Origin of the sequence: Mesorhizobium montanum, from assembly GCF_033977145.1 — a bacterium.
GTDB classification, from domain to species: domain Bacteria; phylum Pseudomonadota; class Alphaproteobacteria; order Rhizobiales; family Rhizobiaceae; genus Mesorhizobium; species Mesorhizobium montanum.
In genome coordinates this window covers 1-46,066 of sequence record NZ_JAVIJF010000035.1, presented here as the reverse complement: position 1 = coordinate 46,066, position 46,066 = coordinate 1, and the positions used below count along the sequence as shown (strand labels likewise).

Here is a 46,066-nt window from a genome sequence, read left to right as displayed (position 1 = left end):
AAAACTTCTCTGATCCGGCGCATCGACAATCTCTGGGTTGGCATCAGGCTTCCTCGTTTGAACGAGGCACCCTGTAGCTGAGTTGTCGGCCGAAGCGTCCCGCACCTCCGAAAAGGTGCTCACGATCGTCTGAAATCGTTGCTCATGATCTCGTGAAATCCGTGCTCACGATCGCCTGAAATACGCAATAGCGCTTCCGACATCTATCGGGGAAATTCATCATGGCCAGCGGACTCTGGCCGGCCGGCATTGCCGATTCTTGCTCGTATGAAAGAGTGCCGTAAGAGATCCAGTGCCAATCGAAATTCAAGGCAAAGTCAGCCAGCAGGCTGAACAGTTGCTCGGATTGAACAATCCCATCCGTCTGATCGACAAATCGGCCGAACTCAAGGGCCGCCGCCTCCCTTGTCGCCTTCGGGACACGCGTTGACGGAGCCGAGGAAAGCCGATCGGACATTCTGAGTGGCAACTTTTCGGCTTGAGGGGCCGCGATCACATGTGCGCGTTCCATCGTCTCTCCTGCGAGGCCATTTGCGCTGGATGTATTCAGTGGACGCGGCTGTTCAAAGGCGCCGGTCTGGAGCTGCAACTCTGCCTATGGGTCAGCAGCCCAGCGTTGGTCAGCAGATTGGCGTCGATCGGCAGATCAGTATCATATCGCCGCAAGGGAAATAGTAATATTGGGATAAGTGCCGGTTAAATCACCGTTCGGCACGTTAACCGGCTGACACGAAAGTTAATGCCGTTGTCGCAAGTTCTCCGCCCTGCAGACCGCAAGAGAGGGTCCTTGTAAATTGCAACATGTCGGATAAGGCGCTCCGATGGAGGGGCCAAATGAAGAAGACCTTGCCCGAACTCGTTAAGGACGGGCTAGTCGCGGCCAGCCTGACCGGATCGATCGATGCGGAGCATCGTGCGTCGAAAGGTGGCGAGAAGGGGTACTGCTATGGCGTCATCCGTCAAGAACTCGATCGGCTCAGACATGGGCGGCATCGGCCCCGGCAGCCCCAGCACCGGGGGAGATGACAATCGTTGGAGCTCGCACTCTGTTGCCGCGCTAATTGTCGTTTTAGCCATATACCGCGACTTCGGCCTTCCACTCGCATAGGCCTTCGAACAAGTAGAAACGTGGCCCCATTCCGCAAACCCAGGCGTGTAGCATCCATCTGGCTGATTTGCCGCACATCAGCATCATAATCGGGGTAGAAGCCCGCGCAGACGGCGTTCCGATGACATTCCTGAGACAGGCTCGATCTGTTCCGCTCAATCTGGTGGAAAATGTGTCCGGGTGCGTATGCCAGTCGCCGAGGTAGGTGTCGAGCCGACCTGATCGATGATAGTGCTTAGCGATCTCGGCCTGTTGCCAGTCTTGATCGGGGAGAAAGCTGCAGCGAGTGCGCTTCGCGTTGGGGCCGGCCGGGATCATTCTCGTGATCACGGCTACACGGGTTTCGGCCCAGTAGCCCATGAAGGTTCCACCCGTTTCCTTGTCATACCAGTGGTCGGCATCAGACTTCATGACGTCGACCACGGAGCGAGGAAGCCAGACTACGTGAGGCATCCGCACGCCGGACTGGGCTGCAATTCGTCCACGTTCCAAGCTGGCGGTATTCGCTTCAAACCATCGTGCAGAGCGAGGGTATGGACGAGCGACACCTCGAAGTCCTGCGGACGGGAAAGCACGTCGACAGCCATCCGAACGGCTTCGAGCGTCAGTTCCTGGAGATCAAACGACGCACCTGTGAAGGTTGGCTCGGAGCAGCCCGGCGGCTGGATCAGCCCCTGAGAGTCGCCCATGCCGGGAGGTCTATCAATCGTGCCGGCGGCGTAGGCAATCTCTTTGCAGACCGGGCAGCCGGATTCCGGGTGATGGAAGGCAACAATCCCTCCTTTCAGCGTCGTCGAGGCATAGACGCAGATCATTGGAACATGGAGCGCGCGGCAGCAATCGGCCAGGAAAAAGGAAACTCCGGTCGAGGCAGCAGCATCGATCACCAGATCGGCTTCGTCCATCAAGCCGATAAGCAGTTGGTGATCTCCCGCGCCATCCGTCCCTGACGAGGCGCTGCCGATCCTGTGAGATATCGGTTCCACCGTGGTCCAGGGGTATTCAAGCTCGGTATGTTCCTTGATGAACTCTGTTTTTTGCCTGCCCCAAGCTGAAGCACCTGCAGCCCAGCGGATGGAGTTCCCCGGCTCGACATAGTCACAATCCAACACGATCAATTTTCGACAGCCGTTCTTGGCCAACTCGGCAGCCAGCGGCGAGCCCAGGGCTCCCAGTCCCACGATGGCTATCGTCTTGTCACGCAGCGCTCCGACGGAGGGTACTCGGCTGCCAATGTCCCCGATCCCGGCCCTGTAGGTAGGGACAACGAACCCAACCTCTTTGGTCTTCTGCGCACCGTTCCTGGTGATGCGAGGAATGTTCTTGCTGTAGTGCAAAACGAAAACCCACGCGTCACCGTATGTCTGGAATTGCAATTCCGATCTCTTGAGCGTGGCGGAGATCCGAATATCGCCACCAGAGGTTTTCGCATAGCGCGAGCCGTGACCGAGTCGCTTTAACAGGCTCGGCAGCTCCTGGTGCACCGGCATGGGAAGATGATCGTCCCGCTTCCATGGAAATACCGCCGTATCCCGTCTTCGCCCAAGAGTGATTGGGAGAGGAAAGCTGCGATCGGCAAGCAGTTCTCCGGTATCGCTCCACACCTTCGAGACGGCGGCCTGGATCGCTGGACGGTCTTTCCCCCAGTCCACCACGAATTCGATCTCAACTTTACCTTGGTCGAACCCCGAAAGATTCCAGGAACTGTCGACCAGCACATAGTTGCCGCTGCTGCGATCGGCGGTTTCATTCCACCAGACCTCCGCCGGCTCACCCTGCGGGTCCTCATCCTTCGAAGCGTCGAGCGCTTTGGCCAGATTGGAATAAAGGATGTCTGCCAACGTCATCCTGCTCTGCCACAAGCCGCTGTCCCGGCCGAGCAGACATAGACTGCCGTCTGGGGCGCAGTGACGCGATGGATATTGCTCCGGATCGCACCGGAGCATCACATGGGGGCGGAGCCGCGGGAACGAGTCGGGATATATGGCTTCAAGATCGATCAGGCGCCCGTCCGGCAGAGGCCATCGAAACTCAACGTGGAGGACACCGTCCGCCAACGCTATTTCATCGACGAGAAGTGTGCTCCCGGCGAAATGGGAAAGATGATCCAATTCGGCCCGCATACGATTGCGATTGACTGGGTTTTCTTCCCATTTCGGCACTTCCGGGGATTTCAGATCGACATAGGGAATCATGCAGCGCCAACCGGCCTCGGCGGAACGTGCGGAGGGTCTTTCGGCCCAGGAGTGTGTCCCGGCCGACCCGGCGCGTGATCCGGAGGATTTGGCAGATGGTCTGGAGGACCGGACGGATGATCGGGCCGGCCAGGATTTTCAGGCTTTCCAGCCATAGAAGTCTTCCTTTCGCTGTTTGGTTTTCACTCATGCGAACGAACGTCGCATCCTCATCCGGCCGACCGAGGTTCGAAGAAGCCGTCGTCGCGCGAACATTAGAAAGATGGTAGATTCGCGAGGGAGATTTGCTCCATATTACGTCGGCTGCTGCAACGTGGGTTTCAGAAGGCCCTGCGGTTTGAAATCGTCGACCTCGGTCACCGTCTGCAGACGGATATTAGCATGAATCGGCCTGTGGAGGCGGCGAGCTACGCTATCAAGGGCGGCCGCAAAAAAGCGGGAGGCGCTCCTAGCCAAAGTCTGTCCGACAGGGTCAAGACTGCGTGCATGGCTCCAGGAGATGATGTCTAAAGAGGTGGCGTAACTGGGCAGCGCGCTGTCATCGGCGCTTTCCGGTAGGGTCAAGTTCTGGGAACCAATCCCTTTCCGGCGGCAACACCGATGACGGACACCCTCAATGGGGCGCCTCTAGAAGAGCCTTTACCTTGCCGTCAATCTGCTCGCAGAGCCGAGATACTTGGCTCTCGCAGATGCCGCTCATGCCCATCGCCTTGACCAGATCGTCGGCTTCGCCCGCCGAGCGGCTGATGGAGACGAAGCGGGCGAATCCGATGGGTAACCAGACGCGGGAAAAGATGGGAAACTTCCTCGGCTATGGCAGTGTGCAAAGTTATACGAGGCGACCGAGGATATGGACGACGCGATCTCGAAGGCCCGGACCTCAGGTGAAAGGCTTCACCGGAGTGGAAAAGCCGTGTCGCCTGGGCCGCTGGTGCGCATTTTAACGCTCACGACCTTTCCGCGTCCACGCAAAGACCGCAATCCTCTAGGCCAACTGCCATGCCACAGGATCCGAAGCGCCAATGTGCAGCTACATAATCAATTTCTCCACCGCGGTGGCGGCTTAGTGGGCGTTGATCAGTTCTTTCACCCTTCGTTTGCGGTGCATCTCGGCCCATGCCCACCGTTCGCGTATTTCCGCGAGCTTACGCTCGGTTTCTCGAAACTGTGTCTTTGCTATGGAAAGCTGAGCATCGGTCGATGTTTGGCCAGGACCTCCGCCAAACCGTAAGGCGTCCCTGCCCTCCTCGGGGCTCGCGGGCAGTACGTCACCCAATTCGCTGGCTAGCTGGTTTCGGCGTTTGGCAGCGCAGCTCTCCTGGGACACACGCGCCGCGATCGCGCCGATTTGTGTATGAACCTCCCGAAATGGGGTGCCTCGCGAGGCCATTCGTTCCGCGGCGACGGTCGTCATGGCCAACCCATCTTCCAGATTTTTCCGCATCGATGTCGCGTTGAATGAAATGAACTTCACGATGAGCGATGTGAGCGTTACGGCCCGCATGAGAGCTTCTTCCGCAAGTCGCAGGGGTGAGCAGCCATAGTTGCTCGACTCAATCGAGTTGCTGAACGGCGATTTGCAGGATGCCGTTGCCGCGGACACGTATGCGCCCATGACGGTGCTTGCCGAGCCCTTGATGTGTTCGAGAAGATATGGGTTCTTTTTTTGAGGCAGCATGGAAGAACCCCCGGCAAGATTGCGAGGAACCTCGATGAGAGCGAACTCGCGCGTCGTCCAAACCTGCAAATCCTGGGCTACACGACTGAGCAAAATCGAGACACTGGTAAAAATCGAAAGCCCATCAAGGTAGAGGTCGCGGCTTGCGACTGCATCGAGAGAGTTGAAGGACGGCAGTTCAAATCCCAGGAGGCTCGCCGTCTGTGAGCAATCTATAGGCATGCTGGTTCCGCCACCGGCACCGGCTCCCATGGGACAAGCCCTGATGTCTTTAAGCAGACGATGAAGTCGTTCGCGCTCGCGCCCGAGAGCGAAGAAGACCCCGAGCAGGTAGTGTCCCGGAGACCCTGGAAGCGCAATTTGATATTGGCTATAAAGCGGAGCCAAAAGGCTCGATGCCTCTTCCGCGCGCTGAAGCAGGGCATCTTCTGCAACTCCTATCTCCAGGGAAACGGAACACACGGCTTCCCGAAGAGACAGGAGAGAAATGGTGGCGTTCAAGTCGTTACGGGACCGGGCCAGGTGGAGCCAGCCGGCCCTCTCTGCGCCTGCTCTGGCGGCAAGCTCGGCCTCATAAGCCAAATAGAGTCCACGTGGAGCATCACGCCCATCCAGAGATTGGAACTCCTCGCCCTGGAAATCCAAGATATGCGTGAGCAGGTCTGCGGCAACAGCTCGGCTGACCAAGCCCTGGTCAGCGAGCATCACCAGGTGTGCTTCATCCACGGTCGCTTGGAACTGCAGGAGGCGACCGTCGCGCGAGATTTCGATGGGAGGCGCGAGCAGCTTCATCGCCTCAGGATGCAGGGTCCAGCCGCCGTCCCCTGGCTCGCCGCCGCGCGTGTTGTCCGACTCATCGGGGGCCGCCTCGATCTCAATGGCAATTGAATCGATCATTCGCTCAGCCGCCGCGGTAGCGGTTTCGGGTTCATCAGCGACGGCCACCGCATAGGCCACGCGGTCTCTGAAGTCGCCCTTGATGCGTATTTCCTCTCCCTCAGATTTCAGCAGACCCGCTTCGACCACCGCCGGCTCTTTACTGCGAGAAAAGCTCAACCGCTTGAGCTTTCCGGACTTATCAGCAAGTCGAAAACGGATGGCTCCTGCCTTCTTTCTCGGCCCTGGCGGAGCAAACCCGGCATCAGCATAGAGCCTTATCACCAGATCAAGGACCGAGGTACCCAAGGACTGCGAGAGCATGACCGGAATCATTCCCCCTGCCAGCCTGGGATTGACCTCGATTATGACAGGGCCAGACTCGGTGGTGACGAATTCCACATGGGCCGGTCCGAAGTCCAAGCCTAAAGCCGATACTGCGCCGGCCGAGAAAGATCCCAGTTCCTCGAGTGACGGCTCTGGAAGTGGAGCCGGCAAGTCGTGACCGATTTCAACGAAGCAGGGAGGCGGTCCCTTGTGCTTCGCGACAATCCCGAGGCAATACGGCGTTCCGTCACACACGACGATTTCTGCAGAGTATTCCTGACCTTCTATATATTGCTGGATGAGTATCTCGGGACTGCCCAAATCCACTTGATCGAGCAGCACCTCCTTCGCGTCCTCAAACGCCTGGACGGCCGCTGCGGTATCTTCGCAGAGACGGACTCCGCTACTGCCGCTCCCGGAGACCGGCTTGATGACGACCGGGAAGACAGATTTGGCAAGCGCCTTCTTCACCTCCTTGACGGACGTGACCAGACGAGTTTCAGGCACAGAGACTGATTTTCGCTCCAACTCGGTCACTTGCTTCCATTTGTTCCGGCACCTCGCTATGGCTTCCGGGTTTGCCGATGGGAGCCCGATCGCTCTGGCGACCTTGGATGCCGATTCCACGAAATAGTCAGACGACGAAAATATTGCTGCCAGTTCGGTCAGTTTGGTGCCGATCTCGATGATTTCCTTTGGATCACGTGTTTCAGCTTCGATCACTTGCACATCGCTCTTCTCAAGGAAGGGGTAGCGCGCGCGATTGCGTGTCGCGAGATAGGGCTCGAACCCTAGGGCCTTGGCCCGCTTTATCAGTAGCTCGCCAGTGCCGGTCGTGTTGCTTTCAACGAAAAGGAAGCTGCCGCCGGTCATCTTACTGCTCCAACGCGCTCAAGACAGCTTCCCGGCTTTTCCGCCCCCAATGATACCGGTTCCATGGTGGGCGGGCGGCTGAAGGATGCTCTTCGGTGGCTGGAGCGTCCAGAAGGACACCTTCATACACGTACCCGTTTTGCTGGAGCCACTCGTGATCGTAGACGGCTTCTACGTAGCGATGACCTTCATCAGGGCATATGACGACCACGGTTTCGTCTGGATAGTATCGAGCGCGCCAGCGCCCCACAATGTAGCTCGCTCCGGATGTCGGACCGGCAAAAATGGCGTGCCGTTCGTGGAGCTCACGTGTTGCGGCAAATGCCAGCGAAGCCGATGTAAAATGAACCTCGTCATACAGTTCATGCTTTACATTCTTGGGCACGAGGCTGTTTCCCAACCCGCGCAGTTTCCGGTCGCCATCCGGCTGACCGAAGATGACGCTATTGAAGGTGTCCACCCCAATCAGGCGAGCGCGGGGCGATTCTTGACGAAGGCGCTCTATTGTTCCGCAAGTTGACCCGCCTGATCCGACGGAACCCACCAAGGTCACGTTGGCGCCAAGCATCCCAGCGATTTGATCGGCGAATGACTTATAGGCAGCGGGATTGTCTTCAGTTTCGTATTGTTGAGGCCAGAAACATGAGGGGCCCAGCTGCCCCATCCTGGCGTACAATGCGTCGAGGCGGCTCCTTTGATATCCGCCCTGCTCCGCCTTCTCCGTTACTATGACCACTTCCGCGCCCAGGGACCTCAATCTGTTTTCGAGAGCCTTATCCATCACGGGGTCGGTGAAAACCTCGAGCCGAAATCCGTGCTCGCGGCAAACTACGGCTAAACCCAGCGCGAAGGTGCCACTCGAGGTCTCCAAAACAGTTGCGTCATGCTTCAACGTCCCCCGATTCAGTGCTTGTTCGATAATGTACTTAGCGGGAAGCAGCTTCATGAATGCGAATTGCGCAAGATATAGATTCGTACCGCACATTATTATATGTGGTAGTGCATAGGCAGCAGAATAATCGGGGAATGGAAGGTTTTTGCGCTTGTAATTCATAAGGATAGCTCATTGTACTTAATGCATTGTCAGATATATTCTTGGCGAGTTGTTGAACCGGGCTATCTGATCGACCACAGACTGTAGCTTCCGCGGGAAGTCGCATGCCGTTCGATCAAGCAAGATTCCGATCACGGTACCGCTGTGCGCGACTATGACGCCTAGCGCACCGACCTCCTCAGACACTTTCAGCATCGAATTTAGATACTCTTTGGGAACCCGCTCCTGATGCAGCAGGGCGCTGGCTGTAGCGATTTTGCCTATCGACGCCGTGTCGCCCTGCGGGATCGCCGTTCGCGCGCGGTCGAGCAATTCCTGATATTGCGCTCTTTGACGAGTGGAGATTTCACCTCGTTGCCGGTCATAGGCGACGGTTTCGAGGATGCCTCCTTCATCGATACCGACGATGGCAAGGGGCGGCATCTGCCCGAGGAAGGAGAGAAGTCTACAGGATCGCTGTTGATATGCGACCACGCCAGGATACATGACCCCATCGGATGGCTCGATCTTCGCCATCAGCTTCTCGATCAGCGACGTCCGAACCCTTCGCTTGAATGAGGAGGCGATTGACCGCGCGGTCGCCACGAGATCTGCAGACGAACTCGCCAGACCTTTTCCTTCTGGGAGCTCAGATTCCAAAACGAGGTTTCCTCCCGATACGCCAAGCGCAAGCACGAGATCCTCAGCCAGTCGCTGTGCTTTGACCTTATGTGGTGGGTAAACGGTTACACATCGTGTGCCGGCAATTGGCATGAAATAGGCCCGCGCAAAGAGCGCGATGGGCATCGTAACCAGAAAATGGGCGCCGCAGGACGCGGAACCATTTGACAACTGGCCTTGCAGCAACTCGCCGAATGTGCCGCAAGAACGACCGTCACCGTTGCTCGAATGACCAGCAGACCGCCTATTTTCGATAACGACTTCGGCCGCATCTTCGCCATCGAACGTCTGTTGACATAGAAACGGCTTCCAAGGTTGATTAGCAGCCGCATGTGCAATCTCTTTCACTGTAAGGCTAGACCTATTTTCTAAAGACCCGATGGAATAGTCTGCAGGTTGGACAGGCATAACACCTCAGTGAGACTTGAATGACCAGTGGCTCGTCTTACGACTGGACCCGAGATCAGATTAGCGTTTTCTGCTGGATACTGGCTGACCGTAACATTGTGGAGTGATCCGCGGTATGAAGATTCTGTAATTTTACCTATGAGGTTTGTTGCACAGTTCTTATCTGCGCTAGGAGCCGAGTGTCTTCCGGCAGGCGCAATGCTCAAGGCAAATCGGTTTGGCCAGTCAGCAAGCCTGCTTTAGTACCCGATCGTCAGCTCCACACCCTGCCGCCCCGCTTGATTGTGCGTCTTTTTGACGAACATCGGCGGGGCCGGTCACCTTGTTACGGGCGAAACCGCTACGCCCGGACCGGGATGCTATCTACGCGCCGCCCCTACCCGCGACGGGATGATCTCGTTCTCATTGAAGTCGATTATTCTGTCACACTGCACCAGAAGCAAAGACAGGAGACATATCCATGTTCGGCCCGGGCCATGTGAATGCTCCACCCGCTGGCGGCACGCCCACAACGGTGCTGGCTCCCAATAGCACTTGCGCAGCATCGCGAACTCGCTCAGGCTGTGCGAAGTGCGACCTTCCGCCGCTGCATCGCGCGCGATGCTGACAGCCTCGCCGGGAACGACATCGGCATGTGCACATGGTCCCGGTGATCGACCGGGCATAAATGGCCATCTCATGCGCCAGCGCCTTTCCGGTAACAATCACGGCATCGGTTCGGAGCGTTGCCATCATGTGCAACTGGGTTAAGACGGCTGCCAAAAATCGCGTCCATGGTCAAATCTCAAAAAACTCTACCGGTTGTGAAATGGGGATGCCAGCGTCCGGCAGGAAATAAAATGGTGGAGATCGAATTGACCTACGCTGCGATTCCGTTATCGGCGCATTGATGCGATAACCTCAATGGCTACGCGATTGGGATCGCGTCAACGCAAGAAATAGGCACATCATGGACGATCTCGATCGACGGATCCTCGCAGCGCTCCAGAAAAATAACCGCCTGTCATTTGCTGAGATCGCGGACCGTGTCGGTTCGTCGGCAGCCTCGTGCATGCGGCGCATTAACAGGCTGCGCGCCGACGGCGTTATTATAGCTGACATTTCCCTCGTGGATCCGAAGGCGCTCGGCAAATCTCTCACCGTCGTCGTAACAGTGGAACTCGACCGCGAGCGACTGGATCTAGTCGATGACTTCAAGCGAGCCATGCGTGCGGCACGGGAGGTGACGCAGTGCTATATGGTAACGGGCGATGCCGATTTCGTGCTCATACTGGCCGTTGAGGACGTGGAAGCTTTCGACGTCTTCGTTAAGACAAAGCTCTATACGAACCCAAACATACGCAAATTTAAAAGTATGATCACTTTGGACCGTGTGAAGTTCGAGCCCAGGGCGTTGGTCTAGGCCTTCATTCGGCTGAACGGTTTCCATCACTTCCTGTCAGTTTTTGAAGTTCGTGTTGCGCCCGACTCGCGACTTTGATCGCATTCCGCGCGACCAAATCTGCAATTAAGTCCATGCGATCAAGCGGATTTGCCGCGGGGCCGCATCAATAGTCGAACTGGCGCACTGCCAAGGCTGTTAAGGCATGTGACACACTGAGCTGACCCGGTGTGCGGGCGCGCGGTTCTGCAGGCATGGAGGATGAGGAATGACACTTGCCGTTGCCGGGCCTCTATCGGCTCTACCTACCGTCGAGCAGCGCCATCGGGATCATCGGTGTTACCCAGATGGCGTGGCTTTTATGGACGGGCAGTATCTACCTATGTCGGAAGCCAAAATCTCCGTCCTGGACTGGGGTTTTCTGCACTCCGACGCAACTTACGACACGGTGCACGTGTGGGATGGCCGATTCTTTAGGCTTGACCTACACCTAAATCGGTTTTTCCGTGGTATGGAACGACTACGCATGACGCTTCCTTATAGTCGGGCGGAAATCGAGATTATCCTCGCCAACTGCGTATCTCTGTCACGTCATAAGTCTGCCTACGTAGAAATGATCTGCACTCGGGGTGTGTCGCCGACCTTCAGCCGCGATCCGCGCGAGGCGGAAAACCGATTCGTAGCCTTCGCGGTACCGTTCGGGTCGGTCGCCAGCAAGGAACAGCTTGAGCGCGGCCTGCACATTGTGGTTAGCGACACCGTGCGCATCCCACCGCAATCGGTCGATCCATCCGTCAAGAATTATCACTGGCTCGATCTCGTGAAGGGGTTATTCGATGCGTATGATAATGGTGCAGAGACGGCTCTGGTGGTCGATATCAGTGGCAACATCGCCGAAGGTCCTGGATTCAATGTTTTTACTGTGAAGGAAGGCCAATTGCGGACGCCTGCCCAGGGCGTCCTGCTTGGCATCACCCGACAGACGGTTCTCGATCTTTGCGACGAGCTCTTCCTGTCTGCTGCGGTCGGCGACATCGCCCCCAACGAACTCAAGGCTGCGGACGAGGTGTTCATCACCTCCACTGCGGGCGGCATCATGCCGGTGACGAGGATCGATGACGTCGAAGTCGGGGACGGAAAAGTCGGGGCCCTCACCCGTCGATTGATGGAACTCTATTGGAAGAAGCACGCCGATCCCACTTGGTCGACCCCGGTAACCTACGCCTAATCCCGCGATGTCTCCGCGAATTGCTTATCCTGTGCCGCGGAAACGTCGACATGGCACACCATGACCACACAACGGCGTCCTGTCTTGCAGAGTATCGAAGCACTGTCAGGCTCGCGCCCATGCGGTAGCCGCATCGATCGAGCGCGACGTTGGCTGCTTGCCGACGCGGAACCGAAAATTGCGCATCCGACCATGGCAGGTGCTTCACTACCGCCGTATACGGCATCCCTTTAATGTCGTGTTCTCTCGAAACTCGTCTAGAGGCGTTACCAACGCATCCGCAAGCGAACGCGGTTGCAATAAAGCCTTCAAATAAAATCACGCAATCTTTGCAACTGCAGATCGCTGACACTGATACCTTAACCGCAAGGACTGGAGTCAGGCCCTGCCGCAAGGACTGGAAGTCAAGTCCTGCCGCAAGAACCTACCGTTGGATCGCTTGAACAGCAGGAAAGAGGTCGCTGATGCGCAAAAGAGCGCTTATACTGATTGAAGGTGGAAGTAATATGCCCCTACACGTCCAATACGTCCGGGCGGCCAAGCGACTTGACCTTCAACCAATTATACTTTTGTCTGATCCCGACGGGTACGATTTTCTTGCGGCGAAAGGCATTGAGGCAGTCCGTGTCGACACAGAAAATCTCGATGCTCTGATCCGCGAATGCTCCCGCCTAAAAGCGGCTTATGCCATTGCTGGCATAACATCCGCCGTAGAGCTTTTCTATGCAACAGCCGGCAAGATCAGCCGATACTTCGATCTACCCGGGCCGAACCCAGAGTCGGTTGAACGATGTTGTAATAAATGTATCCAACGTCAGCTGCTCGCGGAGGCCGGCGTTCCAGTACCTGCTTATCGCGTAGCGACAAATGCGACGGACGTGGCAAGCTCTGCCGCGGCAATCGGCCTACCAGTAGTTGTTAAGCCAGCTGTAGGCAGCGGCAGCACGGGGGTTCGCTTGTGCCGCAGTCTAGATGAGTTGGCCGAACATACAACCTATCTGTTGGGCGGGAAGCACTTATGGCGGTCGACACCGAGGATATTGGTCGAAGAATTCGCACAAGGCCGGCATTTTTGCATCGACTTGATGGGAGGCGAGGTCATTGGGATTAGCGTCCTTGAGTTCTGCCGCCCTCCCCATTTTGTCTATCGTGAGGCCACCTGTCCGGCCGTGCTGACTGATGATGAGCATAGGCGAATCACGGATGTTTCGCTGAGCTGTCTGCAGGCTCTCGGCCTTGGCTGGGGTCCAACGAACGTTGAACTCCGATGGACCAAGCGTGGCCCAGTCGTCATTGAAATCAATCCGCGTCTTACGGGCTCGCCTGGTCCTGAACTGCTTCAGCTGGCTTACGGCGTCGATCTCGTCACTGAGCACATCAAACTGCTTTTGGGTGCCAAATCGAGTTTGGCCAGAACCCAATCCAAAGCTGCGGCCGTGCGATTCCTGGTTCCTTATCGCGATGGTACCCTCGACTGGATCAATGGCCTCAATCTGGCGGCTGCGTCCCCAGGTGTCACCGAGGTCAAGTTGTTTGTTGAACCGAAGATGCCGATAGTTCGGAAAGGGAACTGCCTAGACTGCATAGCACGCGTCATCGCCGTTTCACCCAGCTTCTCTCAAACTAAGTTCTTACTGCAGCGTGCTGTCGACTTAATCAATTGGTCGATTACACCATTTTCGAGCATTGTCGAGCAGGAAGACTCTGTGAACCCCTCTGATCCCAGCACCAACGTAAGCGGCTCTACTAAGAGGTGATCTCGGCGAGGATAGCTGCAATACATAACAACACAGCCGGCCTTGTTGCAGTGTTGCAGCGGCTGAATGGGAGGTATCCATCCGGTCTGGGCCGCGGCGGTGCTGTCTGTGTTAAGCTGCAGCGATGGATATCGATACCGACAAGATCGATGACGCGGTCCTGGCACTGCTTTGGCTGACCCTGCACAATGAACGGTGCGCCTGGAAGGGCTTTTGACTGCGACGTAACGGATCGACTTCACCGGAAGGGATTGATCGCCGACCCGGTCGATGCCGAGGTGCCGGCCGACAAGGCCGTTAACGTCATCCTCGACAACTACGCCGCCCATAAGCACCCTGAGGTGCGTGCCTGGCTCAACCGCCATCAGCGCTTCACCTTCCACGTAACCCCACGTCTTGCTCCTGGCTCAACGCCGTCGAGGGCTTCTTTGCCAAGCTGTCGAAGCGACGCCTCAAGCGAGGCGTCCTTTCATTCTGTCGTCGACCTGCAGGCGGCTATCAACCATCAACCGCTTCCTCGCCGAGCACAATCGACAACCCAAACCCTTCTCCTGGACCGCCGACCCCGACAAAATCATCGCCGCCGTCAAGCGTGGGCACCAAGTGTTAGATTCCATCCACTAGCACTACTTTGGCAGATTATGTTTGGCTGCGTCAGCGAGGAGTTTCTCACAGTGGGGGCATCGCCTGGGTGGCGGTCGTGCGAAGAGGTCGAGGATGGCTTGTCTAACAGCCGGCATGCTCGGTTGCGGCGGTGGTCCCCCGATTCTTTTTTTTCCGTCCCACTGCTTTGAGGCGGCGGGATTGGAGGAAGGCGTAAGCGATCATCGTCATCAGGGCATGTCGGTGTAACCCGGTCCAGGATCTGCCTTCGAAGTGGTCGAGGCCGAGTTCCTCCTTGAGCTGCTGATGCGGCTGCTCGCAGATCCATCTGGCTTTGATCGTGGCGGCGAGCATCTTGAGGCTCGTATCGACCGGCAGGTTCGACACATAGTATTTTTGCTCGCCAGTCGACCGGCGTTCGCCGACGAGCCAGACCTCCTCGCCTGGCATGCATTGCATGCGATTGTCGAGCATCCGGTGCTTATGACCATCCGCAACGCGGACACGTCGAGCCGCAAACAAGGTAAGCGTTGCACCAAGGCGCCTTTCCTGAATCGTCTTGATGGTTGATTAGGTCGCTCGTTGGTTGGTGCGCCGGCGGTGATCGCTACGGGCTGTCATAGCGGGTGACGTAGTGGAGTTCCCGAAGAGCGGGGATGACGAGGGCGATGTCCTTGTAGGCCTCGTGCTCGATGAAGTGCGCGGTCTCGGGTCCCGGCCTGGGCTTGCCGAGGACGGGCCGCCCTTTTTTGTCGACGCAGTAGATCAGGATCGGCAGCAGCAGACCGTGGTTGGGGTTCTTGAGGTCGAGGAGCCGTTTCCAGCGTTTGATGTTGAGATTGATGGCGGCGTAGAACCCCTGGCACCACGGCCGTGGGTCGATGCCGCCACTGGGCTTGGTGGTGAAGCGGGGCGCATAATCCTGCGGTCTGTCGAACAGCGTCTCGTTGATCCGGTTGTGGATCCTGGCGAGGCTGGCAAATACGGCGTGATCGGTTGCAGAGCCTTTGGCCAGGACGTCGCGCGGCAATCCCATGAGCGGGCACATCCAGTCTTGCGGGTCCGCGAACCGCGGCCCGGTGACCGATGCCGTTACGAAGCCATCCAGCGCCGACATGGTGCGCACCAGCGGACGGGGGTTGGTCTTGGCGGCCATCCAGGCCTCGAGCGCCTCGTCCGACAGCGCCATGTCATCGAGCGCGCTCATGCCGCCAAGGGGAGCGGCATCTCTTGGCGGCGCACCCAGTTCCAGGGCATCAGCTCGTCCCAGCGCGAGGCTGGCCAGTCGTTCTGGATGCGCTCGATGACGTCGGCCATGTAGGCTTCGGCATCGACGCCGCAGAGCTTGCAGGTCTCGATGATGCTGAGCACGACCGCTGACCGCTCGGCCGCGGCGAAGCTGCCCGAGAAAAGCCAATTGCGCCTGCCGACGGTAAAACCACGAATCGCGCGCTCCGCAATCAGGTTGTCGGGCTCGAGCTGGCCATCGTAGAGGAAGCGATTGATCGCGCGCCATCGCTTGGTGCCATAGGCGAAGGCCTTGGCGATATCGGCGTGGCGCGACAAACCGTTGGCCTGGCGCATGAGCTGTCGTCGCAGCGCCCGGACCAGGGGTCGGGTTCGTCTTCGTCGAGCGGCCAATCGCTCGGCGGGCGGGAGCCCGCGTATCTCTTCCTCGATCCGGTAGATCGCCTGGATACCGGCCATCGCCGTCGTGCTGAGCGCGCTCGGCTGGCTGTCGTGAACGTCGAATATCTTGCGACGCAGATGGGCCAGGCAGGCAGCTTCCCGAATGGCGCCGCCTTTGTAGATCGGGTTGTAGCCACTGAATCCGTCGGCCTGGAGTGTGCCGGCAAATCCGGCGAGCTCGCTCATCACGCTCTCGCCGGCGCGGCCCATGGTGGCGCGATACCAGGCGATCGGCGGCTCCTGCGAACCCGAATTGCGGTCGTCGGCGACGTAAACCCAGAGCGCGCCCTTGTGCGTGGTGCCGGTGCCGGGCGCCAGGATCGGAAGCCGCGTGTCATCGGTGTGGAGCTTGGTGCGGGTACGGCCGATCTCACGGATGCGATTGTAGATCGGATCGAGTAAGGCGGCGGCATAGCCGGCGCTGCGCGCCAGGGTGGATCGCTCGATATCGACGCCCTTGGCGGCCATCATCTGAATCTGACGGTAGTAGGGCAAATGATAACCCCACTTCGCCATCATGATATGGGCGAGCGCGGCATAGCTGAGCTTGCCGCGTGCAATGGCCTTGGCGGGTGCCGGGGCCTGAATGATTTTATCGCAGGCCCGGCAGCTGTATTTGGGTCGAACGGTCTCGATCACCTGCCAGGCCTGGGCGACCAGGTCGAGCATTTCGTCGCTATCTTCGCCCATGGCGCGCAGGTCGCCGCCGCAGCCCGGGCAGCATGCGCAAGACGGCTCGCGAACGATCCGCTTGCGCGGCAGGTTGGGGTTGAGCTTGCGCACCGGCAGCACCCGGACCTTGTCGGTGTCAGCGACGATGGGCAGCTGGGTATCGGGCACGCTGGCGGCGAAATCGGTCTCGAGATCTTCGAGCTCGAGCAGCATTTGGCCCAGCTTCTCGGACGAGCGGCCGAAGGCCTTGCGGTTGAAGCGATCGATCCGCAGCTGCAGGCGCTGAATGCGAAGTGCGGCCTCGGCGCGCTCTCTGCGCAGCTGCTCATCGCGTTCGGCGATGGTGATGTCACGGGCAGCAACGGCCGCCTCCAGAAGCGCGATCCGGGCGAGGAAATCAGCGGTTGAGGGAGCTTGTTCCGACACCCAAATTACATACCCGAAAGACCTCCGTTACGGAAGCAAAATCGACACAAAATCAATAACAAACGAGCAAAATTAGCCAGCCAGACGCGGCCGATAAGTCTTGCTCGGCCGGCGCCAGTCGATCCCCTCCAGAAGCAGCGAAAGCTGCGCCTTGGTGAGCGAAACGGCGACCTGATCCTTTGTGGCTGGCCAGGCAAAACAGCCATCGGTCAGTCGCTTTGTGAACATGCAGAACCCCTGGTCGTCATGCGCCAAAATCTTGATGATATGACCCTTGCGTCCCCGGAAGCAGAAGATCGCGCCAGTGTGCGGATTGAGCGCGAGCACCTGCTGCACCATCCGCGCGAGGCTATTGATCCCGCGGCGCATATCGGTCGCGCCGCAGCACAGGTAAATCTGGTCGGTCGGCACCACCGTGATCACCTGGTCAACTCCGCCAGGACGATGCGCAGCGCTGTCGGATCGACGGTTCCGTCGATCCGCAACCGCGCGCCGCTCGCAAAGGCAACGACGATCCTGCCGGCGGGATCCGGGCAATCGGAGACGGGGCGGTCGACCTCGGGCAGATCGTTGACCTCGATCCGTGCGAAGGTCGCCATCGCCTGATCGGCATCGAGCTCGCCGCCGGCCATCTGCTTGCGCCACGCATAGAGCTGCGAAGGAGCTACGCCGAACGCTTGAGCGACCTCGGTCACCGACGACCCCGCCGCCTTCGCAAGGTCGACCAACGCGCGCTTCTCCGCGCAACTCCACAGCCTCCGTTGCCGCGCGCGGCCGGGCATCGTTGCACGATCTTCGGCCGCCGCGGCGCCGCTGTCCTCGGCGACCACATCGCCGTCTGCATGTTCCAATGTCATGGCGCGAAAGCTCCATGTTCATCGGCCTATTGCAAGGTGCCTTGGTGCACCGCTTACCAAACAAGCATGTCAGCCGACCTTTAGTGCCGCGCCGCCAGCTTATCTTGTGCCATCTCTCACCAGACAGCATCACCTCGGCAGAGACCGGCGGCTGGTCCGGGATGTGATATTGGCGGCGCCTGCCGGTGGTCGCGACCGGGAAGATCAGATCAACATCGGCCGGATAGACGTTTTGGCGTCGCGATAGGAGGCGATGACACGATCGATCTCTTCGATGGCGATCTCCGGCTTTGTCAGAGCGACCTGTCGATCCTTCGGGACTCGCGCCCGCATCATCCGCTCGGGATCATTCGTCCAGGTGTCGGGCAGGAAGAGCCGAAGGCCCACCATCACCGGCACCTCGCGCGAGGCCAGGGTCACCGACACCAGTGACTGGCAATTGGACGTCTTGCCAAGCGACGAAGCGTATTGAGGCGCGACACCAACCGAATGTTGTCCCTTCTTCGGTAACGCTGTGTCGTCAATGACGAGAAAACCCGCCTCATCGCCGACCAGGCGATCTGCCTCCTTCAGCAGGTCGGCCTCGAGCGGAGCGCTGTCCCAAACCCCTGCCGCGAAAAAATGATGAAGCTGATCGTAGCCGACATCGCCCGCTCGCGCGGCCATCGGTTGTACGCTCTTACGGTCGCCCGGCCCGATCAGACCAGCAATGTACAGCGGACACATCCGGCGCCGAGCTGGATGCGAAAGACCTGCCAAAAATGGTTGAAGCCAGTGCTCGAGATCGGCTTGCCAGTCCACATCCATTGATCGGCCCTCCATGAGCCGACCTCCCATGAATCACGCAAACCACCTCTTGGGAATCGCAAAAACGCGCTCGTCACTAAAAATGCCAAAGTAGTGCTAGCGGACATTGGGCCCGGCTACATCCCACCGAAGTGATGGCTACTCAGCCCTCTATCTTTACACCAAACTCACAGTTGTCTCCGACGACAATCACTTCCTCTTTTGCAAGTGCGGCGACGCGAGAGGCTCGGACTGCTCTTATTGACTAATAGTAGGAAACGGTGTGATCGACCAGTCAATCAAGTCGACAGCACGTCGAATCACGGACTGGGTCTGCATGAGGTCGGGTGAAGCAGCAATGACATATCCAATAGCGTCTCGGAAATCACCTTTCCTGATGATTGGCGTCTTGGGAACAACGTATAATTTGACCTCGGCGACCCCGGGCACTGCGGCCGCCTGACGTTCTCCATCAATCGAATCGAGGGTGCCATCGCGATCAGGTACTAGGATCCGCGCGGTCGCGATCCGCGAATGCTTTTTGCGTAAATCCCAATCGCCGCCGATGACAAGCTTGATGTGCTCGGTAATGAGATCGACGCCGCAGGCCGCTTGAACCAGCTGAGGACTGGTCCCACCTGCTAGACGTGGATTGACTTCAATGACGACTGGGCCATGCTTGGTCCATCGCACATCAATGTTCGTTGGCCCCCAGCCCAGACCGAGAGCTCTCAAACAGCTCAGCGAAACATCCGTGATTCGCCTATGCTCATCACCAGTCAGTGCAGCAGGAAAGGTATATTCAAGACTGACGAAATGCGGCGGAATGCCGAACTCAACAGCGGCAATTCCAAATGCCTCGTTTCCCATTATCTCTGTGCTGTAGTGGAAGCCTTGTGCAAATTCTTCAACCAATATCCTCGGTGAAGATCGCCATGTTTTCTTCTCGCCCAACAGATAGGACGTATGTTCAGCCAACTCATCGGCGCTGCGGCACAGTCGGACACCGCTGCTGCCGGAGCCCACGGCTGGCTTAACAATAACCGGCAGACCGATCTCCGCGGCAGAGCTTGTCACGTCGGTAGCATTCGCTGCCAAGCGATAAGCAGGTACTGGAACGCCCGCCTGCGCGAGAATCTGACGTTGCGTGAATTTGTCCTGGCAACGTTCAATCGATGCGGGATCCGGTCCTGGTAGATCAAAATGTCGGCAGAGCTTACCGACTATCGCCGGGACCAACTCGTCGAGACCTGAAAAGCCAGTAATGCCTGCGATTTCATAGGTCTCACGCAGTCGATCACATTCCCGGATCAGCGCGTCAAGATTGGTTGTATCGACACGGATTGCTTCAATGCCTTTCGCCGCAAGATAGTCATACTGAGTTGGATCCGCCGACAGGGTAATTGGCCATAGACCAATGCGTTTAGCCGCATTCACATATAGACAACCAATGCTCCTGTGGCCTTCAACCAGGATAAGCGCTCTTCTTGGCACCGACATTCACCCTCCGCGCTGTGCTGTATAACAGTCTGAGCGTCAACAGTCGCCAGCTTTTAATCCGCCTCTGATCTCAGGCTCTGCGGTGATGGTATCACTGTCAGCGGTCCAGAAACGTAACATTTTGTAAATTCGGCTGCGTATCACGCTAATGACGAACGCATATTTCATTCTGAGACCAGCTAGGTATTCCGATTTCAAGCATGGTCGTTTGCCGATGACCTTCCTTCCGCCCAAGACGGTCGCGAACTGCGTCTGGCGTCGCACTACGCAGGCAGGATCTGTTGCAATGTTTTGATTACCGGTGCGGTAGCAAGTCCAACTCGACACTTTCCGCGATACCTGTTCTGCTCCGCCGTCATGGCGGACTTGGGCTTAACCTGATGATCCCAACGCCATTTTCGACGTTAATATGGGTCCCGAATGGCTTCGATAGCCTTTGCAGCCGTTCCAGAATGGCTTCCGCTTTTGACCGGGACGGGAGTCCTGGCACCCCACGATTAGCCAACCTTTCCGAGTATCCGAGTTCGACCGGAAAGAGCCTCAACTCAGCAAGCTGATTTTGCTCAAACCGGCTAACTGTGACAATACTCTCGTAACACTCAGAGTTCTGAATACCTTGTTCCTTCATCGCATAGGCTAGTACGTCCGCTACGGTGTCGACCCGAGGGTCTTTGCCATACTCATGGAAAAAATCGGCTCCCTCAACCATCTGTAGATTGTCGAAGATAAAGTTGCCTAAGCTATAAAAAATAGGTCGACCCCTGTATATCTCTATGCCTCGCAATTGATGAGGTCCATGCCCAACATACGCGTCGGCCCCGGCATCGATCAACCTATGGGCTAGCGATTGTTCGTAGTCAGGTGGCTCTTGGCTCCATTCGCCCGGCTCATGACCGTGGTTCGTGACGATTAAGAAGTCGGCAAACTGCTTGCCTTGGCGAACGTTGCGTAGAATGTCACTGGTATCGCGTTGGTCGGCTTCGAAGCTATATCCGACTTTATCGCCAATCTTGAATTCGGCACTGGCGAGCACACAACGGTCTCCAATCTCGCGACCGGCAACTGCGCGAGGCAGCGAATCGTGTATGCGCCTCAAGCTTTCGAACATTTCAGGGGGGACCACGAGGCTGTTCCTCAGACGAAGGGTCGCGAGTCCTGGCCTGCCGAGCGCTTCGCCGGCAGGATCGCACGCGCGGGACATAGGCGTAAACGTGGCCGCGAACGACACCAGCGCCACGCGACCACGGGCGGTCTCGAGATACCGAGCGGCCCCGGCTTGTGCTAAACTCTCACCCGCACCCGCATAGATTATCCCGTTCCGATCGAGCACTCGACCGGTTTCGCGCATACCCTCCGCACCCCAATCAAATGTATGATTGTTTGCCAGAGACAGAATATTAAATCCCATGGTTTTCAGATCGAGACCGAGTTCTGGCGGTCCGACGTGGTATCCCCCACCGTGCTCGGCCTGCGGGCTTCCATTGAACGAGCGCGTGTCGAAGATATTTGTTTCCAAATTTCCGAATGTAGCATCGGCGCCCCGGAGCACCTCCACGATATCGCCAATGCCGTTTCGCTGGTTCTTAGTTACGGGTCGCCTCATCATGAGGTCACCCACGGCTGCCATTGTGAAGCCGTCTGCAACATTTGTCGCTATTGAGCCAATGGCGTCGAACTTTTGAACTTCTGTCATCGACCCTTGTCCTTTGTTTACTTAAAGTCGCCATCTTCGCAGAATGCTGGGTGTTTCGTTCTTCTCAGCACCGAAGGCAGATGGCGCGACATTTTACCGTCGCGTGAGAGAGGAGACATGACGCTATGACGTCTTCGCACGCAAATCACTGGGCACGACCTCTGAGGGGATTGGGCAGCGATATGGATGACCCCCAGTACGTTGCTTCAACTCCACCTTAGCACGAGCAATAATGTCCGGATTGCGTATGCAATCGGCCGCAGTAGCGGCCATAGCCTTTGCGGCCAAAACCATACCCTTATGAGCTGCAGGCAAGTTGCCCTGCGTGACAAGCTGCCAAGTGTGCCACGGCGTACCGATTGCGAAGCAAGCTGTGTAGCACTGTGCGGTTGGCACGATCCAGCTGACGTCGCCAACATCTGTCGTGCCCATGTCCGCTTGGTCACTTCCCAAAGGGAGCAGGCTATCATGGAGTATCTTGTCCTTAAGTGAAATATCTTTAGCCGCGACGCTGGCCATCACATCGTCATCCGTCAATGCCTTGCTGCGAAGCTCCTTGGCAAACTCCAGGTCAACAATGTCGAAGGCCGGTGGGCCGATACGGCTTATGTTCTCAAACATGACGTCGTACAGTGCTTCGTTTGGAATAATGTTCGCGCTGCCGCCGATCCTCTCCATCTTGACAGATGTTTCTGTCATCAGAGCAGCGCCATCTGCAATCTTCTTCACGCGGGCGAGTACTCCCTCAGCATCTGCCAAGGTCGGAGAACGAACAGAGTAGCTGGATTCAGCATATGCCTGCACCGTGTTGGGCGCCTCACCGCCGGTGTTGATAATGGCATAGTGGACGCGTGCGTTGGAGGGTATGTGCTCTCGGAGGTAGTTAACTCCTACATTCATCAGTTCCACCGCATCGAGCGCACTACGTCCCAAATGAGGATCCACCGCCGCGTGCGCCGCACGACCCGTAAAGCTGAAACGAGCGCTAACTGCAGCATTCGTGGACTTGGTCATCACCTCATTTAGCGCACCTGGGTGCCAGCTAAAAGCAGCATCGAGATCGTCGAAGGCGCCCGCTCGAGCCATGTATGCCTTGCCCCCTCCGGCTTCCTCTGCCGGGCATCCATAATAGCGCACTTTCGCTTCGATGCCTCCCGCTGCTAGCGCATCTTTTAACGCCACCGCCGCCAGCGCCGAGCCGGCACCGAGAAGATTGTGCCCGCAGCCGTGGCCGTGACCACCCTTGGTTAATGGCTTATGCTGAGTCGCGCCTGACACTTGAGCCAGTTCTGGTAGCGCATCATATTCGCCGAGAATGCCGATGACAGGACGGCCCTCCCCATATTCCGCCACGAAGGCGGTAGAGATGCCACCAACATTCCTCGTGATGCGGAAGCCTTCGCGCTCGAGCATGGCGATGTGCTCAGCCGCAGAGCGATGCTCCTCGAAGGCCAATTCCGGCATTGTCCAAATGCGGTCGCTTAGGGCGCAGTAATCGGCAGCCTTCGCGTTCACGCGAAGGATGATTTCCGTAAGGCTAAGTGAGTCGTTTTCCATGATTACTAGTCTCCTTGAAGAGTATGGCGAGCCACTTCGTGGCCGCGCGGGGCATTGGTGAAGTTGCGAACCATCGGAAATCGTGTGCATGATGCAGATGTATGTACCGCCTTCGGCCTGTTTCATCTTTCCATATTTGCCTTAATCGGCGCGATGCTGAGTACAGATATTAGTAGTGTTCTGGACATTTGCTATCGGGTGGAGGCTTCCTGGCATTCCCGCTGTGAGTGACGGATTGGCGTTTCCCGGCGCTGACCCCAAAACGCGGGCGGGAGCGCGCACATGACATGCCACAACTCGTCCATCCCCCATCGGCACTAAGGGCGGGACCTCGACGCGGCAGCGTTCTAACGCGAGCGGGCAGCGGGGGTGGAACGCGCATCCGCTCGGTGGTTTAACAGGGCTTGGCACCTCACCTTCGAGGGTCACGCTCGCCCGAACACGCGTTGGGTCCGGCAAGGGTGCCGCGGCTATCAGCGCTTCGGTATAGGGGTGGACGGCTTCAGCGAAAAGCGCCTCGCTAGAAGCAAGTTCCACAATCCGTCCTAGATACATCACGGCGACCCGATGCGCGATATGCTCAACCACGCCGAGGTCATGCGAGATGAAGAGATATGCAATGCCCATCTCCTGCTGCAAGTCCATCAGCAGGTTCAGGATCTGTGCCTGCACAGAGACATCCAGGGCCGACACCGCCTCGTCGGCTATGATAAGGGATGGCTGTAAAGCCAGCGCCCGCGCGATGCCAAGGCGCTGGCGTTGCCCGCCCGAAAGCTCCGATGGAAACCTGTCCATCACCTGAGGCAACATGCCTACCTTTCGAAGAAGTTCCGCGGCAAGCGCTTTGCGCTGTTTGTGGCTGAGGCGCTCAAAATTTTCGACGGGTTCGGTAATGATCTGGCCTGCGTTAAGGCGCGGGTTCAGCGAAGAGTAGGGGTCTTGGAAGACCATCTGCATCCGCCGCCGCCAGGCGCGAAGCGCATTTCTCTTGAGCCCGGCGATATCCGTTCCATCGATCAACACGCGCCCGGCAGTCGGTTCGGCTAGCCGCATTAGCAGCCGCGCGATGGTGGACTTGCCACAGCCTGATTCGCCGACAATACAGAGCGTCTCTCCGGCCGAAACCGAGAAAGACACATCTTCGACAGCCCGCACCACCGAAATGTTTTTACTTAGAATGCCTGGACTAAGCGGGAAATGCTTGGTCAGGCTCTCGACCTGCAGCAACGGAGCGCTCATCAGGCCGTGATCTCCTCAGCGCGCCAGCAAGCGGCGGCATGACCAGGCGCTATGTCTCTTAGCTTGGGCGTCTTGCTGCGACAGATGTCTATCGCGAACGGACAGCGGGACGAAAAGCTGCAGCCAACGATGGGTTCGCGCAAGCTGGGAACGATGCCGGGAATTTCCGAAAGCCGACGCTGGCGGCCTCGCCGGCTGTCGGGCACTGAGCGCATGAGCCCCTGAGTGTAGGGGTGGGCCGGTCGCGCAAACAAATCGATGACGCTGGCTTGTTCGACGATCCCGCCGGCATACATGACAATGACACGTTGGCAGGTTTCAGCTACGACCCCGAGGTTATGGGTGATGAACATGACCGCTGTTCCCGTGCGCTCTTTCAGGTCGACGATCAACCGCAGGATTTGTGCTTGAATGGTGACGTCGAGCGCGGTCGTGGGCTCATCTGCGATTAACAGTTCCGGTGAACAGGCAAGTGCCATGGCGATCATGGCACGCTGGCGCATACCGCCTGACAACTCATGGGGATAGCTGTTGACCCGGCGCTCGGGATCCGCGATGCGTACGAGACGGAGCATCTCTTCGGCTTTTTCGATGGCGACGGAGCGGGAAGTCTTGGCGTGGATCTGGACCGCCTCGGCGATTTGGTGGCCGATCGTGTAGACAGGGTTCAGACTCGTCATCGGCTCCTGGAAGATCATGGCGATCTGGTCGCCGCGAATCCATCGCATCTCCCGATCGGATAGCTTGAGGAGGTCGCGTCCGTGAAAGCGGACCTCGCCGCCGACGGTCTGGGCGCTCTGCTTCGGCAAGAGGCGCAGGATAGAGAGAGCGGTGACAGTCTTGCCGCATCCAGATTCGCCGACGACGCCGAGGGTCTCACCTTTCCTGACCTCAAAACTGATGCCACCCAGAGCGCGAGTGACGCTCTCTTCACCATAAAAATGCGTCTCAAGGTCCCGAACTTCGAGAAGCATGTCACCCTCTGGCTGTTCTCGCATCAACATGTCAGCGCCGTCGCTTTGAGCGAGGATCAAACAGATCACGCAGGCCATCCCCGAGCAGGTTTACCGCCAGGACCATGACGGCGAGGCAAATGCCGGGGGCGAAGACTGTCATGGGAGCGATACTGAGATACAAGCGGGAGCTTGAGATCATATTACCCCAGCTAGGAATTTCGGGCGGTACGCCTACGCCCAGAAAGCTCAGTCCGGCTTCTGTCAGAATCGCATCTGCGCACACAATTGCGCTCTGTACCATTAGCGCTGGAATAGTACTTGGCAGGACATGGCGCCATAGCACTTTTGGAAGGCGCGCGCCGCCGCAAAGCGAGGCCTCGACGTAAGGACGCTCCCGAACGCTAATAACGACCGAGCGAACCAGGCGCGAGACGCTTGGCAATTGGACAATCGTGATCGCAACTATGAGAATACTGACGCTTGGCCCTGTCAGAGAGATAAGGGCGATGGCCAGTAGAATCGTCGGAATCGACATGAGGCCGTCCATGACTCGCATGATGACGCTATCGAAGTTACGGCTGTAGCCGGCGATCACACCAATCATAAGGCCGGCCAAAGCCGCGCCCGTCGCTGAGGTTAATCCGACTACTAGCGAGATCCGCGCGCCGAATACGGTTCGTGCAAACACGTCACGACCCAGATTATCGCTTCCGAACCACATCTCGGCGGAAGGGGGCTGGAGCCGTTTGAATGGATCTATATTCAGAGGATCGCCAGTGTAAAGCGGGGCAGCGAGGGCGAGAAGAATCAATGCCGCCAAAAGAACGCCGCCAATCAGGACCAATGGACAACGCCTTGCCAGGCGGGAAAATCCTGATACCCGCAAGTGGCCAGTGGGGAGGGTTTCAATTGGTGCGGAAGGAAATGTCATATCAGTACCGAATGCGAGGATCGACGAGGGTGTACGAAAGATCGATTGCCAAATTGATTAGGACGTACATGCCCGAAACAAGGACAAGAACGCCTTGAATCACAGGGTAATCGCGGCTGTTAATCGCATCGACCACCAAACGTCCGGCACCAGGTATGTTGAAGACCGTTTCCGTGATCACAACGCCGCCAATAAGGCCGGCGAAACTTAAACCAATCACGGTAAGAATAGGGGCACCGGCATTCTTCAGAGCATGATGGAACAGCATGGAGTAAGACGACGCGCCCTTGGCAGCGGCCGTTCGCATATAATCTTCCGACAAGACCTCCAGCATGCTTGCCCGCGTGATACGAGCAATGAAAGCTACGTAGGGAATACTCAACGTTACGCTTGGCAGAATCAGGTGCATGAGCCATGGCCAGAGGCCACTTCCGATAGGCAGATATCCTTGTACCGGCAGCCAACGAGCCTTGATCGCGAAAAAATATATGAGAAAAAAACCCACAACAAACACTGGAACCGAGAAACCTAGTGTCGCGAATCCTGTCAGGATGCGATCCTCAAGGCCACCCGCGCGCCACGCCGCAATAATGCCGAAGCAAATCCCAACCGTCGCCGAAAGGATCATCGTCAGGATCGACAGGGAAAGGGTCGGCTCAAGCCGCTGCGAGATGAGCTCGAGAACCGGTCGCCCCGCGAAAATTGAAGTCCCCAAATCCCCCCGAAGTATGTCGTGCACCCAACGCATGAACTGAACAGGCAGCGAGTCGTTCAGCCCCATCTGTTGGCGGATCCGAGCGATCACCTCGGCGCTTGCCGACTTTCCGGCGATCATCGCTGCCGGGTCCCCAGGCGCCAGCCTGAGAAGCAGGAAAACGAAAATTCCGACCATAGCCATCACGGCGACGGTCGAGCAGACGCGGCGAAGGATGTAACTGCCCATTCAGGCCGAACCCTTTTGCATGTTCCACATCGGAAGATACGCCGGCATGCCGATAAGCCGTGTGAGAGCCTTACGGCGAGCGCTTGGTTGGACGTACGCGCCCAAGTAAACCATGCCGACAAAGTCCCAATAGAGTTTTTGCATTTCACGGGCCAACGCCTTGCGTTCTTCCAGCGTTTTAACCTCCACCCACTTGGCTCGCAAAGCCTCGTACTCGTTGCTTGTCGGCCACCCGTACCAACCCTCCTTGCCATTTGCGGTCAGGTCGATATTAGTGTGCGGCTGGGTCGTGCCATAATTGCTGTGATCCGTGATGAAGAGACTCCACCCCCCGTCCTCGACTGGACCCGTCTTGGCCCGGCGCTCGACAATTCCACCCCAGTCGCTCGGAGCAAGTTCGACATTTGCCCCGATTTTGCGCAATTCGGCCGCTAGTAGCTGCGAAGCGTTGCTGGACTCGGTCCAGTCGGTGGGTTGAAGAAGGACAATCTTCTCGCCTGCATACCCAGCTTCCTTCAAAAGTATCTTCGCCGTTTCCGGGTCGCCGCCTTCTTTGAACCATCCCGTATTTTCGTCGTTTGAATAGGGGGTATCGTTTCCGAACAAGGAAGTTACAGTTCTGTAGTATTTTGGATTGCCGAACGCGGCCTGTAAGAACGCCTCCTGATCGACAAGATGAAGCATAGCCTGACGCGCTTTCACATTGTAGAATGGCTTCTGAAGGCAATTCATCCGCAGGAGTAAGATCCGGCCGCCTTTATCCAAAATCTCAAGTTGAAGGTCTGGATTGCTCTCGATGACAGGTATTAGATCTACGGATGGCGACTGAATAAAGTCGATCTCACTGGCCTGCAGCGCCGCGTAAGCAGTCTGCTGATCGGCGATATTCTCCCAGACGACCCGATCGACATTCACGACCTTCCCGCCGGCGAAACCGTCGGCGGATTCCCTACGGGCCACGTATTTTTCATTGCGATCATACGTGATTCTAGCGCCAGGCTTGGAGAGCGCTTCGTTAAACTTAAAGGGACCCGATCCGACGTTCGTGGTTACCTGCTCCGTTGCGGGGCGGTTTGCGTCCTTTTCGCGCATCATGAAGAGAGGTGGTGCAGAAGCTAATATTTCGGGTAGTAGACCTAATGGCTCTTTTAGAGCAATGATAAAAGTTCTGTCATCCTTCTTTGAAATATCTTTCACTCGTTTCATCATGAGTTGCCCGCCGGACTGCACTCCAGCCCAGCGGCGGATCGACGCTACACAATCCGCAGCGGTGACGGCGGTGCCATCGTGCCAGCCCAGGCCGTCTCGAAGCTCAAACGTATAGGTCTTCTGGTCGTCGGAAATGCCCCACTTGTGAACCATTTGTGGCTGCACCATGAACTTGGAATCGAGCGCAAATAGCGTGTCGAAAATGGCTAGGCCATGGGATTGGGAGGTGTCGTCGGTCGTTGAGATCGGATCGAAGGCTCGCAGGAAAGAACCCATCACCATGCGTACCGTCCGTTCAGCAGATGCCTCTGTCTGCGCCCGCAACACCGACGGGATAGATAAAGCCGTTCCTGCGGCCACGCCTGCCTTAATAAGGTCGCGTCGAGAGATTGTCATGGTTCAGTTCCCCTGTTTGAGCTGGGCGCGTGGATCAATCCGCGCCATTTGTCGACCGAGAGTGCTGGCGATAGTGGGTATCTCATCCCCATCCAGGCTTTTGCGTAGGCGCCACCCTTTTACCTCCTACCCGTAAGTGGCCCGAGGATTGCGTGGCCCCTCGGAAAAACACTACACTTACCGCGATATAGGATGCCCCAGATGAAACGCCTGCAGCTTAGGAAATGCCCATATTTGCTCCTCCCAAAAGCTGAGGCTATCGTCGACCTTTTTGACGGCCATGACCCTTTTATTGCAGAAATATGACATCGAATGGCCAGAGTTTCTCGTCATAGCGACCCTGCCCGTGAAATGATTATGTCGCCAAGCGATGCCATTTGAAACGCTGTTCCGCATTTCGAAAGAAAGGCGTGCCACGGTGGCAGCTCGTTTTGTTTGCGACAGAAGTCGCAGTTGCGTTTCACAAGCCTGACGTGACGGGTCGGGGCGACAACGTGGCGGTTTTGCCATGTCGCGTACAGCCCCTTGGTGACGGCCGCCTTCAGGCTTCGTACGCGTCGGACCCGACGAACTTGAAGCTGCCTGGGCCGCAGCGTATCAGCTTGGCAGAACTCCGTCGTGAGGATAGAGACCGCCGTCTCCGCCATCGACACCTCGGCGGAGCCAAGCCCTTCGGGCGCGATGAGGTGATCAGGGGTGTCATCCGCGGAGTTCAGCAGGACCAGCAGCCGACGGTGCTGCGTGAACAGGCCGAACACATCGATGCTCCCGACCGGTGCTCATCCAGCCGTAGAAACTGCTTGCATCGCAGAGGCCGTCCACACATATACACTCTATTCTGCCAGAATGTTTCCATTCTCACGGATGACACCAGATATGATTCTGTCTCCAGTTATACGGGCCGCGCCAATAGCCGAAAGGTCTCTGCCCGTCGCGTCAGTCACAGGCAGCTTACCTGACGCGCGCTCCAGGCCTCCCCTTGACACTGATCATATCGCAAAAACCTCTTAGATCTGTAGCTCATATTTCAACAGGAGGCGCAGTTTGATAGCAAACCATTGTCTTAACGCCGCATGGTTAGGTCTAGGCGAGGTTGAGTCTCGCCATCGCAGACATCACTCGGACTAGGCTTCCGTTGACCCTTTTGCTCTTGCCCCAGGTGAACGAATGGCGCAAAGAGCCTAAACATGGGCAAATAGAGAATGATTGGCTTTGAGATTTTCCGGGACCTACAGCGCGAAGCAACCGAATGGCGCCGCCACCTTCATCAAAATCCAGAACTCGACTACCGGCTACCTGACACAGCACAATTCGTTGCGGAGAAATTGGCCTCGTTTGGGGTCGATCACATCGAAACAGGGATTGCTGAAACGGGCATAGTCGCGATCGTCCAGGGTAAAGGCGGCGACGGGCCAACTGTGGCCTTGAGGGCTGACATGGACGCGTTACCAATTGTTGAAGCTTCGGGAAAGCCCTGGGCATCGAAGAAGCCGGGCAGAATGCATGCATGCGGCCATGATGGGCACACGGCTATGTTGCTGGGTGCCGCAAAACATTTGGCAAGAACGCGCAACTTCAAGGGCTCTGTCGCTTTGATTTTCCAGCCCGCAGAAGAGATTGAACTGCCATCGGGCGGTCTAAAAATGGTCCAAGGCGGAATCATGGATCGTTTTTGCATCTCTCAGGTGTTTGGCATGCACAACAGACCAGGAATGGAGATCGGCACATTCGCAATTTGCCACGGTTCGATCATGGCGTCGCAAGATGACTTCGACATTATCGTAAAGGGCAAGGGTGGCCATGCAGCTTCGCCGAGTGGAACTATAGATCCTGTGGTCATTGCAGCGCAGATCATTCTGGGTTTGCAGACACTAATCTCGCGCAAGACTGACCCTAGGGACTCCCTCGTGATCTCAGTGACAAAGCTGAAAGCGGCAGATGCCTACAATGTCATTCCAGATAACGTTGAAATCGCTGGAACCGTCAGGGCCCTTTCGTCCGAGCTCAGAGATTTTGCCGAGCGAGAGGTGTTTGCCTCCGCTCAGGGCATCGCCCGTGGATTTGGCGCCGATATTGAGTTCATCTACCGCCGATCTGTTCCAGCCACTTTTAATCACGCTAAAGAGACGAACTTTGCGATCACGGCAGCGCGTAACCTGGTGGGGGCCGCTTCCGTGGACGATAAGGTTAGGATGAGTATGGGCGCAGAGGATTTCGCCTATATGCTTGAGGCACGCCCGGGCGCCATGATTTTGCTAGGAAATGGACCATCACCTTCTCTGCATAATCCGGCTTATGATTTTGACGATGAGGCTCTTGCCTATGGCATTGGGTTCTGGATCAGCTTAGTAGAAACAGTTTTGGGGAGCGAGAGAATTAGAACCTAAGCATGATTGAAAAGCAAGTTGCAGGAGAACTCATGCCCAGTACACGCCTTTCCAGCATTACCACTATTCCTCACGTGCCGTTTCCGTTTATCGAGTGTCAAAACCGTATTCTGAAGGCTCGGCAACTTATGAAGAGCAATTCTTTTGACGCGCTTCTTATCACCTCCGAACATAACTTCCGTTATTTTGTCGATGATACGAGCACTACTCCAGTTCAGACTACGAGGCCGCGCTTTCTATTACTCCTAACGTCTGGAGAGGTGATAGCAGTTGTTCCAACTGGTCTAGATGATTTTCTCAGAGAAACCACGTGGATACAAGATTTTCGTACTTGGCCGGGTCCGAATCCCAGAGATGAAGGCGTCTCCGAAGTCACAAGCCTTTTAAATCAGCTGTTGCCGGAAAATGCCCGCATTGGGATCGAGCTTGGCCCAGAAAGCAGGCTTGGAGTGTCTGGAGGAGATTTTTTGCGTATAGCCGAGGCAATAAGGCCCCGGGTATTTGAAGACGCATCAGAACCAATTATGACCCCATTGAGAATGATCAAGTCAGATGGCGAGATTGATCGCATCAGAACTGTATGTGAAACCGTTTCACATGTTTTCGACAATTTGACTCAACAATTGTACTCCGGTATGACAGAGCGAGAGGCTTCTCGTCTTTTCGAGCTCGAATGCTTTAAACGTGGCGTTGACAAAACTACAAAGATCGACGGTGCTTCAGGTCACGGAGGATATTCCCGCTGCTACGGCGAGCCGACTGATAAAGTGATGTCTGGAGGCGATGTACTTTTTATTGATGCTGGTTGCCAGTTTAATTTTTACTGGTGTGACTTCAACCGGAACTTTTCTTTCGGAGAAGCTGATCCGCATACACAGGACGCCTACCGGGCGGTATGGGAAGCAACAGAAGTCGGAATTAGTGCTGCGCAACCCGGCATTCCAATCTGTAACGTTTGGACTGCAATGTCAGATTCGCTGTCTCAACTGAGGCATCGGGGGAAAAGCTCTAACATCGGCCGCATGGGTCACTCCATGGGTTTATGGATGCCCGAGTTGCCCTCCGTTCAGCAGAATGACAACACGGTACTTGAGGCGGGTATGATCGTCAATATTGAGCCAAGTATGACCTACCCCTCCTATTTCGATGGCTCTTCAAAACTAATGCTCCATGAAGAGGTTGTTGTAATTACCGAAAGCGGGGCCAAACTGCTTACCTCGCGTGCTCCGCGACAAATCCCCGTCGTTAAGTAGCCAATTGACGGCGCCACGGCTGTTATCCCTGGATAACAGTGAGTCCAAGCTGTTGGCAGTATAGATGCGTCATTATGCTGCCTCTTATAAATGTTAAATTAGCCGGAACTTGGTAACCTATTTCACGATGCGGCATCCACAATGGAAGTTAGATGGTAAGCGGGAAGGAGAACCCCATCTGGCGCGGCCTGAGGTGATGGGTGAGAGATTATGACACTTGGGGGGCGGGAGCTTACGGTGTTAATTTCTAGGACTGCAAATAGAAGTTTCGATGGCCTTGAGGTCGACCGAACCGCCTGGAGGCGAGTCTAGAGCGACCACGTCGTCGATGGTTGGCGCAGGCGAAGGCGCGGCTGATCCAGGCGTCGCTGGAGCCGAGGCAAATGTGTCGGCATTGCTCGCGAGGCGGGACTGTCACCCTCGCCGCTGTTCGGCTGGCAGTGCAAAGGGCTGAAGCGCCGGTGCGGTGGAGCAGCGCGTGGATGCCGAAGAGCTCGGTTTCGTCTTGGTTACGCCGGCAGGATCGCGATGGTGGAGATCGCTCTGCACGGCGTGGTAATTCGCGTTGGCGCCGACATCGAACAGAACAAGGTGACAAAGATCATCCGGGCGGTGCGGAAGGCATGATCCCAGCCGGCGTGAAGGTATTCGTCGCCAGCCATCCGGTCGATTTGAGGAAAGATCCAGACGGGATGCCGGCTCGGACCCGTTCTTATGTGGCGGAAGTTTCCGGACAGGGCAGGCCCACGCTGGCGCCGCCACATAATCTCGCCCGTCAAATAAAAACGGATCAGCGCCCCATCGTCTCGCGCACCAACGCGGCCAGTCCCTCCGCACGCTTGCGGAAGTCCACCGGTTTCGCCGCCACCATGGCCTTGACGGCGCCGGTCGGCCCGATCATGATGTTGCCTTCGGCGCACCGATGACCGCCGCAACCGTCTTGGCGTCTGCGCCGCGGCCAGCCCGCATGGCGATGCCGTCGATCTCAAGCTCGATCACGCCGGCACCGCAGACCGTCTTCCGCTTCCGCAGCTGTGCTGGACGCGTCGGCTCGCGGATTCGGGAGGAGGCGACGATTGTGGCCTAGCCCGCTCATCTCACCGAATCTAGCGCAGGCTCCGTTGTGACGCGGCGCGGGCACTGGCTGTGGAGTTCGAGGACGGGCGCGATCAGCGCCGCGGTATTGCGACAGTCGGGTTCCTCAGCAATGTATCCTCTGTTGTTTGTGTGAGCGCTGGTGCGGTCGCCATAGAGGTCGAGCTGGCATTCCTTGATCCGGTTCTCCATGTCGCCGCGGGCGCAGTAGAGCTCCTCGTAAAGCGTCTGGGCCACCCAGCGCTGCGGCTTGAGTGAGGTCACGACGAAGCGCGGATTGGCGCCCGCCTTGGCCACGACCCGCCTGCGGCGCGACCAGCTGCCTTTTTGTCGACCACATGAAGTCGCGGAAGACGCGCTCGACCTGGCCGCTTGCCCGGCATGCCAGGCAGGCTTCCTCCAAGGCTGGGGCGATCTCCGTTTCCAGCCATTCGTTGCGGGCGAGCCCAAAGACATAGTCGACGCGGTTGATCTCGCACCAGGCCATCAACTCCTCACGGGCAAAGCCGGAATCGGCGCGCAGGATGATGTGGACCCTAGGTGTTTAGTCCCGGCATTTGATGGAGAGGATTGAGCCTGAACCTTTGGGCCTCGATTGTCCATTGTTTGCAGATGAACTCGACGGGCGAGAGGCCTTTGAGGGTCTTGAGGCGGCGGCCGAAGTTGTAGGCTGTGATGAAGTCGTTGAGGTGGCCTCGGAGGTGATCGTGGCTATCGTAGTGGAAGCGTCTGACGGTGGCTTCCTTGATGGGGCGGTTCATCCTTTCGACCTGTCCTTTATCCGGCATGTGATCTGTGGTGCCTGCTGTCCCGCTGTTCTTGTTTTGGAACGGCCTTATGGTGAGCCCGTCCGGGACGTGGGGCACCGGGAGCACGAAGGTGCAGGCACGCCGTCAATAGTTCACCATCGGAGCGGTCCGACCCCGAGGGATGAAGCGACGCTGTCGCAGCGCACAGCCGCGCGGTAAGATTTGCTGCGGCGCTGGGACCGAGGTCGGCATCGTCTTGGTGCTTCGAGCCCGGTCAATAGTTGGACCTGGAACCCTGCGAGCACCCCGAATTGTTGACGACGGGCATCGCTGCCCGTGATCGCGACTAGTAGATTTCGACAACGAGGATTCTTCCCGGCGTCGCACCGCAAAGGAGGAAAAGGCATGGACGTGCTCTATCCGCGCTGCGCAGGGCTGGACGTTCACAAGGACACGGTCGTGGCCTGTGTGCGTTGCGTCTCGTCGCCGCCGCATCGCGAGACCCGCAGTTTTGCCACGACGACGCGAGAGCTGCTCGAATTGTCCGACTGGCTGAGTTCGCACGGCTGCACGCATGTCGCCATGGAGGCGACCGGTATCTAATGGCGGCCGGTCTGGCACATACTCGAAGGCCAGTTCGAGTTGGTGCTGGCCAATGCCCAGCACATCAAGAACGTCCCCGGCCGCAAGACCGACGTCAATGACGCCATGTGGATCGCCGATCTTTTGGCACATGGGCTGATCCGGGCGAGCTTCGTACCGCCCGCCCCGATCCAGGAGCTGCGCGATCTGACCCGCACCCGCAAGCAGCTCGTGCGCGAGATCGCCCAGCACTCGCTGCGCATCCAGAAGGTGCTGGAAGACGCCAACGTCAAACTCGCTAGCGTGCTGTCCGACGTGCTGACCGTCTCCGGCAGAGCGATACTGGGAGCGATCATCGCAGGCGAGAGCGACCCCGCGCGGTTGGCTGATTTGGCGCGAGGAACCGCACGGCACAAACGGCCCGAGCTGATCGAAGCGCTGCGTGGCCGGGTCACCGCGCATCACTGCCTGATGCTCAAGCTGCATCTGGATCTCATCGCCAACCTCGAGCGGGCGCTGGGCGAGGTGGACACCGCTGTGGGAAAATCCTTGGCGCCGATCCGCGAGCATGCCCGCCTGCTGACGACCATGCCGGGCATCAGTGACCTCGTCGCCCAGGTCGTCGTGGCGGAGATCGGCGTCGACATGGCGCGCTTTCCCACCGCCGGCCACCTTATCTCCTGGGCCGGCCTGTGTCCGCGCAATGACGAGAGTGCCGGCAAGCGCCGCTCCACGCGTGTGCGCAAGAGCGGCACTTGGTTGAAGACCACCCTGGTCACCGCCGCATGGGCGGCGGTGCGCGTCAGGGGCAGCTATCTGCAAGCCCAGTTCTTGCGCCTCAAAGCACGCCGTGGGGCAAAAAAGGCGATCTTGGCCGTCGCCGCTTCGATGCTCACCGCCGCCTACTTCATGCTTCGCGACGGCGTGCCTTACCACGACCTCGGCCCGCGCCACTTCGATCAGCGCAGCCGCGACAATACCATTCGACGCCTGATGCGCAGGCTCAGCGAACTCGGATGCGACGTCACTCTCGTGGCTCAACATGCCGTGCAAAAGGAGACCTCCCAAGCTTCCTAGTAGACCGTGGGCTGAGAGCCCGAGCTCGTTACATGGCCGCCCCTCGCGACTTTCCCGGATGCGCTGCGAGCGCGGATCAGTAGATGTCGTGTTGCCCGCCAGCTCCCGTCTTTGATCGAGCCAAGAAGGAGGAACGGGCATGCGCATCATCGGACTGGATATCCACTGCGCCTTCGCCGAGGGGTAGCTTGGGAGGACGGCAGGCTCAGGCGGCTGGGTCGTGTCGACATGCGGCGCGATCTGCTGGATACCTTCGCAAGAAAGCTGTCGTTGGACGATGTCGTGGTGATCGAGGCGACGGGTAACGCATCCTCGGCCGCCGCGGTTGTCGCGCCGCATGTGAAGAAAGTGGTGATCGCAAACCCCAAGCAGGTGCGCATCATCGCCTATACTGCGACGATCGACATTCCACAACGGTTCAGAAACTCCAAGGCCGTGGGGCCGATCCTAGGGCTGACGCCGAAGCTCGACGAGTCCGGAGAAAGCAAGCGCGTCGGGTGCATATCCCTGGGCGGCGACGCCATGATGCGGACGTTGCTCTACGAGGCCGCGCAATGCCTTTTGAGGCGCGTGGCGAAATGGTCGTGGCTGAAGGCCTGGGCGATGAACGTCGCCAAGCGGCGTGGCCTGCGCAAGGCGGTCATTGCGCTCGCACGTCGCCTGGCGTTCGTACCGGCCTACTGGCGCCTTCGTTGTCCCCCACGCCCCAACCATCGGGGTATCACATGACTCTGTCTCAGCAAATTCCTGTAGCAACGCTTGGTGTGCCGCGTATCGGTCGCAGGCGGGAATTGAAATTCGCGCTTGAAAGCTATTGGTCCGGAAAATCTTGCGCCGCCGAGCTTCTCGCGACGGCAAAGGCGGTCCGTTCCGCGAGCTGGGAGGAGCAGCGCGATCGCGGTGTGTCGAAAATCCCGTCGAACGACTTTTCGCTCTACGACCATGTACTCGACACCGCCGCCATGGTCGGCGCCGTGCCGTCCCGCTACGCATGGAATGGCGGCGAGGTCTCACTCGACATCTATTTCGCCATGGCCCGCGGCAACCAAGGTCAGACGGGGAGCGACTCTGGTCGGCAGCATGCGGCTTGCCCTGCCCTAACCGCGATGAAAATGACCAAATGGTTCGACACCAACTATCATTACATTGTGCCGGAACTTGACGACGATCAGGCGTTCACACTCTTGTCGACCAAAGCGGTTGATTACTTCCTCGAGGCTAAAGCCCTGGGCATTCATACACGCCCGGTCATCCTTGGACCGGTCACTTTTCTCAAGCTGGCAAAGTCACCTGCCGAAGGTTTCAATCCTCTCGCGCTCCTGCCGCGGCTTCTGCCCGTCTACGAGCAACTCCTGCGGAGGTTGAAATTCTCGGGAGCCGATTGGGTGCAGATCGATGAGCCAGCGCTTGTGCTCGATCTGAACCCGAACGAACGAGCCGCCTTTGAATTTGCCTATGGGCAGCTGTCGAAGGCCGCGCCCGAGCTGAAGATCATGCTGGCTACCTATTTCGGGCCGCTGGGGGACAATGTCGAGACGGCGATATCGCTGCCTGTGGCGGGCCTGCATCTTGATCTCTCGCGTGCTCCCGAACAGTTGGAGACGGCTGGTCGGCTCGCGCCTAAGGATCTGGTGTTATCGCTCGGCTTGATCAATGGCCGCAACGTCTGGCGCGCGAACCTCACTAGCATTCTCGACCGCATCAAGCCGATCGTCGCGGGCTGGCCCTTGGACCGAGTCGAGATCGCGCCTTCATGCTCGATGCTGCATGTGCCGATCGACTTGCGTATGGAGACGGCACTGGATGCAAACATCAGGTCCTGGCTCGCCTTCGCGGCCCAGAAGACCGACGAGCTGGTCATCCTGGCTCGGGCCTTGTCCCAAGGTAGAGATGCCGTGGCTGGCGAGTTGAAACCTTCTGACGAGGCTGCCTCGACTCGCGCAACATCCACGAAGGTCCATGACCCGCTCGTTGAAGGGCGGATCGCTGACATCGGCGGCGCTATGAAGCAACGAAAGAGCGCATTTGCCGAGCGTTCCAGGGTCCAAAACCGCACGCTCGGCCTGCCGCCGTTCCCGACGACGACCATTGGGTCCTTTCCGCAGACACTTCAGGTGCGCAAGGCGCGTTCCGCTCACGCGAAGGGCCAGCTCAGCTATGTCGACTACGAAACCTTTCTGAAGAAGGAGATCGAGGCTGCTATTCGCTGGCAGGAGGAGATCGGGCTGGACGTGCTGGTGCATGGCGAGTTCGAACGAAACGACATGGTACAGCATTTCGGCGAGCAACTTTCCGGCTTCGCCTTCACCGAGCATGCGTGGGTGCAGAGCTATGGGTCGCGCTATGTGCGTCCCCCCATCATCTTCGGTGACGTATCGCGCCCCAATCCGATGACGGTGCGCTGGTGGCAATTCGCCCAATCACTTACGCAAAAGCCTGTGAAGGGCATGCTTACAGGCCCAGTGACCATTCTCAATTGGTCTTTTGTTCGCGACGACGTACCCCGCTCCGAGGTGTGCCGCCAGATCGCGCTCGCCATTCGCGATGAAGTGACGGACCTCGAAAGATCCGGCGCAAGGATGATCCAGATCGACGAGGCTGCGTTTCGGGAAGCCTTGCCGCTGCGCAAGTGCGACTGGAAGGTCTATCTCGACTGGTCGGTCGAATGCTTCCGGATCGCTTCAACAGGTGTAAAAGACCACGTCCGGCACCCACACCCCGATCAGTTCGCCCGCCCGGCGCAGGTCATCGGCTGCGGCTTCGCGGGCTCGCACCAGATCGCGGACAGCCTCGTGGACCACGTCCGGCACCCACACCCACATGTGCTATTCGGAGTTCAACGAGATCATCGACGCGATCGCTGAGCTTGACGCGGATGTAATTTCGATTGAGACATCTCGCTCGGCAATGGAACTGCTGGATGCCTTTACGAGCTCTAAATATCCGAACGAAATCGGTCCCGGCGTCTATGACATCCACTCACCGCGTGTTCCGGAGGTCGCCGAGATTTCGGCCCTCCTCATGCTTGCCCGCGAGCGCTTGTCTGATGGTCAACTTTGGGTAAACCCGGACTGTGGCCTCAAAACACGCAATTGGGAGGAGGTCCGCCCTGCCCTCGTGAACATGGTCGCTGCAGCGCGCGCGCTCCGGGAGAGAGTGCAGGCCTGAGGCTTTGCCGAATTCTCGTAATGTGACGAGTCAACGGCTGCTGCTGCCGCGAATTCCGCGAAAACGCCTCGGTTCGCACAATGTCCTAGCAACCCAACATGATGCCAACGCGACGAGCAGGCGACGGAAGCGTCGTCTGCGCCTTTAGATTAGATCAGGGACCTAGTACCTCTGCACAGAGGATTTGACGGTTTCGATTGGCTGTAGCCCGAGTAGGGTGTGGGGTTCGACGAGCAGTTCGATGCTGCGCGCGGGGCCCGGTTGTTGCGGATCAAGCCAGCGCGCTCGAGGGTGGCCCACAAGAAGGCGGCCATCTCGCATGCGATCGCAGCCACGACCACCGGCGGCTTCTTGCCGGTGGTCGTGGAGGCGACGATAGCGGGCGCAGAGCCGAACCTGCCCCTTCCAGCCAATATCGCGGACAGCCTTGGGCAACCCCTCGAGCCGCACCCTCAGGGCCTCGCTGACCCTGGCGGGGTAGCGGTAAGTCCATGCCGCTTCGACCAAAGCGCGACGGGCGCGTCGATTGCCGGCGAGCGTAAGGCTCGGCCCGCGAACCGTGTCACCGGTCGAGCGCTCCCCCGGGACGAGGCCGAGAAGGCCATCAACTGCGGCGGCGCCTCGAAACGACGCACATCCCCATCTCGGCCGCGAAGATCACGGCGACGAGGAACGAGGCGCCGCGCATGGCCTGATAGGCCTCGACGACCCGCGCCATGGACCGGGTTGGCACGACGGCGCGCAACTGCTCGTCCAGGCGGCGTAGCCGCTGAGCCGCGTCCTCGATCGCGTCGATCTTCTCCTGGAACACGATCTGCTGCGCAGTATGCTCGAAGCTCTGGCGGGCAAGCCAGCGCCGGTGCGCCAACGTCCAATGACCGCCATTCTCGTAGATCCGCCCAGTGGCGCAGGAGGAAGGAAAGTAGCTGCTGGCGTTTGCGGCGCAGGTCATCGGCTGCGGCTTCGCGGGCTCGCACCAGATCGCGGACAGCCTCGTGGACCACGTCCGGCACCCACACCCCGATCAGTTCGCCCGCCCGATGCAGTCGCGCCAGCGTGACGGCATCCCGCCGGTTGGTCTTGACGCGCTCGCCCGGTCGCTTCGGGATCAGGGCCGGCGCAACCACCATGCAGTCGTGACCAAGATCGCGGACCTGCCGGCACAGCCCATAACCCGTCGGCCCAGCCTCGAAGCAGACCTGCAGTCTTTCCCAGCTTCTTGATCGTCCGCTCTGTCGCCGCCGGACTATTCTCGACCTCGCCGACGAACCGTACCTCGCCAGTGCGGCCGCCCTCCGCGATCGCCACCGCGTGCTTCTTCTTGGCTACATCAAACGCAACAAATGCTTCGCTATACTCTCCCATGGCTCGCCCTCCGTGCGTGAGGATCGGCTCGGCCCATCCGAGCAACCCTCGTCTTTTAATCGCACGAAAGGGCGGGCCACCGATCTCCGCCTCGGAACATGACGTCTAGCTTTCGATGAAACACAGCGGCCAAACTTTTGAGCCTTGCCGCCGAACCTCGGCTTGGATTGGAGGCACGGCATTCTCCTAGCGGGGGCGTCTCCTGTCGCGAAAAAGTCACCGGCCCGGTGAATTTATTTCGTTCTCGCCGAGGGACTTGGTTCACATATAGTCTGACCTATCGCAACGTGTCCTTCGCAACCGAGAACGAGTGAACTTCGATGGTTCCGAGCAAGATGACTGCAGCCATCCTGACAGGTCATGGCGGTTTTGAAAAACTTGTAGTTCGAAACGACGTCCCTGTGCCGCAACCGAAAGTTGGTGAATTACTCATTGAGGTCGGCGCTGCCAGCGTTAACAACACTGACATTAACACGCGCATTGGGTGGTATTCGAAGAAGGTTGAAGCCGAGACAAGCAATGGAGCAGCGGGAGGAATTGCATCAATCGACGACGACGATGCAAGCTGGTCCGGTACATCGCTCAAGTTTCCCCTCATACAAGGCGGGGATGTGTGTGGCCGTGTGGTCGCAGTTGGAGCCGGGGTGTCCAGCGACAGGATCGGCGAGCGTGTTATCGTACGCACCATATTGCGCAGCTATGCGGACTATCGCCCCTTCGAGAGCTGGGTACTCGGAAGCGAGTGCAATGGTGGATTTGCGCAGTTCGTGGTAGCCCCGGCCCGTGAAACCTATGCCGTCAATTGTGACTGGAGCGATGAGGAACTTGCTGCAGTCCCTTCTGCTTATGGGACGGCAGAAAACATGCTCGACAGAGCGGCCGTGGGGAGGGAACGTGTGCTCGTCACCGGGGCGTCGGGAGGCGTAGGCTTGGCCGCTGTTCAATTGGCCAAGCGCCGGGGTGCGACGGTCATCGGAGTCTGCGCTCCCAATAAGGCGGCTGATGTCAAAGCACAAGGCGCTGACCAAACGATCGATCGACACGGCGATCTTGTGGCAGCTCTTGGTTCGGAAACCGTGGACGTCGTTATTGATCTGGTTGGGGGCCCGCAGTTTCGACAACTCCTGGAGTTGTTGCGGCGTGGCGGCCGCTGTGCTGTGGCGGGCGCGATCGGTGGACCAATCGTCGAAATTGACATCCGAACTGTATACCTAAAAGATCTGACCCTTTATGGTTGCACCTTCTGGGGAGATCAGGTTTTTGAGAACCTTATCCGCTACGTCGAGAGCGGTCAATTCCGGCCTGTGATCGCCCGCGTATATCCGCTCAGTGATATTGTCCTCGCACAGCAAGACTTCTTGTCGAAGTCTCATGCCGGGAAGCTCGTGCTTGTGCCTCCGCGAAGGCGACAACCCAAACCCACCTTCTTCAATCAGTGACAGGCAGGCCATCCATGAAAATCGCTAGGATTGAGCTCTATAAGGCCGATCTTCCGTACTCCGGCGGCGTGTATCTGCTCTCGGGAGGCCGCCAATACACATCGTTTGACGCCTCAATCGTCCGTATCATTGCGGACGATGGGACGGAAGGATGGGGCGAAAGCACCCCATGGGGAAGCACCTATATTGCGTCTCATGCGCTCGGCACCAGGGCGGGAATCGCTGAAATCGCGCCTGCGTTGCTGGGCCGCGATCCTCGCCAAGTTGACCGCATCAACGACACGATGGATTTCGCGCTAGTCGGCCACAATCACGCCAAATCGGCACTCGACGTCGCGTGCTGGGACATCTTTGGTAAATCAGTCGGTCTACCGGTGGCAGAGCTTCTTGGAGGTGGCTCTGGAAAGCCCCTTCCGATGATTTCGTCGATCTATGCCGGCGATCCCGAAGAGATGCGCCGCCGTACGGCGGACCACCGCGCGAGGGGATATCTGGGACATTCGGTCAAGATCGGGGCATTGGACAGCGAGGGAGGACCGACACTCGATGCCGAACGTATCGCAGCGTGCTTGGCAGACAAGAAACCGGGCGAATTCTTTCTAGTGGATGCTAATTGCGGTATGACAGTGGAGACGGCCCTGAGAATGTTGCGGTTGCTACCGCACGGTCTCGACTTTGTCTTGGAGGCACCTTGCGCAACGTGGCGCGAATGTGTCTCGCTACGTCGAAGGACTGGCGTTCCGATAATCTTCGATGAGCTCGCGACGAACGACGCGTCAGTTGTCCAGACAATCGCCGACGATGTGGCAGACGGTATTGGCCTCAAGATTGCGAAGGCCGGTGGTCTCACGCATAGCCGGCGACATCGCGATATTTGCAGTGCTGCAGGCCTCACTATGAGTGTCCAGGACACCGCGGGCTCTGCCATCGCGTTCGCCTCAATCGTTCATCTCGGCGCGACCGTACCGACGCGTCTACTGCGGTGCGTGGCCAATACTGACGATATGGTTACGTTGAAAACAGCCGCGTTTAATGCGCGATTTGGCGACGGGGGAGTTATTCCGCCGGACCTGCCGGGGCTCGGAATCGAAGTCGACCGCAGCGTTCTCGGCGAACCTCTCACAATTTGGGGCGACTAGCGGGTGAATCAACCTGCAATATCGGCTTTGACTCTGGGTTCTGTAAGGTCGCGCGGCGGTGATGGTCTGGCTTGGCCAGGTTCGCGACCTCATCGAAGCTGGATTGAGGAACCCGCTGACGCGGACTGGTCACAAGTTGAGTTGATCGCCTATGGCGAGAAGAATTCCTTCGACATCGACAAGCAGTCGAGACTTTAAATCGAGGCCCACCGTGCTGCAATACGACGACCGGCTCAAAGAGGCTCGTGATGCAGTGAAGCGATCGTCAACAGCGGGGCCTTACACGCAACGTCCCGCAACCGATGCCCATCCCCCCGACCATGGACGCGACCTTGCCGCAGCAGTGGCGGATCATGGACTGCGAATGGTCGCCTCGGCAAAGGAGGCATTCGGAGCGGCTGCTCGAGCGACACATGCATATATCGCCCAAGCGGGGACCTAAGACAACATCGCGCCCCAAGGCGGTCGCGCCGGTGGCGATAGAAGCTGTGGACCTGCAGCAGGCGCGCTAGCGGCCCGCGACCCCAAAGACCGCCGGCTCGAGAGCTGGGAAGCGACACTTACGGGCGTGGTCAGCTGCGAGCTGGCCTGAGCGAGGTCCAGCGCATGGAACTGGTCGATGCGGTCCGGACTTCACTGGCGTCGCGCAAGATCATGAAGCCGCCTGAACGAGCGTCGACATGCGTTGTCGTTCCCTCCTGATTCTGGACGTCGCTTTGCCCTTAGAATAGCATGTCCCAGTCTCCTTCTCGAGAAAACCGGACGACTTATACCAAGAGTCATGGAGTTTGACCGACGTGCGCCCACTGCCGCATTCCGATTGATGTGATGGTTTCGGGCGCAGCGAGGAGCTTCTGCCAAGCCTCGCAAGCGGCGTCGATGATGGCGTCGTAGTCGTCGAAGACGCGGTTTGAGAGCCAATTCTGCCGCAGATATTGCCAGACGTTTTCGACCGGGTTCAGTTCCGGGGAGCGCGAGGGCAGGAAGATCGCCGTCATGTTTTTCGGCATCCTGAGATTGGCGGTGGTGTGCCATCCGGCACGATCCATGACGAGCACAGCGTGTGCGCCCTTTTCAACATGGCGGCTGATCTCGTCGATATGGCGTTGCATGGCCTCGGTGTCGGCAAAGGGCAGAGCCAGAGCGGCCCCGGCGCCGCGCGCCGGGCAAATCGCGCCAAACAGATACGCACTCTTGTAGCGCTGATCGGCCGGCTGGCGGGGTCGGGTGCCGCGCCTTGCCCATTGCCGCACGATGCCGTTCTTCTGGCCGATGCGGGCTTCATCCTGGAACCAAAGCTCCACCTTCGTACGCGGCGGTAGGTCGCAAAGATGCGCCTTCAGCGTGCGTGGCCAGTTTTTTTGAACTCCTCGACAATATGGGCGTCCTGGCCCGGATGATGTGGGCGCGCGCTGATGTGCGAAAAGCCGAGCTTGTGCAGCAGTTTCCCGACATAGCGCGCGTCGTAGTCCACGCCGAAGCGCTCCTTGATGACGCGCTTCAGGTCGATGCGCCGCCAGCGCACGACGCCGTCAACGGCACGGTCCGGCCCCGTCTCCACCATCGCAGCCAATTCGCTCTGCTGCTCTGGCGACAGCCGCGACAGCGGACCAGGCGACCACTGATCGACAAGACCGTCGGGGCCTGCGGTATTGAACCGGTGCACCCAGTCGCGCAGCGTCTGCCGATCCATCCCGCCGATCCGCGCCGCATCGGTTCGGTTCATCCCGTCCAGAACCGCCGCGATCGATAACAGCCGGCTGCTCTGCCGCACATCCTTCGAAGCCCGCGCAAGGCGCCGAAGTTCGCTCGCCGAATAGTCATCCCGTAATTTCACCGCTGAACCCATCGCCGAATCTCCTTCGGCATCAGGGAATCACGGTCCACCTGCGACACAAAATCACGAAAGAGTCAGCGCCCGAGACCGTTGGTATTACTGCAACTCTCGCGCGCGCCCGGCGCCATTCCCAGTTTCCCAGATTGACTCGAAATTGCGCAACATCACTTCCGCGACGCTGAAGGCCTGCGTCCCTTGCCGCGAAGCCAGGCGAGCGTCAATGTCGGGATAGATAAAGAAGGGAAGGGAAATTCGTTCGGCCGGACCGGTGTGCACGACCTGATGGGGCGTGCTCTTGAATCGGCCATCGCTCAAGGCCTGAAGCATGTCGCCCAGATTGACAACGAGACTATCGGGCAAGCTCGGCGCCGGCACCCAGCGTCCCCCGAACCACACCTGCAATGAGCGAATGGGGAGTTCCTCTTGCAGCAGCAGCGTGAAGAAGCCATTGTCGGTATGCTTTCCGGCCGTGCCGCCAGTAGATGGATATCGGATCACGCGTTGCAGCACCGTCGGTGGGTTGAAATGGAGTCGGAACCAGCCCTCTTCCATATCGAGCAGGTCCGCTAGCGCGGTCCCGAGCTGCGGCACAACCTCGTTGACCACAGTTGCCTGCAAAGCAAGCAAGCTTCGAGCGAAACCAGGAGCCAACGTGTCGTCCGGTAGGCGCGTGCGTCCGGCAAAAGGACGCCGGTCGCCTTCGTTTTCGATTCCGAGATCGAACATTTCCTTTCGATCGGGGCCAGCTTGGGGATGTAGCATCTCGCCGTGCAACGGACTGTATCCACGGGCGGTAGCGGGGTACACGTCTTGGCCTGCGTGACCGTAACGTTCCTTTGTCGACTGTGGCAACGCGAAGAACCGCCGGGAAGCCTGGATGGCCTCTGATATCTGTTCTTTCGGGATCCCGTGTTCGACAAGGTAGAAGAACCCGTACTTCTCGCAGGTCATGCGTAGACGCTCATGCTCTTCG

Annotated in this window: 29 protein-coding genes and 13 pseudogenes; 14 read left to right on the top strand and 28 right to left on the bottom strand. The window is 58.2% G+C overall.

The annotated features are described in order from the left end of the window. Nucleotides 1–142: 142 nt before the first annotated feature. Nucleotides 143–511 (bottom strand): hypothetical protein, encoded by a 369-nt coding sequence (locus RFM68_RS31930; protein WP_320236935.1) that lies wholly within the window; start codon nucleotides 509–511, stop codon nucleotides 143–145. 323 nt (nucleotides 512–834) lie between these two features. Here RFM68_RS31930 and RFM68_RS31925 point away from each other — a divergent pair, with 323 nt between their 5' ends. Then, nucleotides 835–1,026, top strand: a complete 192-nt coding sequence (locus RFM68_RS31925) for a hypothetical protein (protein WP_320236934.1) — start codon at nucleotides 835–837, stop codon at nucleotides 1,024–1,026. Between the two features lie 43 nt (nucleotides 1,027–1,069). Here the strand turns inward: RFM68_RS31925 and RFM68_RS31920 are convergent, their stop codons facing one another. The 6 genes and pseudogenes from RFM68_RS31920 to RFM68_RS31900 all read right to left on the bottom strand — a co-directional run bounded on the left by RFM68_RS31920 (nucleotide 1,070) and on the right by RFM68_RS31900 (nucleotide 9,119). Then, nucleotides 1,070–1,561, bottom strand: a complete 492-nt coding sequence (locus RFM68_RS31920) for a Mov34/MPN/PAD-1 family protein (protein WP_320236933.1) — start codon at nucleotides 1,559–1,561, stop codon at nucleotides 1,070–1,072. Beyond that, the gene (locus tag RFM68_RS31915; RefSeq protein WP_320236932.1) at nucleotides 1,549–3,303 is read right to left on the bottom strand and encodes a ThiF family adenylyltransferase; all 1,755 of its coding nucleotides are present in this window, start codon (nucleotides 3,301–3,303) and stop codon (nucleotides 1,549–1,551) included. Before RFM68_RS31915 ends, RFM68_RS31920 begins: the two co-directional genes overlap by 13 nt. Nucleotides 3,304–3,922: 619 nt before the next feature. Further along, a pseudogene (locus RFM68_RS33730) lies at nucleotides 3,923–4,042 on the bottom strand (IS256 family transposase); the annotation flags it as partial. 324 nt (nucleotides 4,043–4,366) lie between these two features. Then, nucleotides 4,367–7,057 carry a lyase family protein gene (locus tag RFM68_RS31910; protein WP_320236931.1) on the bottom strand — a complete coding sequence of 897 codons (2,691 nt, stop codon included), beginning with the start codon at nucleotides 7,055–7,057 and terminating at the stop codon, nucleotides 4,367–4,369. 1 nt (nucleotide 7,058) lies between these two features. Then, a complete protein-coding gene (locus RFM68_RS31905; protein WP_320236930.1) occupies nucleotides 7,059–8,111 on the bottom strand; it encodes a cysteine synthase family protein in 1,053 nt (350 codons plus the stop codon). 18 nt (nucleotides 8,112–8,129) lie between these two features. Beyond that, nucleotides 8,130–9,119, bottom strand: a complete 990-nt coding sequence (locus RFM68_RS31900; RefSeq protein ID WP_320236929.1) for a GHMP family kinase ATP-binding protein — start codon at nucleotides 9,117–9,119, stop codon at nucleotides 8,130–8,132. A 1,009-nt stretch (nucleotides 9,120–10,128) separates the two neighbouring features. Between RFM68_RS31900 and RFM68_RS31895 the strand changes: the two genes are divergently transcribed. From RFM68_RS31895 to RFM68_RS31880, 5 genes and pseudogenes are all read left to right on the top strand, one after another. Beyond that, nucleotides 10,129–10,581 carry an Lrp/AsnC family transcriptional regulator gene (locus RFM68_RS31895; protein WP_320236928.1) on the top strand — a complete coding sequence of 151 codons (453 nt, stop codon included), beginning with the start codon at nucleotides 10,129–10,131 and terminating at the stop codon, nucleotides 10,579–10,581. A 247-nt stretch (nucleotides 10,582–10,828) separates the two neighbouring features. After that, the gene (locus RFM68_RS31890) at nucleotides 10,829–11,788 is read left to right on the top strand and encodes an aminotransferase class IV (RefSeq protein WP_320236927.1); all 960 of its coding nucleotides are present in this window, start codon (nucleotides 10,829–10,831) and stop codon (nucleotides 11,786–11,788) included. A 464-nt stretch (nucleotides 11,789–12,252) separates the two neighbouring features. Beyond that, the gene (locus tag RFM68_RS31885; protein WP_320236926.1) at nucleotides 12,253–13,545 is read left to right on the top strand and encodes an ATP-grasp domain-containing protein; all 1,293 of its coding nucleotides are present in this window, start codon (nucleotides 12,253–12,255) and stop codon (nucleotides 13,543–13,545) included. A gap of 124 nt (nucleotides 13,546–13,669) precedes the next feature. Continuing rightward, nucleotides 13,670–13,817 (top strand): annotated as a pseudogene (locus RFM68_RS33725) (DUF6429 family protein); the annotation flags it as partial. Further along, nucleotides 13,812–14,169, top strand: a pseudogene (locus tag RFM68_RS31880) (transposase); the annotation flags it as partial. The pseudogenes RFM68_RS33725 and RFM68_RS31880, both read left to right, overlap by 6 nt. 102 nt (nucleotides 14,170–14,271) lie before the next feature. Here RFM68_RS31880 and RFM68_RS31875 read toward each other — a convergent pair. The 15 genes and pseudogenes from RFM68_RS31875 to RFM68_RS31805 all read right to left on the bottom strand — a co-directional run. Beyond that, nucleotides 14,272–14,667, bottom strand: a pseudogene (locus RFM68_RS31875) (transposase); the annotation flags it as partial. An 88-nt stretch (nucleotides 14,668–14,755) separates the two neighbouring features. Continuing rightward, the gene (locus RFM68_RS31870; RefSeq protein ID WP_320236925.1) at nucleotides 14,756–15,355 is read right to left on the bottom strand and encodes a UPF0149 family protein; all 600 of its coding nucleotides are present in this window, start codon (nucleotides 15,353–15,355) and stop codon (nucleotides 14,756–14,758) included. After that, on the bottom strand, nucleotides 15,352–16,935 hold the full coding sequence (gene tnpC / locus RFM68_RS31865; RefSeq protein ID WP_320236924.1) for an IS66 family transposase: 1,584 nt from the start codon (nucleotides 16,933–16,935) through the stop codon (nucleotides 15,352–15,354). Before tnpC ends, RFM68_RS31870 begins: the two co-directional genes overlap by 4 nt. Before the next feature lie 72 nt (nucleotides 16,936–17,007). Beyond that, nucleotides 17,008–17,358 carry an IS66 family insertion sequence element accessory protein TnpB gene (gene tnpB, locus RFM68_RS31860; RefSeq protein ID WP_292458353.1) on the bottom strand — a complete coding sequence of 117 codons (351 nt, stop codon included), beginning with the start codon at nucleotides 17,356–17,358 and terminating at the stop codon, nucleotides 17,008–17,010. Continuing rightward, nucleotides 17,355–17,792, bottom strand: a complete 438-nt coding sequence (gene tnpA, locus RFM68_RS31855; protein ID WP_320236923.1) for an IS66-like element accessory protein TnpA — start codon at nucleotides 17,790–17,792, stop codon at nucleotides 17,355–17,357. Before tnpA ends, tnpB begins: the two co-directional genes overlap by 4 nt. A gap of 58 nt (nucleotides 17,793–17,850) precedes the next feature. After that, nucleotides 17,851–18,636: pseudogene (locus tag RFM68_RS31850) on the bottom strand (IS701 family transposase); the annotation flags it as partial. A gap of 200 nt (nucleotides 18,637–18,836) precedes the next feature. Then, the gene (locus tag RFM68_RS31845) at nucleotides 18,837–20,072 is read right to left on the bottom strand and encodes an ATP-grasp domain-containing protein (protein WP_320236937.1); all 1,236 of its coding nucleotides are present in this window, start codon (nucleotides 20,070–20,072) and stop codon (nucleotides 18,837–18,839) included. A gap of 361 nt (nucleotides 20,073–20,433) precedes the next feature. Further along, nucleotides 20,434–21,771, bottom strand: a complete 1,338-nt coding sequence (locus RFM68_RS31840) for a CapA family protein (RefSeq protein WP_320236922.1) — start codon at nucleotides 21,769–21,771, stop codon at nucleotides 20,434–20,436. Nucleotides 21,772–21,894: 123 nt separating this feature from the next. Next, nucleotides 21,895–23,328, bottom strand: a complete 1,434-nt coding sequence (locus RFM68_RS31835) for an amidohydrolase (protein ID WP_320236921.1) — start codon at nucleotides 23,326–23,328, stop codon at nucleotides 21,895–21,897. 141 nt (nucleotides 23,329–23,469) lie between these two features. Next, a complete protein-coding gene (locus RFM68_RS31830; RefSeq protein WP_320236920.1) occupies nucleotides 23,470–24,567 on the bottom strand; it encodes an ABC transporter ATP-binding protein in 1,098 nt (365 codons plus the stop codon). Beyond that, complete coding sequence (locus RFM68_RS31825) at nucleotides 24,567–25,541, bottom strand: ABC transporter ATP-binding protein (protein ID WP_320236919.1); 975 nt, start codon at nucleotides 25,539–25,541, stop codon at nucleotides 24,567–24,569. Before RFM68_RS31825 ends, RFM68_RS31830 begins: the two co-directional genes overlap by 1 nt. Nucleotides 25,542–25,572: 31 nt before the next feature. Continuing rightward, entirely contained in the window at nucleotides 25,573–26,454 is an 882-nt protein-coding gene (locus RFM68_RS31820) for an ABC transporter permease (RefSeq protein ID WP_320236918.1), read from the bottom strand. A 1-nt stretch (nucleotide 26,455) separates the two neighbouring features. Further along, nucleotides 26,456–27,397: an ABC transporter permease gene (locus RFM68_RS31815; protein WP_320236917.1), complete on the bottom strand. Its 942-nt coding sequence runs from the start codon at nucleotides 27,395–27,397 to the stop codon at nucleotides 26,456–26,458. Next, nucleotides 27,398–29,002 (bottom strand): ABC transporter substrate-binding protein, encoded by a 1,605-nt coding sequence (locus RFM68_RS31810; protein WP_320236916.1) that lies wholly within the window; start codon nucleotides 29,000–29,002, stop codon nucleotides 27,398–27,400. A 329-nt stretch (nucleotides 29,003–29,331) separates the two neighbouring features. Further along, nucleotides 29,332–29,760, bottom strand: a complete 429-nt coding sequence (locus tag RFM68_RS31805) for a hypothetical protein (RefSeq protein WP_320236915.1) — start codon at nucleotides 29,758–29,760, stop codon at nucleotides 29,332–29,334. Nucleotides 29,761–30,204: 444 nt separating this feature from the next. Between RFM68_RS31805 and RFM68_RS31800 the strand changes: the two genes are divergently transcribed. Together RFM68_RS31800 and RFM68_RS31795 are read left to right on the top strand one after the other, a co-directional pair. Then, a complete protein-coding gene (locus RFM68_RS31800; protein ID WP_320236914.1) occupies nucleotides 30,205–31,389 on the top strand; it encodes a M20 aminoacylase family protein in 1,185 nt (394 codons plus the stop codon). 2 nt (nucleotides 31,390–31,391) lie between these two features. Beyond that, nucleotides 31,392–32,642 (top strand): M24 family metallopeptidase, encoded by a 1,251-nt coding sequence (locus tag RFM68_RS31795; RefSeq protein WP_320236913.1) that lies wholly within the window; start codon nucleotides 31,392–31,394, stop codon nucleotides 32,640–32,642. 1,224 nt (nucleotides 32,643–33,866) lie between these two features. Here RFM68_RS31795 and RFM68_RS31790 read toward each other — a convergent pair. Continuing rightward, nucleotides 33,867–34,278: pseudogene (locus RFM68_RS31790) on the bottom strand (transposase); the annotation flags it as partial. Continuing rightward, nucleotides 34,274–34,528: pseudogene (locus RFM68_RS31785) on the bottom strand (IS3 family transposase); the annotation flags it as partial. The pseudogenes RFM68_RS31790 and RFM68_RS31785, both read right to left, overlap by 5 nt. A 363-nt stretch (nucleotides 34,529–34,891) precedes the next feature. Between RFM68_RS31785 and RFM68_RS31780 the strand changes: the two are divergent. The 4 pseudogenes from RFM68_RS31780 to RFM68_RS31765 form a co-directional block, all read left to right on the top strand. Beyond that, nucleotides 34,892–36,145 (top strand): annotated as a pseudogene (locus RFM68_RS31780) (IS110 family RNA-guided transposase). A 381-nt stretch (nucleotides 36,146–36,526) separates the two neighbouring features. Further along, nucleotides 36,527–36,874, top strand: a pseudogene (locus RFM68_RS31775) (transposase); the annotation flags it as partial. After that, nucleotides 36,871–38,851, top strand: a pseudogene (gene metE / locus RFM68_RS31770) (5-methyltetrahydropteroyltriglutamate--homocysteine S-methyltransferase); the annotation flags it as partial. The pseudogenes RFM68_RS31775 and metE, both read left to right, overlap by 4 nt. 102 nt (nucleotides 38,852–38,953) lie before the next feature. Further along, nucleotides 38,954–39,313 (top strand): annotated as a pseudogene (locus RFM68_RS31765) (5-methyltetrahydropteroyltriglutamate--homocysteine S-methyltransferase); the annotation flags it as partial. 293 nt (nucleotides 39,314–39,606) lie between these two features. Here RFM68_RS31765 and RFM68_RS31760 read toward each other — a convergent pair. Continuing rightward, nucleotides 39,607–40,678 (bottom strand): annotated as a pseudogene (locus RFM68_RS31760) (IS110 family RNA-guided transposase); the annotation flags it as partial. A 335-nt stretch (nucleotides 40,679–41,013) separates the two neighbouring features. Between RFM68_RS31760 and RFM68_RS31755 the strand changes: the two are divergent. Both RFM68_RS31755 and RFM68_RS31750 read left to right on the top strand, forming a co-directional pair. Next, a complete protein-coding gene (locus RFM68_RS31755; RefSeq protein ID WP_320236912.1) occupies nucleotides 41,014–42,117 on the top strand; it encodes an alcohol dehydrogenase family protein in 1,104 nt (367 codons plus the stop codon). A gap of 14 nt (nucleotides 42,118–42,131) precedes the next feature. Continuing rightward, entirely contained in the window at nucleotides 42,132–43,256 is a 1,125-nt protein-coding gene (locus tag RFM68_RS31750; RefSeq protein WP_320236911.1) for a mandelate racemase/muconate lactonizing enzyme family protein, read from the top strand. Nucleotides 43,257–44,035: 779 nt separating this feature from the next. On the opposite strand, the gene RFM68_RS31745 is transcribed toward RFM68_RS31750, so the two are convergent. The 3 genes and pseudogenes from RFM68_RS31745 to RFM68_RS31735 all read right to left on the bottom strand — a co-directional run. Next, complete coding sequence (locus RFM68_RS31745) at nucleotides 44,036–44,776, bottom strand: IS630 family transposase (RefSeq protein ID WP_320236936.1); 741 nt, start codon at nucleotides 44,774–44,776, stop codon at nucleotides 44,036–44,038. After that, nucleotides 44,671–44,982: pseudogene (locus RFM68_RS31740) on the bottom strand (helix-turn-helix domain-containing protein); the annotation flags it as partial. The pseudogene RFM68_RS31740 and the gene RFM68_RS31745, both read right to left, overlap by 106 nt. Before the next feature lie 207 nt (nucleotides 44,983–45,189). Beyond that, the coding region (locus tag RFM68_RS31735) for a 2-oxoglutarate and iron-dependent oxygenase domain-containing protein (protein ID WP_320236910.1) at nucleotides 45,190–46,066 on the bottom strand (877 nt) is incomplete at its 5' end.

What these genes read in the sequence shown, in the direction of transcription:
- RFM68_RS31755 (WP_320236912.1), top strand. Translation starts at nt 41,014, where the DNA reads ATGACTGCAGCCATCCTGACAGGTCATGGCGGTTTTGAAAAACTTGTA.
- RFM68_RS31895 (WP_320236928.1), top strand. Translation starts at nt 10,129, where the DNA reads ATGGACGATCTCGATCGACGGATCCTCGCAGCGCTCCAGAAAAATAAC.
- RFM68_RS31910 (WP_320236931.1), bottom strand. Translation starts at nt 7,057, where the DNA reads ATGACCGGCGGCAGCTTCCTTTTCGTTGAAAGCAACACGACCGGCACT.
- RFM68_RS31920 (WP_320236933.1), bottom strand. Translation starts at nt 1,561, where the DNA reads ATGCCTCACGTAGTCTGGCTTCCTCGCTCCGTGGTCGACGTCATGAAG.
- RFM68_RS31750 (WP_320236911.1), top strand. Translation starts at nt 42,132, where the DNA reads ATGAAAATCGCTAGGATTGAGCTCTATAAGGCCGATCTTCCGTACTCC.
- RFM68_RS31840 (WP_320236922.1), bottom strand. Translation starts at nt 21,771, where the DNA reads ATGACAGAAGTTCAAAAGTTCGACGCCATTGGCTCAATAGCGACAAAT.
- RFM68_RS31930 (WP_320236935.1), bottom strand. Translation starts at nt 511, where the DNA reads ATGGAACGCGCACATGTGATCGCGGCCCCTCAAGCCGAAAAGTTGCCA.
- RFM68_RS31810 (WP_320236916.1), bottom strand. Translation starts at nt 29,002, where the DNA reads ATGACAATCTCTCGACGCGACCTTATTAAGGCAGGCGTGGCCGCAGGA.
- RFM68_RS31915 (WP_320236932.1), bottom strand. Translation starts at nt 3,303, where the DNA reads ATGATTCCCTATGTCGATCTGAAATCCCCGGAAGTGCCGAAATGGGAA.
- tnpA (WP_320236923.1), bottom strand. Translation starts at nt 17,792, where the DNA reads ATGACATTGGAACATGCAGACGGCGATGTGGTCGCCGAGGACAGCGGC.
- RFM68_RS31835 (WP_320236921.1), bottom strand. Translation starts at nt 23,328, where the DNA reads ATGGAAAACGACTCACTTAGCCTTACGGAAATCATCCTTCGCGTGAAC.
- RFM68_RS31815 (WP_320236917.1), bottom strand. Translation starts at nt 27,397, where the DNA reads ATGGGCAGTTACATCCTTCGCCGCGTCTGCTCGACCGTCGCCGTGATG.
- RFM68_RS31800 (WP_320236914.1), top strand. Translation starts at nt 30,205, where the DNA reads ATGATTGGCTTTGAGATTTTCCGGGACCTACAGCGCGAAGCAACCGAA.
- RFM68_RS31890 (WP_320236927.1), top strand. Translation starts at nt 10,829, where the DNA reads ATGACACTTGCCGTTGCCGGGCCTCTATCGGCTCTACCTACCGTCGAG.
- RFM68_RS31870 (WP_320236925.1), bottom strand. Translation starts at nt 15,355, where the DNA reads ATGAGCGCGCTCGATGACATGGCGCTGTCGGACGAGGCGCTCGAGGCC.
- RFM68_RS31925 (WP_320236934.1), top strand. Translation starts at nt 835, where the DNA reads ATGAAGAAGACCTTGCCCGAACTCGTTAAGGACGGGCTAGTCGCGGCC.
- RFM68_RS31820 (WP_320236918.1), bottom strand. Translation starts at nt 26,454, where the DNA reads ATGACATTTCCTTCCGCACCAATTGAAACCCTCCCCACTGGCCACTTG.
- RFM68_RS31905 (WP_320236930.1), bottom strand. Translation starts at nt 8,111, where the DNA reads ATGAATTACAAGCGCAAAAACCTTCCATTCCCCGATTATTCTGCTGCC.
- RFM68_RS31795 (WP_320236913.1), top strand. Translation starts at nt 31,392, where the DNA reads ATGATTGAAAAGCAAGTTGCAGGAGAACTCATGCCCAGTACACGCCTT.
- RFM68_RS31830 (WP_320236920.1), bottom strand. Translation starts at nt 24,567, where the DNA reads ATGAGCGCTCCGTTGCTGCAGGTCGAGAGCCTGACCAAGCATTTCCCG.
- RFM68_RS31885 (WP_320236926.1), top strand. Translation starts at nt 12,253, where the DNA reads ATGCGCAAAAGAGCGCTTATACTGATTGAAGGTGGAAGTAATATGCCC.
- RFM68_RS31825 (WP_320236919.1), bottom strand. Translation starts at nt 25,541, where the DNA reads ATGCTTCTCGAAGTTCGGGACCTTGAGACGCATTTTTATGGTGAAGAG.